This window comes from Neisseria sp. HMSC70E02 (assembly GCF_001838645.1).
GTDB lineage: Bacteria > Pseudomonadota > Gammaproteobacteria > Burkholderiales > Neisseriaceae > Neisseria > Neisseria macacae.
Genome location: NZ_KV838082.1, coordinates 160,860 through 202,835 on the forward strand (window position 1 = coordinate 160,860; position 41,976 = coordinate 202,835).

Below are 41,976 nucleotides of genomic sequence, written 5' to 3' on the forward strand. Positions count from 1 at the left end.
GCCGTACTGGTTTAAAGTTAATCCACTATAAACAAATTGCCACACCCCAAGCCTACAAAAGGTCGTCTGAAAAGAACAAACCCTTACGTTCCCGCCTTTCAGACGACCTTTTATGCCATTTGTCATATATAATTCATATAAATAATTAAATCATTTATAGTTTGCATGTTCGCCATACCAAGCAACAAACAAACTTTTCATTTACAACAAAAACAAATAATAAACACCGAATCCGGTTCATTTACACACGGCAACCCTTCCAACCCAAACCGCCCGAAAGGTCGTCTGAAACGCACCGTCCACACACCGAAAAGGAGGCACCATGTCCGCCCAATCCATGTCCGGCTACTTCTTCATGCCCAACCACATCATCCTCGTGGGCGCGAGCGAACGCCCATACAGCTTGGGCGAACGCATCCTAAGCAATCTCCTGAGCGCACCGTTTCAAGGCAAAATTACGCCCGTCAACCTCCGCCACCGCACAGTTGCCGGACTCACCTCCTACACCAATCTCAACAAAATCCCCGGCAGCGCCGACCTCGTCATCGCCGTAACGTCGCCTGACAGCTACGACGCCCTGTTCAAGTCCTGCCGCAAAAAACAGTTCGGCCATATCATCCTCATCCAAGACTGGGAAAGCCTGTCCGACGACGAATGGCACACCGCCGAAGCCGCCATCAAAAAACACCACGGCAACGAACTCAACATCAGCGTGTGCAGCCCCGCGGGCGTGCAGCTTCCATCGCAAAGCCTCAACATCAGTTCCCAACCCGACCATCCGGCAGGCTACACCGCCCTTTTGACCGGACACGCCTCCGTCAGCAGCGAAATCAACCTCATGCTGCAAAAAATGGGACAGGGCATTTCACGCCACATCAGCCTCAACTATCCGCTCAGCCCCACCACTTCTGCCGACTGGCTCAACCGTTTCGGTCACAACCGCCACACCAAAGTTGCCGTTATCGAACACAACCCGGCCGAAAACCAGCGCAACCTGTTCAGCGCCATCCGCCATTTCACCCGCCACACCCCGCTCATCCTCCACGTTACCCACCGTTCGGACGACACCGAAAAAGCCGTGTTGCGCTGCCTTGCACGTCATTGCAACTTCCTCGCCACATTCAGCAGCAGCGAACTCGAAGCCGCCCTGCACGTACGTTTATCCGACCTCCCCCCTCTAAACAGCATCAACATCCTGTCCAACACTCCTGCCGAGTGGCTGGAAACCTGCGCGCCTCAAAACCTAAAACTCCAATTCCCCACCGAGCAGCCAAACATCCGCCAAGGTTACATCGGCAGCACACCCACGCCAGCCCATTACCACAGCATCGCCAGCCAACAACTTCAAAATACCCATACCGAAGCCCTGCTCGCCATCGTTGCCCCAACCGACAGTCCTGACGAAAAAAATCTGACCCGCACCCTGAGCATGCTGGCGAAACACACCGCCAAACCCCTGCTTGTCAGCAGCCGCTTTTCAGACGACCTCCTGCATTTCGACCGTCCCGAACAAGCCCTGCAAGCCGTATCGTTCCGCAACATTGCCGACCAACTGCAAAAAGAGCAGTTACGCATCGCCACGCCTAAAAAAGGTCGTCTGAAAACCCCACAAGCAAGAAACATCACCAAAGCCTTCGCTTCAAAAGACCTGCCCCTGCTTGCCGAAGCCCTGTGCCTGCCTGCCTATCAGCACACCGTGCATAACGCCGTGCAATTCCGTTTTCAACGCCATACCGTCTATGGCGACATCCTGACCGTATGCCATCAAGGCAGAACCACCGCCGCGCTCCCGCCGTTCTCTACGCTGGACAGCGAACACATCGCCCGTTTCGCCCAACTCGACAATACACACACCCTAAACCAGCTCCTGCACACCCTAAACACACTCAGCCAACGGCAACAATACATTGGCGAAATCCTGCTCAACCTCAACGGCGACCAATACAGCAGCGACTTTGTCTTGCAGGCTGACGAACGTCCTTCCCCCAAAAATAAACCAACCAATATAGCCACCCTCAAGCTCGAGCAGGCCGCCGCCAAAGTACAGACCGCAGCGGAATACCTGCGCAGCAAAAATCCGACTGCCGCCGAGTTCCTCCGCAACACCGGCGAAGCCGCCGCCGAACTTTTGGGCGCAAAAACCGAAAGCGAAGCCCTCATCCAAAACGTGCTCGCCCCCTACCCGACCGTGCATCCTGCCACGTTTACCCTCAAAAACGGCGAAACCGTAACCATCCGACCCTTCACTCCCGAAGACGCGGAAGCCAAACAGCAATTCGTCCGCAGCCTCTCTCCGCAAGCGCGCTACACCCGTTTTATGACCCATACCAACGAATTGCCCATCCCCACCCTCGCGCGCTTCAGCAAACTCGACTATCATAGCGAAGCCGCATGGACGGCTCGCAATTCAGACGACCTCATCGTCGCCGTCAGCCGCTTCAGCCGTATCAACCGCAACGAATGCGAATTCGGCATCACACTTGCCGAAAACGTGCGCGGCAAAGGGTTGGCAGCGGAAATGATGAAGCTGATTATCCAATCGGCAACACAACAAGGCTACCGCGTCATGAGTGCCCAAATACTCAAATCCAACACCCCTATGCTTAAACTTGCTGAAAAATCAGGCTTTACCATCACCCCTTCAGAAGAAGACAACACTTTATGCCAAGCACGCCTCAGCCTGACCACTCCGCAAAACAGCAACAAAAACAAATAAAAACTTGCATGAACAACGCAAAATATCCTAAAATTAGCGGTTTCTTATCTATCCGATTTTCTCAAAAGGACTCAAAATGGTAGTTATCCGTTTGGCTCGCGGTGGTTCTAAACACCGTCCCTTCTTCCACGTAGTCGTTGCCGACTCCCACAACCGCCGCGACGGCCGCTTCATTGAGCGCGTTGGCTTCTACAACCCTGTTGCCAATGAAAAACAAGAGCGCGTACGCCTCCAAGCCGACCGCCTGAACCACTGGATCGCCCAAGGCGCACAAGTCAGCGACGCAGTTGCAAAACTGATCAAAGAACAAAAAGCTGCTGCTTAATCACCGGCTAATCTTGCTATGACCGACACTCGACAACGGGTAGCCATGGGCTACATCAAAGGTGTATTCGGCATCAAAGGCTGGCTTAAAATAGCCGCCAATACAGAATACGCCGACAGCCTCCTGGACTACCCTGAGTGGCAGTTAAGCAAAGACGGTAAAACCCTGAACGTGACACTCGAAGCCGGCAAAATCGTCAGCGGAGAGCTTCAGGTCAAATTCGAAGGCATAGACGATCGCGATCAAGCTTTTGCCCTGCGCGGCTATACCATCGAAATCCCCCGAGAAGAATTCGCCCCCACCGAGGAAGACGAATATTATTGGGCAGATTTAGTCGGCATGACCGTTGTCAACAAAGACAATATCGTGCTTGGCAAAGTCACAAACCTGATGGAAACCGGCGCCAACGATGTTTTGATGATTAATGGCGAACATGGTCAAATTCTGATCCCGTTCGTATCCAACTACATCGAAACCGTCGATACCGAAGGCAAAACCATTACCGCCGACTGGGGCTTAGACTACTGATGTTGATACAAGCCATCACCATCTTCCCCGAAATGTTCGACAGCATTACCGAATACGGCGTAACCGGTCGCGCAAAAAAACAAAACCTTTGGCAATTCCAAGCCATCAATCCCCGCAAATTCGCCGACAACAAACTCGGCTATATTGACGACCGCCCCTTTGGTGGAGGTCCGGGAATGATTATGATGGCGCCGCCGCTGCAAGCAGCGATAGAAGAAGCCAAACAAACATCTTCAGCGCCTGCAAAAGTCATCTACCTTAGTCCACAAGGTCAACCGCTGACCCACAAAAAAGCCGTAGAGCTTGCAAAATCCCCACATCTCATACTGCTTTGCGGACGATACGAAGGAATTGACGAACGCCTGCTGCAAAGCAGCGTAGATGAAGAAATCAGCATAGGCGACTTTGTCGTTTCCGGCGGAGAGCTACCCGCCATGATGCTGATGGATGCCGTACTCAGACTGATACCCGGCGTATTGGGCGACATACAGTCAGCCGAACAGGATTCGTTTTCAGACGACCTATTAGACTGCCCCCATTACACCAAACCTTTAGAATTCCAAGGCATGACCGTCCCTGACGTATTACGTTCGGGCAATCATGGCTTGATAGCCGAATGGCGGTTGAAACAATCGCTGCGGCGCACCCTGGAGCGCAGACCAGACCTGCTGGAAAAGCGCAGTTTAATCCCAAAGGAATCCCGCCTCTTAAAAGAAATCTTGCAAGAGCAACAGGAAATCCAATCATAATTTAGGAAAAACAATGAACCTGATTCAACAATTAGAGCAAGAAGAAATTGCTCGTCTGAACAAAGACATCCCCGAATTCGCACCGGGCGACACCGTAGTCGTTTCCGTACGCGTAGTAGAGGGTTCACGCAGCCGTCTGCAAGCTTACGAAGGCGTTGTTATCGCCCGTCGTAACCGCGGCTTGAACAGCAACTTCATCGTCCGCAAAATTTCCAGCGGCGAAGGCGTTGAGCGTACTTTCCAACTCTACTCTCCTACCGTAGAAAAAATCGAAGTAAAACGCCGCGGTGACGTCCGTCGCGCCAAACTGTACTACCTGCGCGGCCTGACCGGTAAAGCGGCCCGCATTAAAGAAAAATTGCCTGCCCGTAAAGGTTAAGCAAAAGAATTGCAAAGCAAAATCCCCACTTTTCAGTGGGGATTTTTTACATCATCTTTCTATCATTAGGCAGTAAATTCAATTACAGATAAGATTTCGGTTACCGGCCTACAACAAAAACCTTGATACAACTTCTATAGTGGATTAACTTTAAACCAGTACGGCGTTACCTCTCCTTAGCTCAAAGAGAACGATTCTCTAAGGTGCTGAAGCACCAAGTGAATCGGTTCCGTACTATCTGTACTGTCTACGGCTTCGTCGCCTTGTTCTGATTTAAATTTAATCCACTATACAAACCGTCAGCCTCTTAAAGTACATAAAAATAGATGCAGACAAATTGAGCCAAGCTTCCACCAAGAACAAACAAATGCCAAATACCATGACCATGTTTAATCTTTTTATCATTCACAAACCAATAGATACCGACGCTATACAATATACCGCCCAACGCAAGCCAAAACAGCCCGACAGATGAAAGCGATTGAACCAATGGAAATAAAGCAACCAAAATCAACCATCCCATCACCACATAAATAATCATGGACAACAGCCGTTTTTCACTCTTTCTCCCTATCGTAAGCTCTTGAATAATCCCTAAAAATGCTAAGCCCCACGACACACCGAAAAGCGACCAACCCCATTCTCCCTTAAGAGGAATCAAGGTAAACGGGGTATAGCTGCCTGCAATCAACAGATAAATCATGCAATGATCCACTTTTTGCAAGACAGCCTTAATTTTAGGTTGAGGAATACTGTGGTACAACGTTGAGCCCAGATACAGCAAAGACAGGCAAACACCATAAGTAATCGCACTGGCAAGCCGATATGAATCATCCGCCTTAATAATCATCAGCACCAATGCCGCAACAGCCAGCATGGCGCCGATCAAATGAGTATACGCATTAAAGCGTTCACCGTGATACATAAGAATCGTTCTTAGTTTGAAGAGACCGGCAAAGTGTACGCCAAACACAATACCGTAAGCGCAAGAAAATGATAAAGATAAGTTAAAACCAACATCGTTATCATTCCAAGACGCCTAATCCAGGCCTTACCTTACATTCAACATCATCCCTCTTTTCGCAGACGTTCCAAATGTTCGCGTACTTCCTGTACCTTTTCTTCGGTAAACAAATTCTCAATATTTTTCCAGATACTATGATAACCATAAGGACCATGTTGCATTTCCAACCTGGCCTCTTCCACCGACCAACCCTGATAAATAATACGGTACATTCCGGAAATCAAACCTGTACGGTCAGCCCCATGATAGCAATGAACCAATACAGGACCGTATTTCTGCTGCTTTTCAATTAAGAAAAGAGTTTGCGCGACATCTTTAGGCTTAATTTTCCACGTCAACAAAGGACGGTTCAGCAGCATCAAATTGCGGCCTTTTAAATGTGTTTCGTTGTCGTTCCGATCAAAAAATCGCAAATTAATCACGCTACGGATACCGAGTTGCTCAATCAGTTCCCCATCTTCCGCAACCGGCTGCTCACTGCGGTAAAGCTTATCGTCAATACGGTACAAATTAGCATCTTGCTTTACCAAAGTCGCCCAACGGGCGGAAGCAGTAGAAATATCTTGAGGAGCCATAGGAGTGGAGCACGCAGCGAGGAAACATGAACACAAAATTACAGACACAAAATGACGCATAAATTCTTCCCTAAAATAAAACGTGATTGTAATGGTAGGTCGTCTGAAAACGAAGCCCGATTAAAGCAGACAACCGCAACCAGCAGCTGCAAGCATTTTCAGACGACCTTTATGTCGTACAAATCAAACACAAACCACATATCGATGGACAATTATCCCAACAAATGTAAAAAACAGTTTATTTTTGTCATAATTATATCTATGATAATACTTTATGCCATTTGATAAAAAAGCACCATTCCAATCAACAAAAAAGGGGACAATATGTCTGCAATCAACACTAAAATCAAAACCATCATTTTAACCGCTATCAGCGCTGCAATCCTGTCTGCCTGTGGAGGCGGCGGTGGCAGCGGTGGCGCATCCACTCTTTCCACCGGATCAACCAGCACAAGTGGCAACGGCAGCCCTGCTAAAAACAGCAGCCCAAGCAATGCCGCCCCCAGCGCTACCAACAACAATAATGGCAATACCGTAGCAGCAGCTACCCCTAGTCATAACCGCGCTGACAATCTCGCGGACTTGATTGATGAAGCACCGCTTGAAGCAGTAAATGGCGCTACACCACTGCACACCAGCTTTATTTCCTCTGCCACTGCACAACAAGGCAATCCAAATGCCCAGTTACGTCTTACCAGAACAGCAGACGGAAAAGAATATACAGGTGATTTCTACCTTACTGACAGCAAAGAAAACAATCAAAACGGTTTAATTAGTTCATTGGATTTCAAAAACAATGACGAAGTAAAATTGGACGGCGTAGTAATTGCCAACCAAAATGCCGCTCAAGTCAATTGGACCACACCATATTCTCTGATTATGAAAGTATTTTCAGGCGGTAATACAAAAAGTGATGGGGGCCCACAAAACGGCAAGATAAGTGGCGACAGTAAAAACTTTATTAATGGTCGTGCCTCAATCGATGAGAAGATTACCGAACTGTACACTCAAATCGAAACAGCCAAAGAGACTTTAAAACAAGCTAAAGAGAAAGGCGATGCTGATGCTATCGCAAAAGCTCAGGCAAAACTTGACGAATTGAACGATTTATATGGTCGTCTTCGTGATGCGCGTCCTGCTATAGCTGCCGAAGCCAAAAGCTTGGCAGACAAATTGGCATACTTTAGAAAAGGTAACTTGGTTGCCGGTGATGGTAAACATCTCGTTTTTGACAAACGTTTCGACGGTGTATACATCATCCAATTTACTGATGGCACACAAATCGTCATGCACGACCCCGCTGCAGCCGGTTGGGCTTATCAAACCTTTGCATACTATTTTGATCCCAAAAACGATGTCGCATTCGGCTATCAAAGCTTAGGCGATGAAACCAAGTTCACCGACCTGCCTGAAAAAGGTACGGCAACTTACAACGGCTTGACTACTGCCTATGTTGTGAAAGGTGACCAAAGCCGTCAGCTGACGGCGGATGTTAAAGCCATCGTCGATTTTGGTTTAAAAGGCGTACGCTTTGAAACTGCCAATTCCCAATTCCACTCCCTCGACGCCAACGGCCGCCGCGTAAGCGAAGCCGATGCGAAGTACGACATGAAAGGTACGGCGAAATGGGAAAACGGCAACCTCTTCCTGGGTTCAGTTGAAGCAGCCGCAGCAGGTCTGAAAGGTAATTTGAGCGGTAAATTCTACGGTACAAAGGCTGCTGAAATCGGCGGTACTTACGGTCTGAAAAACCAAGACGGCAGCGAACACCTCATCGGCGGTTACGGCGCGAAACGTCAATAATCCTAATGACCGTCTCCTTTAAAAAGGTCGTCTGAAAGACTGTTTGCAGTTTCAGACGACCTTTTTCTTTTAACCTGCCAAACACACACCCGCACCAATATGAAAGCGCATAACATGATCACCTAATGCAGCGACAGATTGATTTGAAATCAGGGCAAAACAAGGAAATTATCCTTATCCGGCAGCTTTATCCCCTATCTTCATCACCCTCTACCCGCTTCTATTACCAACTTCTCTAATAATCACGCCGCAGAAAAGGCGCAATTGTGGCATAATCTGCACCAAATCAAACAGACATCGGCAATGCACACCATACCGGCGCGTGAATCCGATGGCTTTATCACCAAACTTTCAGACAAATCCAACCAAGACAGGGTTTCCAGCCAGAGGTCGTCTGAAAGTATCCGCTTCAACGAAATTAAAACCGACAAATGTAAAGAGCAGAAAGTCTCACATGACAACCCAAACCCTTTTAATCGAACTCCTTACCGAAGAACTTCCCCCCAAAGCCCTGAATAATTTAGGCAACCACTTCGCCGCTTTTGTTGCCGAAGGCTTGGAAAAAGCGCAACTGATTGACGGCGCAGCCGAATATACCGCCTACGCCTCGCCGCGCCGTTTGGCCGTTCAAGTTAAAAACGTGAAAGCCGTTCAAGCCGATCAGAAAATCGTGAAAAAAGGCCCTGCCGTGGCGAATGCCATGAAAGACGGTGCGCCGACCAAGGCTTTGGAAGGTTTCGCACGCGGCGCAGGCGCGAAAATCGAAGACTTGACCATCATTAACGATGGCAAGCAAGACGTGTACGCCTACGAATACGTCCAAACCGGCAAACCTCTGGGCGAACTTTTGGAAGACATTATCAATCAAGCCGTTAAGAAACTGCCGATTCCGAAAGTGATGCGTTGGGGCAGCAGTACGTTTACCTTCGTGCGTCCCGTCCACGGGCTGATTGTGCTGCACGGCAGCGACATCGTAAACGTCAGCGTTTTGGGTCTGCAAAGCGGCAATCAAACCTTGGGACACCGCTTCCTTTCCAGCGGCGAAATTACCATTGAAAACGCCGACAGCTACGCCGTACAAATGCGCGAGCAAGGCAAAGTCGTTGCTTCGTTTGCCGAGCGCAAAGCCGCGATTCAGACGGCATTGAACGAGCAGGCAGGTCGTCTGAAAGCGACCGTTGCCGCCGATGAAGCCCTGCTGGACGAAGTCACCGCGCTGGTTGAATGGCCTGTGGTATTGGAAGCCGGTTTTGAAGAACATTTCCTCGCCGTGCCGCAGGAATGCCTGATTCTGACCATGCAGCAAAACCAAAAATACTTCCCGCTGCTCGACCAAAACGGCAAGCTGATGAACCGCTTCCTGCTGGTCTCCAACCTGCAAACCGAAGACCCGTCGCACATCATCCAAGGCAACGAACGCGTTTTGCGCGCGCGCCTGTCTGATGCCGAATTCTTCTACAAGCAAGACCAGAAAGCGACTTTGGAAAGCCGCCTGCCCAAGCTGGCAAACGTGGTGTACCACAACAAAATCGGCTCGCAAGCCGAACGCATCGAACGCCTGCAAAGCATCGCCGCCCACATCGCCAAAGCTTTGGGCGCAGATGCCGCCGCAGCCGAACGCGCCGCGCGTTTGGCGAAAGCCGACTTGGTGACCGAAATGGTCGGTGAGTTCCCCGAACTGCAAGGCACGATGGGCAAATACTACGCCCGCTTAGACGGCGAAACCGAAGAAATCGCCGAAGCCGTCGAGCAGCACTATCAGCCGCGTTTTGCCGGCGACAACCTGCCGAACGGCAAAGTCGCCACCGCCGTGGCGCTGGCCGACAAGCTGGAAACCTTGGTCGGCATTTGGGGCATCGGCCTGATTCCTACCGGCGACAAAGACCCCTACGCCCTGCGCCGCGCCGCCTTGGGTATTTTGCGGATGCTGATGCAGTATGGTTTGGACGTAAACGAGCTGATTCAGACGACCTTCGACAGCTTCCCCAAAGGTTTGCTCAACGAGAAAACGCCGTCTGAAACCGCCGACTTCATGCAGGCGCGCCTTGCCGTGTTGCTGCAAAACGACTATCCGCAAGACATTGTTGCCGCCGTACTTGCCAAACAGCCGCGCCGTTTGGACGATTTGACCGCCAAACTGCAAGCCGTCACTGCGTTCAAACAACTGCCCGAAGCCGCCGCGCTCGCCGCTGCCAACAAACGCGTGCAAAACCTGCTGAAAAAAGCCGATGCCGAATTGGGCGAAGTCAATGAAAGCCTGCTGCAACAAGACGAAGAAAAAGCCCTGTACGCCGCCGCACAAGGCTTGCAGCCAAAAATCGCCGCCGCCGTTGCCGAAGGCAATTTCCAGACCGCCTTGTCCGAACTGGCTTCCGTCAAACCGCAAGTCGATGCCTTCTTTGACGGCGTGATGGTGATGGCGGAAGACTCCGCCGTAAAACAAAACCGTCTGAACCTGCTGAACCGCTTGGCAGAGCAGATGAACGCGGTAGCGGATATTGCGCTCTTGAGCGAATAATATATAGCCGTAAACAAAGGTCGTCTGAAAACGGACAAGCAGCTTTGCCCAACGTTTTCAGACGACCTTTTTGATTCAATGAAGGCAAACCATCTGCTCGCCCGCAAAGCCAATTCCCGCTCACATCCTTGTCTTAGCCCCATCCCATTCCGTGTGGGCACAGCCTATTTACTATATAATTTCGACTTTCAGCATTTTCCGCGCTTAATCATGAAACGGCTCAAACGCATCAAAACCATCCTCCGCACGCTTTACCTCTACCGCCTCGCCGAGCTGTTTGCCGCGCTTGTCCGTCCGGGCTGGGCGCGGACGATGTTGAAAATGCTGCCGCAGTCGTCTGAATTGGAAAACGAACCGCCGGCCGTCCGCCTGCGCCTTGCACTAGAAAGCCTGGGGCCGATTTTCATCAAGTTCGGACAGGTTCTCTCTACGCGCCCCGATTTGATTCCACATGATTACGCGGTCGAACTGGCAAAGCTGCAAGACAAAGTCCCACCGTTTGATGCGCAGCTTTCACGCTCGCAAATCGAAAAATCGCTGGGGCAATCCATCGAAACGCTGTATGCGGAATTTGAAACCGAACCCGTCGCCAGCGCGTCCATCGCCCAAGTACACAAAGCCCGCCTGCATTCGGGCGAACAGGTGGCGGTCAAAGTCTTGCGCCCCAACCTTTTGCCCGTGATCGAACAGGATTTGTCGCTGATGCGTTTTGGCGCGGCTTGGGTTGAGCGTCTGTTTGCCGACGGCAAGCGTTTGAAACCGCGCGAAGTGGTGGCGGAATTCGACAAATATCTGCATGACGAGTTGGACTTGATGCGCGAAGCCGCCAATGCCAGCCAGCTCGGCCGCAATTTTCAAAACAGTGATATGTTGATTGTACCCAAGGTGTTTTACGACTACTGCACCAGCGACGTACTGACCATCGAATGGATGGACGGCACGCCGGTATCGGAAATCGCCAAACTCAAAGCCGACGGCATCGATTTGCACAAACTTGCCGATTACGGCGTGGAAATCTTCTTCACACAAGTCTTCCGCGACGGCTTTTTCCATGCCGATATGCACCCCGGCAACATTTTGGTCGCCGCCGACAACCGCTACATTGCCCTCGATTTCGGCATCGTCGGCACGCTGACCGACTACGACAAACGCTATCTCGCCATCAACTTCCTCGCCTTTTTCAACCGCGATTACCACCGCGTCGCCACCGCCCACATCGAATCGGGCTGGGTGCCCGCCGACACGCGCGCGGAAGAATTGGAAGCCGCCGTCCGCGCCGTGTGCGAACCGGTGTTCAACAAACCGATTTCGCAAATCTCGTTCGGCCTCGTATTGATGCGCCTGTTTGAAGTCAGCCGCCGCTTCAATGTCGAAATCCAGCCGCAGCTTGTGTTGCTGCAAAAAACGTTGCTCAACATCGAAGGCTTGGGACGACAGCTTGATCCCGATTTGGACTTGTGGAAAACCGCCAAACCGTTTTTGGTGAAATGGATGAACGAACAAGTCGGCCCCAAAGCCTTTTTGCGCAACCTCAAAAACGAAGCCCCCGACTGGGCGCAAATCATCCCTTCCCTACCGCGCAAAATCAATGCGCTGGTTGACGAAAACCGCCAGCAGGAAATGCGCGATGCCTATATCCATTTGGTCAAAGTACAGCAGCGGCAAAGCATGTGGCTGGGCGTGATTGCGATTGTGTTGCTGCTGATTTTGCTGTTTGATTAAAAATCCATATACACAAAAGGTCGTCTGAAAACGAAATAGTGGTTTTAGAAAAACTCGCTATCCGCATTTTCAGACGACCTTTTATTATGAATTTGAATAAAACGCACACCTCAATCGTAGCATGGGCTCCGCCCACGAAAATTGGATATTTTGCCCCTCATCCCAAACAAAATTGACCAACATATAGTGGATTAAATTTAAATCAGGACAAGGCGCCGAAGCCGCAGACAGTACAGATAGTACGGCAAGGCGAGGTAACGCCGCCCTGGTTTAAAGTTAATCCACTATAATTTCTCGCGGGCAAAGCCCACGCTACTTTTCTACTCATTACCAAGGTCGTCTGAAAACACGGATTGCAGCCAGGCAAACCTGATATGACCGTTTTCAGACGACCTTCTATTGCGAGTTTGAATAAAATACCCGCCACTACCGTAGCGTGGGCTTTGCCCACGAAAATCAAGATATTTTGCCCCTCATCCCAAACAAAATTGACCAACATAATTTCTCGCGGGCAAAGCCCACGCTACTTTTCTACTCGTTACCAAGGTCGTCTGAAAACACGGATTGCGGCTAAGCAAACCCGTTATGACCGTTTTCAGACGACCTTCTATTGCGAGTTTGAATAAAACACCCGCCGCAACCGTAGCGTGGGCTTTGCCCACGAAAATCAGGATATTTTGCCCATCGCCCAAAAACAGAATAGACCGATAAATTTCTCGCGGGCAAAGCCCACGCTACTTTTCTACTCATTACCAAGGTCGTCTGAAAACGCAAAACCGTTCTCACCGTATAAAACCACGCTTTTCAGACGACCTTTACAGTTTTTGAGTCATTCCCCGATATGCTATAATCCGCCGTTAAACTTTTATCTTTTCAGGAAAAACCATGAGCTTGAAATGCGGCATCGTCGGCCTGCCCAACGTCGGCAAATCCACCCTCTTTAACGCGCTGACCCAATCGGGCATCGAAGCGGCGAACTATCCCTTCTGCACCATCGAACCCAACGTCGGCATCGTCGAAGTGCCCGACCCGCGCATGGCGGAGCTGGCGAAAATCGTCAATCCGCAAAAAATGCAGCCCGCCATCGTCGAGTTCGTCGATATTGCCGGTTTGGTTGCAGGCGCGAGCAAAGGCGAAGGCTTGGGCAACCAGTTCCTCGCCAACATCCGCGAAACCGACGCCATCGTCAACGTCGTGCGCTGCTTTGACGACGACAACATCGTCCACGTTTCCGGCAAAGTCGATCCGATTGCCGACATCGAAACCATCGGCACCGAACTAGCCCTTGCCGACCTCGCCAGCGTCGAAAAAGCCATCGTCCGCGAAGAAAAACGCGCCCGCTCAGGCGACAAAGACGCGCAAAAACTGGTCGAACTGTGCAAAAAACTGCTGCCGCATCTGGACGAAGGCAAACCTGTCCGCTCTTTCGGCTTAGACGCGGAAGAACTCGCCATGCTCAAACCGCTGTTCCTGCTCACCGCCAAACCTGCCATGTATGTCGGCAACGTTGCCGAAGACGGTTTTGAAAACAATCCGCACCTCGACCGCCTGAAAGAATTGGCTGAAAAAGAAAACGCCCCTGTTGTCGCCGTTTGCGCCGCGATGGAAAGTGAAATCGCCGAATTGGAAGACGACGAAAAAGCCGAATTCCTCGCCGAAATGGGCTTGGAAGAACCCGGTCTGAACCGCCTGATCCGCGCGGGCTACGACCTCTTGGGCCTGCAAACCTACTTCACCGCCGGCGTCAAAGAAGTCCGCGCCTGGACCATCCACAAAGGCGACACTGCCCCACAAGCTGCCGGCGTCATCCACACCGACTTCGAACGCGGCTTCATCCGCGCCCAAGTCATTTCCTACGACGACTTTGTCTCGCTCGGTGGTGAAGCCAAAGCCAAAGAAGCCGGCAAAATGCGCGTAGAAGGCAAGGAATATGTCGTGCAGGACGGGGATGTGATGCATTTCTTGTTTAACGTATAAACCAAATGCAATAAGTTTTCAGACGACCTTCCTAACCGAGGTCGTCTGAAAACCATCATTCTGTTGTTTCGGACTTAGGAAGTTATCCATGAAAAAATCTATTCTCTATATGGCATTATTTTTCGCTGCCTCAACTGCCCAAGCACAAACACCGCAACAAATCGTACAGAAGTTTTATCCGAAATATTCGCAAAAATACCAATGTTACCAAGTCAATGTGAAAGACAATGGTCAATACTGTGTACGTCAAACCAAAAGCGAAACGCGCCAAACTGCTCAAGGCAAACTGATGTACCTGCTGTTTACAGGCAACGCATTTAATTTTGAAAAAGGCGTAGCAGACGGTGCGCACGTTCAATCCGGTCTGGCGGGCGTATTTGTTTTGAAACAGACTGGCAACGACTGGAAACTTCTCGCTGCGCAACCACATGGCTGGGCGGGCTCATTCGGTAATGCGCCTGAAGCAAAGTCTTGGTCGTTCCACGAATTCGGCAAAGACAAATGGGGATTTCTGACCCTTCATGGCGATGTTCATAATGGTTATGCGGGTTCTGCCTATCAATTGTTTGTTCATGACGGCGCGAAAAAAATCACAAAAAGCAGTATCACGGCAGAAGCAGAAAATACGGGGGCATTAGGCGACTGCTCGGAAAATTTTTATAAAGGTCGTAAAAACACCGCTGCCGAACGACGTAAATGCTTGAGCGAACTGTACAACCTTTCTTCTAAAATCAAAATACTAAAAGACGGTAAAACAAGTGCCGGTTTCTACCCGCTTCAATTGACGGTATCTGGTTTTGACGGCTCGAAAAAATACACCAATAAAGTCTTTATTGCCACCTATAACTCTGCCAAAGAATATTACAGCACCCCAAAAGACTATCCACTGGCAGATAAAGATTTTTAATTTTTCAGACGACCTCCGATATTTTAAGGTATAGAAAAGGTCGTCTGAAACACCGACTATATAAAAGGAATTTCAGTGAAATCAGTTATCCAAGACCTACAATCGCGCGGCTTAATCGCGCAAACTACCGACATCGAAGCCTTAGACGCTTTGTTAAACGAACAAAAAATCGCCCTCTACTGCGGTTTCGACCCGACCGCCGACAGCCTGCATATCGGTCACTTGCTGCCCGTGTTGGCATTACGCCGTTTCCAACAAGCCGGCCATACGCCGATTGCTTTGGTGGGCGGCGCGACCGGTATGATTGGCGATCCCAGCTTCAAAGCGGTGGAGCGCAGCTTGAATTCCGCCGAAACCGTTGCCGGCTGGGTGGAAAGCATCCGCAACCAACTGAAACCGTTTTTGAGCTTTGAAGGCGAAAACGCCGCTATTATGGCGAACAACGCCGACTGGTTCGGCAGCATGAACTGCCTCGACTTCCTGCGCGACATCGGCAAGCATTTCTCCGTCAACGCCATGCTGAACAAGGAATCCGTCAAACAGCGTATCGAGCGCGACGATGTGGGCATTTCCTTCACCGAGTTCGCCTACTCCCTGCTGCAAGGCTACGACTTCGCCGAATTGAACAAACGTCACGGTGCGGTTTTGGAAATCGGCGGCTCCGACCAATGGGGCAACATCACCGCCGGTATCGACCTGACACGTCGTCTGAACCAAAAACAAGTATTCGGCCTGACCCTGCCTTTGGTTACCAAATCCGACGGCACCAAATTCGGCAAAACCGAAGGCGGCGCGGTATGGCTGAACGCGAAGAAAACCTCGCCGTATCAGTTCTACCAGTTCTGGCTGAAAGTTGCCGATGCCGATGTGTATAAATTCCTGAAATACTTCACCTTCCTGTCTATCGAAGAAATCGACGCCATCGAAGCGAAAGACAAAGCCAGCGGCACCAAACCCGAAGCGCAACGCATCCTTGCCGAAGAAATGACCCGCCTGATTCACGGCGAAGCCGCCCTGCAAGCTGCACAGCGCATTTCCGAAAGCCTGTTTACCGAAGACCAAAGCAGCCTGACGGAAAGCGACTTCGAACAGCTCGCCCTCGACGGCCTGCCCGCATTTGAAGTTTCAGACGACCTCAACGTCGTCGAAGCCTTGGTCAAAACCGGCTTAGCCTCGTCCAACAAAGAAGCGCGCGGTTTTGTGAACAGCAAAGCGGTATTGCTCAACGGCCAAGCCGCCGAATCGAACAACCCGAACCACGCCGCCGAACGCCCTGACGATGCCTATCTGCTGACCGACGCGCACAAACGCTTCGGCAAATACACCATCGTACGGCGCGGCAAACGCAACCACGCGCTCTTGGTTTGGAAATAAGCCTTAAATGACAAAGGTCGTCTGAAAACTTTTTTCAGACGACCTTTTTTCTACCGTCAACAGTATGATAGCAAATATATTCCCATCTATAGTGGATTAACTACAGATCGGCACGATATTTCCCATTCATACCGTCTGAGGCTTCGTCTTGCCCTGATTTACAATCAATCTGCCACACCTGCGCTCATCATAAATCTTAAATCCGGTAACGCCCTATCCGTTTGAATTTAATGAACAATAAGAAAGAAACACCATGACTTCCCCCTACACTCTTGCCAACCTGAAGACCGCCTACCAGCGCAAAGAAAAACTGAAATATCTATACTTCTGGGGACACACGCCAAAACATATAGTGGATTAAATTTAAATCAGGGACAAGGCGCCGAAGCCGCAGACAGATACAGATAGTACGGCAAGGCGAGGTAACGCTGTACTGGTTTAAAGTTAATCCACTATAAAAATGAGATAGATAAAGCCGTCTTCAGCCAATGGTATCCTGCGCCCTTTGAAATCGACGGCATCCGCTATGCGACTGCCGAACACTATATGATGGCAGAAAAGGCGAGGCTGTTCGGCGCAGACGATATCCGCCGCCAAATCATCGCTTCTGCCCACCCCAAACAGGCTAAGGATTTGGGAAGACAAGTCATCGGTTTTAAAAACGATATTTGGAATGCCCGCCGCTTCGATATCGTTTGCGAAGGCAACCGTGCCAAATTCATCCAACACCCCGATTTGAAACGCTTTTTGCTTGGCACCGGCAGCCGTATCTTAATAGAAGCCAGCCCGGTTGACGCAATCTGGGGAATCGGACTTGCCCAAGATGATCCACGCGCCCAAAATCCATTGCAATGGCGGGGTTTGAACCTACTTGGTTTCGCGCTAATGAAAGTACGGGATGAACTTCAGGTCGTCTGAAAGCAACTTCAGACGACCCCATAAAAAAACGCACCTTATGAAAAGGTGCGTTTTAATTTCTACGATTTAGAATTTAGCGCCGGATTGGTTGGCCATATAGTCAACCGCTGCTTTGACTTCGTCATCACTCAGGCTTGTGTTACCGCCTTTGGCAGGCATGGAGTTAAAGCCTTCGAGCGCGTGTTTGTGCAGGGTATCTTTACCTTGCTTGATGCGCGGGGCCCACTCGTCTTTCTTACCTATGCCTGGAGCACCGGGGATGGTACCACCGTGACACATTTTACAGTTGGCTTCAAAAACGGCTTTACCATCCACTTTGGCAGAAGAAGCATCTGCTTTTTCTACCGGCTTGGCTTCGGCAGGAGCGGCCGCTTTTGCATCAGCTGCTGAAGCTGCTTTTTCAGCTTGTGCAGGTGCGGACGCAGATGAAGCGTCAGCGGATGATGCGGCAGCAGAAGCAGGTGCCGGAGCAGGTTCGGCTTTTTTCACGGGTGCTTTGCCGTCTTTATTGGACAGACCCCATACATACGCAGTCATGATGTGGAGTTTGTCTTTATCCAAGAAACGACCCCAAGCCGGCATTTGACTGTGTCGGCCGTTGGTGATGGTTTCGATAATCGATTTTTGAGTACCGCCCCACAACCATACGTTGTCGGTCAGGTTCGGACCCAATCCTTGGATACCTTGACCTTTGTCGCCGTGACAGGTAAAGCAGTTTGCCGGTGGACCGCTGAATAATACTTTACCGCGTGCGGCACGTTCTTCATCGTATTGGTCTTTGGATTTGGATAAGGACATGACATAGTTTGCCACATCTTTTACCCGCTCTTCACCCAATGCAGGACCCCATGCCGCCATCGTCGCCGTACGGCCTTTTTCAATGGTCTCGTGGATTTTCTCAGGTTCGCCGCCCCACAACCAATCGTTGTCGGTCAAATTCGGGAAGCCTTTGGAACCTTTGGCATCAGAACCGTGACATTGGATACAGTAGGTATTGAAGAGGTTTTGACCGATGGCGCGTGCTTCAGGATTTTTTGCCACTTGCTCAATCGGCATATTGGCAAACTTGGCATAAACTTTGCCGTACTTCTGATCTGCTTTAGCCATTTCCTGATCATATTGTCCGTGGCTGCTCCATTTCCACTGGCCTTCATAATCGCCCAAACCCGGGTACATGACCAGATAACCGATACCGAACAGCCAGACAAAGACATACAGCCAAAACCACCAGCGTGGCAACGGGTTGTTATATTCTTCGATACCGTCCCATTGATGACCTGTCGTTTTGACTTCTTCGCCCTTTTTAGGACGCTTCACAACGTTTTGGGAAAGCAGCAGCCATGCCAAGCCGATAAAGCTGAGCACGACGATGACTGCAATGTATATATTCCAGAAATTACTGGTAAATTGGGGTGATGTGTTCATTATTTTGCTCCGTGATCACGGACTAAACTGTTATCGCCCGTCTTTTTCAGACGACTCTTTATCCTCATCATTTTCGAAAATACTGTTGGCGGCATCATCGTAGTTCTTTTTATTGCGTCGGTTGAAAACGATATAAAGCACTAAGATAAAGCTGATAAAAACCCAAACAGTAAAGAGCGAGCGGGCCCAGTTTACGTCCATGATGTTACCTTACGTTTTTCAATGCCAAGCCTAAGCCTTGCAGGTATGCAATCACCGCATCCAGCTCCGATTTGTTTTCCAAAGCTTCAGGCGCTTTGGCAATCTCTTCGTCGCTGTAAGGCGTACCGACTTTACGCAGGGCTTTCATATGCGCCACGGTTGCTTCGGCATCGACTTTGTTGCGGGCAAGCCATGGGAAAGCGGGCATATTGGACTCCGGCACAACGTCGCGCGGATTCAGCAGGTGGATGCGGTGCCATTCGTCGGAATAGCGGCCGCCGACACGTGCCAAGTCCGGACCGGTACGTTTGGAACCCCATTGGAACGGATGGTCATAAACAGACTCGCCGGCAACGGAGTAGTGGCCGTAACGTTCGGTTTCCGCACGGAACGGACGGATCATTTGAGAGTGACAGTTGTAACAACCCTCACGGATATAGATGTCGCGACCAGCCACTTGCAAAGCATTATAAGGTTTCACACCTTCTATAGGCTTAGTGACAGCTTTAGTAAAGAACAGCGGCACGGCTTCAATCAACAGGCCTACGCTGACTACAAGCAGGGTAAATACAATCAGGACGCCGACTTTTTCTTCAGCTAATTGTTGTAATTTCATTTTGGTAGCCTTTTCTTATGTTTTTAGTGGTGCTGGGTTTGAGACACCGCGGGAATCTCGGCATCAACCGCTTTGCCACTGATGGCCGTACGGTAAACGTTGTATGCCATGATACACATACCGCTCAGGTACAGCAGGCCGCCGGTGAAACGAATCATGTAGAAAGGCATGGTGCGTTTAACTGACTCTACAAACGAGTAGGTCAAAGTACCGTCCGCATTCAGAGAACCCCACATCATACCTTGCAATACCCCTGCAATCCACATGGAGGCGATATACAGAACCACGCCGATGGTCGCAATCCAGAAATGCGCTTCCACCAATTTGGTGCTGTACATTTCATTTTTACCGAACAGGCGGGGAATCATGTAGTACACGGAACCAATGGTCACGAAGCCCACCCAGCCCAATGCGCCGGCATGAACGTGTGCAACGGTCCAGTCAGTGTAGTGGCTCAAAGCGTTGACGGATTTGATGGACATCATCGGACCTTCGAAGGTGGACATACCGTAGAAGGACAGAGAAACGATCAAGAATTTCAAGATAGGGTCGGTACGCAGTTTGTCCCATGCGCCGGACAAGGTCATGATACCGTTAATCATACCGCCCCAAGAAGGTGCGAACAGAATCAGGGACAACACCATACCCAAGGACTGAGTCCAGTCAGGCAGCGCGGTATAGTGCAAGTGGTGGGAACCTGCCCACATGTAGGTGAAAATCAAAGCCCAGAAGTGGACGACGGACAGGCGGTAAGAGTAAACAGGACGACCTGCCTGTTTCGGCACGAAGTAGTACATCATGCCCAAGAAGCCTGCGGTCAGGAAGAAACCTACGGCATTATGACCATACCACCATTGAACCATAGCATCGATTGCACCCGCATAAACCGGATAGGATTTCATGAAGCCCGCAGGAATGCTCAGGTTATTGACGATGTGCAACAGGGCGACGGCCAAAATGAAACCGCCGTAGAACCAGTTGGCAACGTAGATGTGTTTGATTTTACGTTTGGCAATCGTACCGAAGAATACGATGGCGTAAGCAATCCAAACCAAAGCGATCAGGATGTCGATAGGCCATTCCAATTCGGCATACTCTTTAGCTTGGGTATAACCCAAAGGCAGGCTGACGATTGCCGCAACGATAACTGCCTGCCAACCCCAGAAGGTAAATGCCGGCAGCCAACCGCCGAACAGGCGTGCATTACAGGTACGTTGAACAACGTAGTATGATGTACCCATCAGACCGCAACCGCCGAATGCAAAAATCACCGCATTGGTGTGCAACGGACGCAGGCGGCCGAAGTGGAACCAAGGGCCGACATCTGATAAATCAAGGGACGGGGCAAACAATTGGGCGGCAACGATGACACCGACCAACATGCCCACAATACCCCAAACTACGGTCATGATGGCGAACTGGCGCACCACTTTGTAGTTATAAGTTTGTGTGTCCATGAGAGTCTCCATGAATTATGGGAATAAAAATTTTTTATCTCACTTTGCCGTATGCGTTTTGAACAAACGCAATAAGGGCTAGGTTTAAATTTTTCTAAATTTAACATATAAGACAAGCCTAGCCAAGCGGAATTACATTTCACTCCATCTGGCGGCTTTATCGATTTTTTATATTTTTTACTTTATAATCATATTATTATTTAACAACCTCCCCTACAGCTCCACTTTATTTTTTCAAGCCTCCCTTTTGAAAGGGACTTTATCGATATAAATCAAGCTGCATAATTCGACCTTTTTATTCATAAAATTTAACAAATACATTAATAGTCATGATTAATTACAAAATCACCCCCAACCCGCTCGCCCACGAGTGGCACATCCGCCTAACCTTCCGACAAGAACATGATTTGGAAACAGAAATCAGCCTGCCGAACTGGGTTCCCGGCAGCTATCTGATACGCGATTTTTCCCGCCACATCACCACCATCCGCGCTTTTTGCAACGGAGAATATGCCCATCTGACCCAAGTCAAAAAAAACCAGTGGCGCACTGCCCCGCAGTCCGGCGAGTGGGAAATTTACTACACCGTTTACGCCTACGACCTGTCCGTCCGCGGCTCGTTTCTGACTGCCGAACGCGGGTTCTTTGACGGCGCGTGCCTGTTTTTACAGGTAAACGGACAAGAAAACAGCGCGCACCAAATCGAATTCCCCATCCTGCCGAAAACATGGCGGATTGCCACCACCCTGCCCCAAACCGACGTCCACAGCTTTCAGACGACCTCCTACCACGACTTAATCGACCACCCTGTCGAACTGGGCAACATCGAATTTCTCGATTTTGAAGCCGGCGGCATCCCGCACCGCATCGCCTTGAGCGGCCACTACCCCGATTTCGACCGCGACCGCCTCGTGTCAGACATCCGCACAATCTGCGAAACCGAACTGGCCATGTTCCCCTCCCCTGCCCCGTTCACCCATTACCTCTTCCTGCTCCACGTCGGCGACAACATCTACGGCGGACTGGAACACATCAGCAGCACCGCCCTGCTCGCCGACCGCCACAGCCTGCCGCCGCACGGCATGACCGACGCCAACGACGCCTACACCCAACTGCTCGGACTGTTCTCACACGAATACTTCCACGCCTGGAACGTCAAATCCATCAAACCCGCCGCCTTTGCCCCCTACGACCTAGACCGCGAAAACTACACCGAGCAGCTTTGGGCATTTGAAGGCATCACCTCATACTACGACGACCTCTTCCTCGCCCGAAGCCGCACCATCGCCCCCGAAGCCTACCTGCGCCTGCTCGCCCAAAGCATCACCCGCGTGCAGCAAACCAAAGGTCGTCTGAAACAAAGCCTTGCCGAATCCAGCTTCACCGCTTGGAACAAATTCTACAAACAAGACGAAAACAGCCCCAACGCCATCGTCAGCTACTACCAAAAAGGCGCACTCGCCGCCCTCTGCCTCGACCTCGCCATCAGCAGCAAAAGCAGTGGGCGACACACCCTCGACAGCGTCATGCAGAAACACTACCGCGATTGGCTGGACACCCGGCAAGGCATCCCCGAAAAACAATGGCAAGCCCGTTGCCAAGCGTTTATCGGCCTAGATCTCGAAGACTTTTTTCAGACGACCCTCTACACCACCGTCGACCTGCCCCTTGCCGAACTCCTCGCCACCATAGGCATCGGACTGCAATGGCAGGCACAGCCGCGCAGCCACGGCGGCGCATTCCTGCCCGAACCGCCAACCGAAACGCCCGCCCCTGCATCCGACTTCGGCGCAAGGTTCAAACAAAACAGCGACCACGCCACCCTGACTCACGTCTTCAACGGCGGCAGCGCAGAAAACGCCGCCCTCTGCCCGCAGGACAAAATCATCGCCATCGACGGCTACGCCTGTACCGACCTTGCCGCACAGTGGGCGCAACTCCCCATCGGCGCCACCGCCCGCCTCCACTACTTCCGCACCGGCATCCTGTACGTCGCCGACATCACCGTCCAAGCCGCCGAAGCCGACACCGCCGTCCTCTACATTACCGACCGCGAATTATTTGAAAGCTGGCTTTATAATGACCGAGCCTGATTTTCAGACGGCCTCAAGTGCCAGATTGAGGCCGTCTGAAACATTAACACTGAAAGAAACAACCATGAAAAAAATCCTTGTCAGCATCACCGTCCTGTTACTCAGTTTGCACGCCACAGCCGCCCCCCAATCAGATTCGGCATATAAAGTAGGAAAGGATATCGCCGTCTTCTACAAAAATCCCTCTGCCGAACGTGCTGCTTCTCTAATGGACCAGATTGTCAAAGCCAATCTCATGCGCAATACCACCCTTGTATGGGGCACGCAAGCTCTGCAAAAATACCCCCAAGGCAGCACTATTTGGTGTGACAATATCCGAACTTACCAAGGCGACGCCTTAACCTTTTCCGCCTACACCCTCGCCCTGACAGGCACGTCTCAAGCCCAAACCTGTCTCGACAGCCTGACATTAAATACCGAGCTTAAAAACAATCTCAAGGAAAACAAAAGCTTCCATCCGCTTCAAGAACCCATCATCTCCCCTGCATCACTGGATTTTCATTGGGTAACTTATTTTGCCACCGGCAATCCGAAAGCGGTCGAACGTATCGTTGACTACATCATCAAAGCCCAAACGGCTGCCGCCCAACGCCCTAACCATGTAGACCTCACACTTTCCGCTGCCATTTGGTCAACCCGATCCAATATGCAACAAGATACAGCGATTGACGAGATTGTCCGCAAATACATACAAAAACAATCCGAAGCCAATAAAAAACGATTGGAAAAAGCCCTGTTGGCCCCTCAAGGCAACTAAAATCCATCATCAAACCTAGAAAAGGAAAACCCATGTCTATCCAAAAACTTGCCGACAACCTCTATATCGCCCCGCAACTGACCGAAGCAGACGTACAAGAAGCCGCCAAACTCGGCATCCAAACCGTCATCTGCAACCGTCCCGACGGCGAAGAAGAAAACCAAGTTACGTTCAAACAAGTCGAAAGCTGGCTTGAAGCTGCAGGCATCCGCGAACACCATCATCAGCCCGTCGTCGCACCCGCCATCAACGCCGCTGATGTCGCTGCCTTCCAAAACCTGCTCAAAAGCGTTTCCCAACCCGTTCTCACCTACTGCCGCACCGGCACCCGCTGCTCCCTGCTCTGGGGCTATCATCAGGTGCAACACGGTGCAAGCGTCGCCGAAGTCGTCGCTGCGGCACAACAAGCAGGCGTCAATCTGAGCAACTTCGAAGCCCGCCTGCAAGACGCGCAACAAAACGGGCTGGCGTAACACGCTATCCGTTTAGCCAAACGCAAAGGTCGTCTGAAAATACCGTTTCAAAAAATGGAAACCGTTTTCAGACGACCTTTTTACGTTATGCCGTTTGGCGAACCGAATGAACGCATCCGATATTTTAAACATTGCGGCAATCCGTTACATCCAGATGAAACTCAATATCCAGACCTGCCGTTTTCATTTACAATCCCCCCGTTCCATCTCATCAATCTATTATGCAAATCCTGCTCACTTTTTTGTTTAAATGCTTTGCGGCGCTGCCTTTGCCGCTTCTACACGCGCTGGGGAATGCGGCGGGCGGCTTGGGCTATTATCTGCTCAAAAGCGACCGGCAGCGTGTGTTCGACAATATGCGGCTTGCCGGATTGAATCCCGAGCCTTCGTCGGTCAAAGCCGTTTTCCGTGAAACGGCGAAAGGCGGGCTGGAATTGCCCGTAGCCTTTTTCAGACGACCTGAAAGCATTGAAACGCTGTTTAAAGAAGTGCATGGTTGGGAACATGTCCAATCGGCTTTGGACGCCGGAGAAGGACTGTTGTTTATTACCCCGCACATCGGCAGCTACGACCTCGCCGGACGCTATATCAGCCAACAGCTTCCGTTCCCGCTGACTGCCATGTACAAACCACCCAAAATCAAAGCCTTGGATTCTGTTATGCAGGCGGGGCGCGTTCGCGGCAAAGGAAAAACCGCCCCCACCAATATTCAAGGGGTCAAACAAGTCATTAAGGCTTTGCGTTCCGGCGAAGCCACGATTGTCTTGCCCGACCATGCCCCCTCCCCCGAAGAAGGCGGCGACGGCGTCTGGGTGCCGTTTTTCGGGAAATACGCCTACACCATGACGCTGGTGGGCAAACTGGCGCAAGTCAAGGGCGTGAAGGCGCTGTTTTTCTGCGGCGAGCGTTTACCGAACGGCAAAGGATTTGTGCTGCACATCGAGCCTATGCGCGGCGAACTGAACGGCGACAAACAGCACGACGCGCAGATTATCAATGAAAACACCGAATACTGGATACGCCGCTTCCCGACCCAGTATCTGTTTATGTACAACCGCTACAAACAGCCCGCAGGCGCACCGCTCTCGCCCGACTGGAAACCGGAACCCGGCTGGAAACCTGAAGACGTACAGGATTGAACATTCCTTGCGGGTCGTCTGAAAAGGCGGCTGATGCCCGGTTTCTCAAAACATCGCCATACCAACACAAAAAAGCACCCCAATCGAGGTGCTTTTTCTCTTTTCAGACGACCTTTTGCCGGGCATCAGCCTTTTTTATTGTTCAACGCGGCTTTGACAAACGCGGAGAACAAAGGATGGCCTCTGCGCGGGTTGGACGTGAACTCAGGGTGGAACTGGCAGGCGAAGAACCAAGGATGGTTCGGCAGTTCGATGGTTTCGACCAAGCGTTCACGTCCTGCGGATACGCCGCCGATGACCAAGCCTGCCTGTTCCAGCGTAGGAACGTAGTTGTTGTTGACTTCGTAGCGGTGGCGGTGGCGCTCGCGGATGTGTTCGCTGCCGTAGATTTTGGCGGCGAGGCTGCCTGCTTTCAATTCAACCTCTTGCGCACCCAAACGCATGGTGCCGCCCAAATCGGCGGATTCGTCGCGGGTTTCGACGCTGCCGTCGGCGGTTTGCCATTCGTCAATCAGGGCGACGACGGGGGCGGCGCATTTGAGGTCGAACTCGGTGGAATTCGCGCCTTTCAAGCCTGCGACGTCGCGGGCGTATTCGATCAGCGCAATCTGCATACCGAGGCAGATGCCCAAGTATGGCACGTTGTTTTCGCGGGCATAACGCACGGCGGCAATTTTGCCTTCCACGCCGCGCGAACCGAAACCGCCGGGAACAAGGATGGCGTCCATATCTTTGAGCATGGAAACGTCGCCGTTGTTTTTCTCGATGTTTTCGCTGTCAACGAAGGTGATTTGCACGTCGGTTTCGGTGTGGATGCCCGCATGTTTCAAGGCTTCGATCAGCGATTTGTAGGATTCGGTCAAATCGACGTATTTGCCGACCATGGCGATTTTGACGGTGTGTTTCGGATTTTTGATGGCATGGACGATTTTTTTCCACGCGGTCAAATCCGCCTGTTGTACGTTCAGCTGCAACTGCTCGGTAATGATGTTGTCGATGCCTTGGTCGTGCAGCATTTCGGGGCACTCGTAGATGCTGTCCACGTCGTAGCTGCCTACAATCGCGCGCTCTTCCACGTTGCAGAACAGGGCGATTTTGCGGCGTTCGTCCGCCGGCATTTTCCTGTCCATGCGGCAAATCAGGATGTCGGGTTGCAAACCGATGCTCAACATTTCTTTAACGGTGTGCTGGGTCGGCTTGGTTTTGATTTCGCCGGCGGCGGCGATGTAGGGGACGTAGCTCAAGTGGGCGAACAAGGTGTTGTTGCGTCCCAACTGGCTGCGCATCTGACGGATGGCTTCCAAAAACGGCAGCGACTCGATGTCGCCGACCGTACCGCCGATTTCGACGATGGCGACATCGTAGCCCGCCGCGCCTTCGTGGATGCGGCGTTTGATTTCGTCGGTAATGTGCGGGATGACTTGAACCGTACCGCCGAGGTAGTCGCCGCGGCGTTCTTTGGCGATGACGTTTTCGTACACCTGCCCCGTGCTGAAGCTGTTGCGGCGGGTCATGGTGGCGTTGATGAAACGTTCGTAGTGTCCCAAGTCGAGGTCGGTTTCCGCGCCGTCGTCGGTGACGAACACTTCGCCGTGCTGGAACGGGCTCATCGTGCCGGGATCGACGTTGATATAAGGGTCGAGCTTGAGCATGGTCACGTTCAGACCGCGCGATTCGAGGATGGTGGCAATAGAAGCGGCGGCGATACCTTTTCCGAGTGAAGATACGACGCCGCCGGTTACGAAAATAAATTTAGTCATGATGCAGTACCCATGTTGGAATACGGGATTTTACCTTTAAGCGGGTTTTCTGGCAAACGCGGGAAGCCGACGCCGTCCGAAAGAAACTGCCCGAATATAACGAAATCATCTTTTTTTAAAACCAAGCATTCTTTCCCATTTTCAGACGACCTCATTAAAGTAACGAGCAATCCGAGAATTAAGGAAAGAACCATGACCGCAACCACCGCCCCGCTTTTGCGCTTCATCACCGCCGGCAGCGTCGACGACGGCAAATCCACCCTCATCGGCCGCCTGCTCTACGACAGCAAAACCCTGCTGACCGACCAGCTCGACAAACTCAACCGCGCCGCCGAAAACGGCGAAACGCCCGACTTCGCCAGCCTCACCGACGGCCTTGCCGCCGAGCGCGAACAAGGCATCACCATCGATGTCGCCTACCGCTATTTCGCCACGCCCAAGCGCAAATTCATCATCGCCGACACGCCCGGACACGAACAATACACCCGCAACATGGTAACGGGTGCATCGACCGCCGACGCCGCCATCGTCCTGATAGACGCGACGCGCGTCGATTTTTCCGGCAGAGAACCCGTCCTCCTGCCGCAGACCAAACGCCACAGCGCGATTCTGAAACTCTTGGGCTGCCCCAACATCATCGTCGCCGTCAACAAACTCGACCTGCTCGACTTCGACGAAACCAAATATCAGGCCATCACTGACGCCTACCGCAAGCTGGTGGAACAAATCGGCCTCCAAGCCCAAATCCACTTCCTGCCCATCAGCGCGTTAAAAGGCGACAACATCGTTAACGCCAGCAGCCAAACCCCGTGGTATCAAGGTTTACCGCTGTTACCCCTGCTCGAAAGCCTGCCTGTCAACCGTCAAAACGCCGCCGACCAAGCCGCCCATTTCCCCGTGCAGCGCGTCGCACGGCAAGACGGCAGCAGCAGCGACGACTTCCGCGGCTATCAAGGCAGGCTGGAAGCAGGCCGTCTGAAAACCGGCGACGAAGTCAAAATCCTGCCTGGCGGACATACCGCCAAAATCGCCGAAATCTACAATCCAAACGGCAAAACCGAATCCGCCGAAGCGGGCGAAGTACTGACCGTCACGCTTGATACCGACCTCGACATCTCGCGCGGCAACAGCATCGCCGCCGCCGACAGCCCCGTCGCGCCCGAACAGCAGTTCCAAGCCGCGCTGTGCTGGTTCGACGACATCCCGCTCAACCTGCGCCGCAAATACCTGCTGAAACACACCACCCAAACCACGCCCGTCAAAATCAGCGCGATATCCTACGTTTGGGACGTGAACACCCTCAGCCGCGTCGAATCCGCCGACACGCTCAAACTCAACGACATCGGCAGCATCAGCCTCAAAACCCAGCAGCCGATCGCTGCCGCGCCCTACGAAGAAAACCACGCCCTCGGCGCGTTCATCCTGATAGACGAAGCCACCAACCACACCGTCGCCGCAGGCATGATACGCAAGGCTGACCAAGCGGACAGTTTTGAAATTTGAAACAAAGGCATATTGAATTGAAGAGGTCGTCTGAAAAACCGAAACAAGGGTTTTCAGACGACCTCTTCAGTATGGCAGATTAAAGCAGGGAATGTGGCAGGTCGGTTTTAAGCCATACGGCGTTGCCTTGTCCTTATCCAACGCGGTGGGAAATCACAGTGAATTAAAATAACGAAATCGCGGCATGGCATTTTTCATTTGGATACATGACAAAAGGTCGTCTGAAAATCCAAAATCGGATTTTCAGACGACCTTTGCCTTACTTGAACCACCTTAGTAGGCGGACATCATGACCGCTAAGGTATGGCTTACCTTTTAGAAAATCAGGCTTTAGGTTTCAACTCCGCCGCTTCTTTGGCGAGGCGGGTGATGGTGTCCCAGTCTTTGTTTTTAACGGCTTCTTTCGGTGTCAGCCATGAGCCGCCGACGCATAAGACGTTGGGCAGTGCCAAGTAATCGGGCGCGGTGGCGAGGCTGATGCCGCCGGTCGGGCAGAAACGCACGTCGGCATAAGGACCGTAGAGGGCTTTGAGCATGGCTTTGCCGCCGACGACTTCGGCGGGGAAGAGTTTGAGGGTATCGATACCGTGTTCCAAAGCTAGTTGGACTTCGCCCGGGGTGGCTACGCCGGGGATCAGGGGGATGCCGCTGTTGTGGCTGGCTTTGGCGAGGGATTCGTGCAGGCCCGGGCTGATGGCGAAAACCGCGCCTGCGTCTTCGACGGCTTTGAGCTGTTCAGGGTTGGTAACCGTACCCGCGCCGACGATGGCGTTGGGCACTTCTTTGGCAATCAGGCGGATGGCGTCGAGGCCGACGGGAGTGCGCAGGGTGATTTCGAGGGTGGGGATACCGCCTTCAACAAGGGCGTGGGACAAATCGACGGCGGTGCTTAAGTCGTCAATCGCCATGACGGGCACGACTGCGCCGGCAGTCAGGATTTCGCGTGGGGTCAGTTTGGACATTTCGATTCTCCAGGTGGGATGGGGTTGTCGTTTTTGTTGAGGTCAAACGGGACGGGGTTTAAGTTTTCAGACGACCTTTAGGGGCTGTATTCGGATACCCGTATCCGACAAATACCCTGATAACGTCGGATTCGAGAATCCGACCTACGTCTTTGGTTTTGTTCGTGGGCAAAGCCCACGCTACATCTGCTGCGTTAAAACGGGACGGGATTATAAATTTCAGACGACCTTTGGGCTGTAGGTCGGATTCTTGAATCCGACATCTTGGACGGCTGTGTCGGATTCGAGAATCCGATCTACGTCTGTTTTAAACGGCTTCAATAATTTTTCAGACGACCTTCCGTTTGAAAAGGTCGTCTGAAACGTACATCAGGCAAATTCGCCGCCGAAACTCATGGCGCCGGTTTCTGCGCTGCTGGTCATGCTGCGGAAGTTGGCGAAGAGTTCGCGGCCGCAGCCTTGTTGGTTCGCGCTCAAGTCGATGTGTTCGACTTCGCGGGCGTTCCATTCGGATTCGTTAATCAGGACGTTGAGTTCGCCGGTAACGGAGTCGAAGCGGATCAGGTCGCCGGTACGGATTTTGGCGATGTTGCCGCCCATCAGGGCTTCGGGCGTCATGTGGATGGAGGCCGGAACTTTACCGGATGCGCCGGACATACGGCCGTCGGTCAGCAGCGCCACTTTGAAGCCGCGGTCTTGCAGGATGCCCAAAGGCGGGGTCAGTTTGTGCAACTCGGGCATACCGTTGGCGCGCGGGCCTTGGTAGCGGACGACGCAGACGAAATCGCGTTCCAACTCACCGCGCTCAAATGCCGCCAACACTTCGCGTTGGTCGTTGAACACGATGGCGGGCGCTTCGATGATGCGGCAGCCTTCGCGCACGGCGGACACTTTAATCACGCCGCGTCCGATATTGCCTTTCATCAGGCGCAAACCGCCGTCCGGGGAGAACGGGTTGTCGGCTTTGCGCAGGATGTCGTCGTTGCCGCTGGTTTCAGGGGCTTCGTGCCATTCGAGTTTGCCGTCGATGAGGAAAGGCTCTTTGGTGTAGTGGCGCATGCCGTGTCCGACGACGGTATCGACATCGTCGTGCAACAGACCTGCGTCCAGCAATTCGCGGATGACGAAAGGCAGGCCGCCTGCTGCGGTAAAGTGGTTCACGTCGGCTTTGCCGTTGGGGTACACGCGGATGAGCAGCGGGATGATGGAGGAAATTTCGTCAAAGTCGTCCCAGTTCAAAATCACGCCGGCGGCACGTGCCATGGCAACGAGGTGCATGGTGTGGTTGGTCGAGCCACCGGTCGCCATCAAACCGATCAGGGCGTTGATGAAGGATTTTTCGGTCAACATTTCGCCCAAGGGTTTGATGGTGCCGTTTTTGATGCCGCGTGCGAGGTGTCCGGCGGCGTAGCGGGTCAGGGCTTCGCGCAAATCGGTATAGGGATGAACGAAAGCGGCGGCGGGCAGGTGTACGCCCATCATTTCCATCATCATTTGGTTGGAGTTTGCCGTGCCGTAGAAAGTGCAGGTGCCGGGGCTGTGGTAAGAACCCATTTCGCTTTCGAGTAAGGCATCGCGGCCGACTTTGCCTTCGGCGAAAAGCTGGCGGGTGCGGGCTTTTTCTTTATTGCCGATACCGCTGGACATCGGGCCTGCGGGGACGAAGATGCCGGGAATATGACCGAACGAAAGCGCGCCAATCATCAAACCCGGTACGATTTTGTCGCACACGCCCATAAACAGGCTGCCGTCGAACATTTGGTGCGACAGGCCGATGGCGGTACTCATGGCGATGACGTCGCGGGAGAACAGCGACAATTCCATACCGGCGTAGCCTTGCGTGATGCCGTCGCACATGGCGGGCGTACCGCCGGCAACTTGCGCGGTCGCGCCGTTTTTCTGCGCTTCGTCTTTAATTTGGTCGGGAAAGTCTTTAAACGGCTGGTGTGCGGAAACCATGTCGTTGTAGGCGGTGATGATGCCTAAGTTGGGAACGGTGTCCTGAAGCATTTCGATTTTGATGCTTTTGGGCATGGCGGCGTAGCCGTGCGCCAAGTTGCTGCAACCGAGCTGGTTGCGCTCCAGCCGTCCCATTTGTTTGGCGCTGCGGATTTTCGCCAGATATTTTTCGCGGGTCGGACGGCTGCGTTCGATGATGCGCTCGGTGATTTCGGCGAGCTTGGGGTGGATAGGAGTGGGATTCATGTTCGGTCTCCTGTCGGAAGGGGTGGTATGGGATTTTTGTTTGCGCGTTTCTGATTTTTTGTATTGGGTGTGGGGCGTTCAGCGTTTCAGACGACCTTTCAAACCATGCAAGGGGTCGTCTGAAAGCCTCACTCTATCTATGCAGGCTATTATAATACAAAACCTGTAATTTAGTTACAAAATAATCTGCTAAATGTAAGAAATTTGATTTAAATCGTGATATGCGTCATTTGTGAAAATCTACCAGACCAAACTCATCAAACTTTTAAACTAAGTCAAATAATTTGTAAAAATGAGAATAGACAAAATGTGTAGCCATGTGTAGTATTACTACTCATTAGCCCGCCTGTTTTGAAATTTTGATGCAGGCGATTGGTTTCCATTGCTTTTCTGCCGAAACCGCCCGTCTTTCACGGCATCCGGCGGCGCCGGCACAAGGCCTTCCTCAACGAGAGATAAAACGATGAGTACACAAACAAATTTTGATTTGGTGTTGTTCGGCGCGACCGGCGATTTGGCAATGCGTAAGCTGCTGCCTTGTCTGTATCAGGCGCACGTTGCAGGGTTGCTCAATCCTCAGGGTCGTATTTTAGGTGTCAGCCGCAGCGATTTGGATACGGCGGGCTTTTTGGCAAAAGTGGAAACCAACTCCAAAATCCATGTCAAACAAAACTTTTCAGACGACGCCTGGGCATCGTTCGTCAAACGCATCGAATATTTGAAAGTCGACGTTACCCAAGAAGCCGATTTTGCCGCTTTGGGCGAAAAAGTCAAAGCCCGCAAAGAGACCGACAACGTCATCATCTATCTTTCCACCGCGCCGAAATTCTTCGCGCAAGCCTGCGAAAACCTTGCCAAAGTCGGACTGAACGCCGACAACGCGCGCGTCGTTTTGGAAAAACCGCTGGGTACCGACCTCGCCTCTTCCCAACAAATCAATACCGATGTCGCCCGCTACTTCAAAGAAAGCCAAATCTACCGCATCGACCACTACTTAGGCAAAGAAAGCCTGCAAAACCTGCTGGCGCTGCGTTTTGCCAACGTGATGTTCGAGCCGTTGTGGAACAACAAATACATCGAAAGCGTACAACTGACCATCGCCGAACAGCTCGGCGTGGAAGAGCGCGGCGAGTTCTACGACATTACCGGCGCGCTGCGCGACATGGTGCAAAACCACCTGATGCAAATGCTGTGCATGACTGCGATGGAAGCCCCCGCCAGCTTGGATGCCGACGCGGTACGCGATGAAAAAGTCAAAGTCATCAAATCATTGAAACCGCTGACCATCGAATCCGTCAACGAAAACGTCGTGCGCGGACAATACACCGCCGCCAAAGGCATGAACGGCTATCTGCAAGAAATCAACGTTCCGCAAGACAGCTTCACCGAAACCTACGTCGCCATCAAAGCCGAAATCGAAAACGACCGTTGGAAAGGCGTTCCTTTCTACCTGCGCACCGGCAAACGCATGGCGGGCAAAGTGGCGGAAATCGTATTGAACTTCCGTCCGCTGCAAAACCATATTTTTGAAAACAGCCAAGCTGCGCCAAACCGTTTGGTTATCGAATTGCAGCCGACCGAATCCGTACGCCTCTATACGCAGATGAAAGCGCCGGGCGCAGGCAACAAAGTCGAAATCGTGCCGCTGGCAGCCGACTTGGAAAAAGTCCTCGAAGGCCGCCGCGCCGAAGCTTACGAACGCCTACTGCTGGACGTCATCAACGGCAAGCTCGCCCTCTTCAACCGCCGCGACGAACTCGAAGCCGCTTGGGAATATGTGATGCCGATTTTGGAAAACTGGGCAAGCAACACCACCCCGCCGCACGGCTACGACGCGCATTCATGGGGTCCGGAGGCCGCCCGCGAACTGTTGGCGCGCGACGGACACGAGTGGCACGAAGACCAGTAAAGCCTTTTCAGACGACCTTTGTTTGAAGCGTTCACGGTTCAAAAAGGTCGTCTGAAAACCATAAGGCGGCGGATTAGGCGTTTCCGCCGACATTCGCGCCGCCATCAACAACACAGGCTCTCACTTACTTTCCCGCTCACAAACACTGCCTTTCAGACGACCTCCTGCCCCCTTCTTAACAAAAGGTCGTCTGAAAACAGAGAAAGGACACTTTTATGTTCGTTTGGCATGAATACGAAAACGCAGCAGCCGCTTCACAGGCTTTGGCAGACGCAGTCGCCGCCGCGCTGCAAAACGCGCTGGATAACAAAGGCAGCGCAGTGTTGGCGGTTTCCGGCGGCCGCTCGCCGATTCCCTTCTTCCAAGCCTTGTCGCAAAAAGATTTGGACTGGCAAAAAGTCGGCATCACTTTGGTTGACGAGCGCATCGTGCCGACGACCCACGCCGACAGCAATACCGCCCTGGCACACGAATACCTGCTGCAAAATAAAGCCGCCGCAGCAACCTGGATTCCCGTTGTCGAAGCGGGCAAAACTGAAACTGAATTACAACCCGACAGCGTCGTTGCCTACGCGCTGAAACATTACAAACAACCTGACGTACTGATTTTGGGCATGGGCGGCGACGGACATACCGCCTCCCTCTTCCCGCAAGCGCCGCAACTGAAGGCAGCCATCAACGAATCAGACGACCCGACCCTTATCCACACCACACCCGTTACCGCGCCGCACGAGCGCGTCAGCATGACCTTGGGTGCTATCGCCAAAACGGAAAACGTCTTTTTGGCGATTCAGGGTGCGGAGAAAAAAGCCGTGTTCGACAAAGCCGCCGCGCGCGCCGATTTGGAATATCCGACCAGCCTGGTATTGAACCATCAAGGAGTAAACTGCCATGTCTTCTACTCAAACTGATATTCAACAACCCGTCGGCAAAAACTATCCGCGCCTGGTCGCCGACATCGGCGGCACCAACGCCCGCTTCGCGCTCGAAACCGCCCCACATCAGATTGAAAAAGCCCAAGTCTTGCCGTGCAAAGACTACGACACCATCGTCGATGCCGCCAAAGCCTATTTGGAACAGGCAGGCGGAGCCGAAGTCCGACATGCCGCCTTCGCCATCGCCAACCCGATTTTGGGCGACTGGGTGCAAATGACCAACCACCATTGGGCGTTTTCCATCGAAACCACCCGTCAGGCATTGGAGCTGGACACCCTCATCCTCTTGAACGACTTTACTGCGCAGGCATTGGCGGTAACGCAGACTTCAAGCAAAGACCTGATGCAGGTAGGCGGGCATAAACCCATCGAATTTGCCCCCAAAGCCGTCATCGGGCCAGGAACCGGTTTGGGCGTGAGCGGACTGGTGCACAGCCCCGCAGGCTGGGTCGCGCTTGCCGGCGAAGGCGGCCATTCCAGCTTTCCGCCGTTTGACGACATGGAAGTTTTGATTTGGCAGTATGCGAAAAACAAATACGGCCATGTTTCCGCCGAACGCTTCCTCAGCGGCGCAGGTTTGAGCCTGATTTACGAAGCACTCGCCAAACGCGACAAACTGAAAAACTACCGCCTCAAACCGTCCGAAATCACCGAAAAAGCCTTAAGCGGCACGTCCCCGCTCTGCCGTCAGACTTTGGACATCTTCTGCGCCATGCTCGGCACGGTCGCCTCCAACCTCGCCCTGACGCTAGGCGCGCGCGGCGGCGTATATTTGTGCGGCGGCATCATCCCCCGCGTTTTGGAATATTTTAAAACCTCACCTTTCCGCAGCCGCTTTGAAAACAAAGGCCGTTTCGAAGCCTATCTCGCCGCGATTCCCGTCTATGTCGTCTTAAGCGAATTTCCGGGCATCACCGGCGCAGCGGCGGCACTCGACAACCACTTGAAAAACGTTTAATCACACAAGCCGCCCCGCCGCGGGGCGGCACACACCGAAGGGCATATTTATGTTAAGCAAAATCAGCGAATCACTGTCAAACCTGTCGGGCGCAGAACGCAAAGTCGCCGAATGCGCCTTGGCGGAACCCAAATGGTTTGTCCATGCCGCCGTCGCCGAAATCGCCGAGCGCGCATCCGTCAGCCAGCCGACCGTCATCCGTTTTTGCCGCAGCCTGGGCTACAAAGGACTGCCCGAGTTCAAACTCGCCCTGTCCGCCAGCATAGGCCACGAAGGTATGCCCTACGTCCATGAAGAGCTCAACGCCGACGACGACATGAGCATCGTTGTCGAAAAAGTATTGGGCAACGCCGCCGCCTCCATTTTGGGCGAACGCCGCTTCCTGAAAGAATCCGAGCTGGAAAACGCCATCGCCACCCTGATGCACGCGCGCCGTGTCGAATTCTACGGCGTCGGCAACTCCGGCATCGTCGCCCAAGACGCGCAACACAAATTCTTCCGCTTCGGCATTTCCACCGTCGCCTACGTCGATACCCACACCCAACTGATGGCAGCCTCCGTCCTGTCCGACCAAGACGTCGTCGTCGCCATTTCCAACACCGGCTCGTCCATCGAGCTTTTAGACGCCGTCAGCATCGCCAAAGAAAACGGCGCGTCCGTCATTGCCCTGACCCGCAACGACTCCCCGCTGGCACAGCTTGCCGACTGCGTATTGAGCATCGCCACGCAGGAAAACGCCGAACTCTACACCCCCATGGTGTCCCGCCTGCTGCAACTCGCCGTCATCGACATCCTCGCCATCGGACTCGCCCTGCGCTTGGGCGATGCCGCCAGCCTGCAACTGCAAAAAAGCAAAAAAAGCATACACAACAAACACATCGATTACGACAAAGACTAAACAATATAGTGGATTAAATTTAAATCAGGACAAGGCGCCGAAGCCGCAGACAGATACAGATAGTACGGCAAGGCGAGGTAACGCCGTACTGGTTTAAAGTTAAGCCACTATACATTTTCAGACGATCCGACATATCCCAAGGTCGTCTGAAAATACCGACCAAAAAATCAGTGCCGCCGTTTTTCTTCAATATTGACACCCAACCCAAATAACGGCAGACCCCGCATTCACACCCAACCCTAAAAACGGAAACCCACCCGTTCCCGTTTCAGACGACCTCGCGGCCGTTTTCCCACAAAACCGTCCAACCTCAGGAGCATCCGATGAAACACCTTCACGACTTACCGGCTTGGTCAAAATTATGGATACATTTTGACGAAACCAAAGAACAACACATGCGCGAAATGTTCGATCAAGATCCGCAGCGTGCCGAACGCTACTGGCTGCAAGTCGGCGGACTGACGCTGGATTACTCCAAAAACCGCATCAACGACGAAACCATGGCACTGTTGTTCGAGCTTGCCCGTGAAGCCGGCGTACCCGAACGCATGCAGCAGATGTTCCGCGGCGAAAAAATCAATACCACCGAAAACCGCGCCGTCCTCCACGTCGCCCTGCGCAACCGCACCAACTCCCCCATCGTCGTTGACGGCGAAGACGTCATGCCCAAAGTCAACCACGTCCTCCAACGCATGGGCGAATTTGCACACGAAGTCCGCAGCGGCAGCTGGTTAGGCTATACCAACCAAGTCATCACCGACATCGTCAACATCGGCATCGGCGGCTCCGACCTCGGCCCGCTGATGATGTGTACCGCGCTCAAACCCTTCGGACACCCCCGCCTCAACATGCACTTCGTCTCCAACGTGGACGGCTCCCAACTGCGTGACGTATTGTCCAAAGTCCACCCCGAGACCACCCTCTTCATCATCGCCTCCAAAACCTTCACCACCCAAGAAACCCTCACCAACGCCCTGACCGCGCGCAAATGGTTCCTTGACCACGCCGGCGACGAAGCCGCCGTCGCCAAACACTTCGTCGCCGTCTCCACCAACCAAAAAGCCGTTGCCGAGTTCGGCATCGACACCGCCAACATGTTCGAATTTTGGGACTGGGTCGGCGGACGATACAGCCTATGGTCAGCCATCGGCCTGCCCATCATGCTCTATTTGGGCGAAGAAAACTTCATCGAAATGCTCAACGGCGCGCACCTGATGGACCAACACTTCATCAACACCCCGCTTGAGCGCAACATGCCCGTCATCCTTGCCCTCATCGGCATCTGGTACATCAACTACTACGGCGGCGGCAGCCACGTCATCGCCCCCTACGACCAACACCTCCACCGCCTGCCCAAATTCATCCAGCAGCTCGACATGGAGAGCAACGGCAAACAAGTTACCCTCGACGGCAAAGCAGTCGGCTACGAAACCTCCCCGATTATTTGGGGCGAAACCGGCATCAACGGTCAGCACGCCTTCTTCCAACTGCTGCACCAAGGCACCCACATTACCCCGATCGACCTCATCGCCTCGCTTGAAAAACGCAGCAACCTGCGCGGCCACCACGAAATCCTGCTCGCCAACGTCTTCGCCCAAGCCGAAGCCTTCATGCGCGGCAAAACCCCCGACGAAGTCCGCGCCGAACTCAAAGCCCAAGGCATGGAAGCAGAGCGCATCGAAGAGCTGGTTCCGCACAAAACCTTCTCAGGCAACCGCCCGACCAACCTCATCCTCATGGACAAAATCAACCCCCGCAACATGGGCAGCCTGATCGCCATGTACGAACACAAAACCTTCGTCCAAGGCATCATCTGGGGCATCAACAGCTTCGACCAATGGGGCGTCGAACTCGGCAAACAGCTTGCCAAGACCATCCTAGCCGAGCTAACCGGCGAAACCGGCGTACAAAAACACGACAGCTCCACCACCCGCCTGATCAACCTTTATCTGAACGCCAACAAATAAAGACAGCCCCATCAGGACAAAAGGTCGTCTGAAAACCCAGATTTAAGGTTTTCAGACGACCTTTTTCATTCCATGTATAGCGTTTATCAACCGTTAGACAGCGAAACAACAAACAAAATAACCTGCACCAAAGGCAGAGCGGCTGCAACCGTTTTGACAAACAAACGATCAGGCTTTTCCATCCTCGGAAGCTGATATTGTTTCAGCCACCACAACCCCACCAGATAAGTAGAAACTGGTACGGACGCATAACCCGTCAAAAGACTGATGCCAATGGTAGCCTCACTGTTCCCGAAAAAATGGCGGACAATCGGTTCGGCAATCAGAGCAACCGCCACACCCACGCACAATGCCCCGATCATTTGAACTACAAACAGGCTCATACCGGCGATAATGCTTTGTTTTGTGTTTAATCCGAATCCTCGATTGACGGCAACGATATCAACTGCACACCATAACAGACCAAATAGCGAAAACATGCCTACCTCCGATCTTTAAATCCGTTTTCAGACGACCTTTCCGCTTATCTTGCCGTTACCGCCTCAAGGCAGGGCTTTGAACGCCAACAAATAAAGACAGTTCTCAGGACAAAAGGTCGTCTGAAAGAGTTGATAAATATAGCAGGAATTCAAATAAGGAATAACGGCAGCATGGCGGTTTGCCATTGAAGCTGCCATGCATTTATGGATAGCAACATTCCTTCCGTTTTATAAATTTTCAACGGGGTGTCCATAAAAATACTTCATACCCTCTATCCAGTTTTTTTCGGCTAACCGATCGATATAGCCAATCATCAAATCAAGCTCATTTCTCGAGATGACCGCATCAGTCTCAACCGGAATTTTTTCGCCCGTAAAGATAGATAAAAGAGAAGATTGGACATAGAGATTATATTTTTCCCTCTTTTGTGCGGCAATATATAGAGCAGTCATAATTTCTTGCGTCAATAAACCGGGGAAGGCGGGAGAGGACTTATAGTAATAACAATCTGAATCTATGGTTTTTATCTTATCCAGATATAAATTTCCTACATCATCCAAGGTTGCGTTTTCCGATAATGTTGAACGATAGTTGAGGAAAATATCCAACGCATCTTTTATCGCTATTTCTAAATTACTGTCAAAGCCATCCCATTGCCCCCACAACGCTAAAAGGTATGGAATGACTTGGTATGACATTGTTGCCGTTGCGCCGACAACGAAGGTAAAGGCACCAAATGACGATGCGGAATCCAAAAAACGCAAATTCCCAATGTTTTGCAAATCATCGTGTGTACACACCGAACAAAACAGCCTAATACACAAATTTAATACCGTTTTATCTTTTGTTTGGTTCATCAGGTCGACTAAAAGGTTTTTGACGGAAAAATCTCCTTTTTTCATGATTTCGACAATGAGCAATATGCGTTCACGTTCTTCCTGAACCGAAAGCAAGCTGCCCTTTAGTTCATCCAAACTCATCTGATTGACTTTGCCATACCAAATTCCGGGCAGTAATACTTCAATCATGTACCAAGCTCCTATCTTAAACTTTGCTGTCAAAATGCAAAGGTCGTCTGAAAAAGCCCGTATCCGGGGTTTTCAGACGACCTTTCCCTTATTATTCTTTGTTTGCCGCCTCAAGGCAGGGCGATGAATTTAATCAGCACTTCTTTGAAAATAAAGCCGAACACGCCCAAGCCCAATACCAGGAACAAAATCGCGATGCCGAATTTGCCTGCCTTGGATTCTTTGCCCAAGTTCCAGACGATAAAACCCAAGAAAATAACCAGTCCGGTCAGGCAGATTTTCATCGCCCAATCGGAAAATTCCGCTTCACTCATAATTGATTTCCTTATTTAATGTTGTGTGTATTTTAATGTTTTCAGACGACCTTTGAAACGCCAAGAGGTCGTCTGAAATGTAATGGTTCAGCAAATGCTGTCTGTCGGGCGTTTGGCTTAACGCGCCAACGCCTGTTTCAAATCGTCAATCAAATCATCGACGTATTCCAAACCGACGGACAGGCGCACCAGTCCGGGGCGGATATTGGCGGCGAGTTTTTCTTCGGGCTGCATCCTGCCGTGTGTGGTTGTCCACGGGTGGGTAATGGTCGAGCGCACATCGCCGAGGTTGGCGGTACGGGAGAAGAGTTCGACGCTGTCGACGATTTTCCACGCGGCGTCAGTGTCGGCGACTTCAAAGCCAATGACGATGCCGCCGCCGTTTTGCTGCTTGCGGATAAGCTCCGCCTGCGGATGGTCGGGCAATCCGGTGTAGTAAACGGCTTGAACCTGCGGCTGCGCTTGCAGCCATTGGGCGATTTTCAGGGCGTTGTCGAACTGTTTTTCCATACGCAGCGACAGGGTTTCCACGCCGCTCAACAACTGCCATGCGTTAAACGGCGACATTGCCAGCCCGCAAGAGTTGCAGTAAACGGCGACCTGCGTCATCAACTCTTCCGAACCCGCCAACACGCCGCCCATCACGCGCCCGTGTCCGTCGATGGCTTTGGTTGCGGAGGAAACGGAAATATCCGCGCCGTGTTTCAAAGGCTGCGAGCCGACGGGCGACAGCAGGCTGTTGTCCACCACCAAAAGCGCGCCGATGCTGTGCGCCAATTCTGCCAAGGCTTCCAAGTCGGCCACTTCGCCCAAGGGGTTGGACGGTGTTTCCAAAAACAGCAGCTTGGTGTTGGCTTTGACGGCGGCTTTCCATTCGTCCACATCGGTCGGCGACACATGGCTAACTTCGATGCCGAATTTGGTGACGATATTGTTGATAAAGCCGACAGTCGTGCCGAACAGGCTGCGGCTGGAAATCACATGGTCACCCGCCTGCAGGAAGGTGAAAAACGCTGCCTGAATCGCGGACATACCGGTCGAAGTGGCGACCGCGCGTTCCGCGCCTTCTAAGGCGGCGATGCGTTTTTCAAAGGCGGCTGTGGTCGGGTTGGCAGTACGGGTATAAGTGAACCCTTTGATTTTTTTGGAAAACAAATCGGCGGCATGTTGGGCGCTGTCCCACATGAAGCTGCTGGTGAGGAACAATGCCTGATTGTGTTCGCGGTATTCGGTTTGCTCTTTGCCGCCGCGTATGGCGAGCGTCTGCGGGTGGAGTTTTTTACTCATTTGTTTTCCAATCTTGTTCAGCAGGTTTGTTTGATGTCTTATAGTGGATTAACTTTAAATCAGGACGGCGTTACCTCGCCTTGTCCTGATTTAA

The 41,976-nt window shown here is 52.2% G+C and carries 36 protein-coding genes and 1 pseudogene; 23 read left to right on the plus strand and 14 right to left on the minus strand.

All coding sequences use genetic code 11. The features are described 5' to 3' along the window. Positions 1 to 322 precede the first annotated feature (322 nt). The 5 genes from HMPREF3277_RS05770 to rplS all read left to right on the plus strand — a co-directional run bounded on the left by HMPREF3277_RS05770 (position 323) and on the right by rplS (position 4,697). Positions 323 to 2,716 (plus strand): bifunctional acetate--CoA ligase family protein/GNAT family N-acetyltransferase, encoded by a 2,394-nt coding sequence (locus tag HMPREF3277_RS05770; RefSeq protein WP_070870319.1) that lies wholly within the window; start codon positions 323 to 325, stop codon positions 2,714 to 2,716. Positions 2,717 to 2,792: 76 nt separating this feature from the next. Next, positions 2,793 to 3,041: a 30S ribosomal protein S16 gene (gene rpsP / locus HMPREF3277_RS05775; protein ID WP_003740833.1), complete on the plus strand. Its 249-nt coding sequence runs from the start codon at positions 2,793 to 2,795 to the stop codon at positions 3,039 to 3,041. 18 nt (positions 3,042 to 3,059) lie between these two features. Continuing rightward, positions 3,060 to 3,569 (plus strand): ribosome maturation factor RimM, encoded by a 510-nt coding sequence (rimM, locus tag HMPREF3277_RS05780; protein ID WP_049222878.1) that lies wholly within the window; start codon positions 3,060 to 3,062, stop codon positions 3,567 to 3,569. After that, positions 3,569 to 4,318, plus strand: coding sequence for a tRNA (guanosine(37)-N1)-methyltransferase TrmD (gene trmD / locus HMPREF3277_RS05785; RefSeq protein WP_003740829.1), 750 nt, complete (start codon positions 3,569 to 3,571; stop codon positions 4,316 to 4,318). The genes rimM and trmD overlap by 1 nt, the downstream gene beginning before the upstream one ends. A gap of 13 nt (positions 4,319 to 4,331) precedes the next feature. After that, entirely contained in the window at positions 4,332 to 4,697 is a 366-nt protein-coding gene (gene rplS / locus HMPREF3277_RS05790; RefSeq protein ID WP_003740828.1) for a 50S ribosomal protein L19, read from the plus strand. A gap of 307 nt (positions 4,698 to 5,004) precedes the next feature. Here rplS and HMPREF3277_RS05795 read toward each other — a convergent pair whose 3' ends face one another. Both HMPREF3277_RS05795 and HMPREF3277_RS05800 read right to left on the minus strand, forming a co-directional pair. Continuing rightward, positions 5,005 to 5,622 carry a PAQR family membrane homeostasis protein TrhA gene (locus tag HMPREF3277_RS05795; RefSeq protein WP_049222877.1) on the minus strand — a complete coding sequence of 206 codons (618 nt, stop codon included), beginning with the start codon at positions 5,620 to 5,622 and terminating at the stop codon, positions 5,005 to 5,007. A 143-nt stretch (positions 5,623 to 5,765) separates the two neighbouring features. Next, on the minus strand, positions 5,766 to 6,356 hold the full coding sequence (locus HMPREF3277_RS05800; protein ID WP_009312356.1) for a tyrosine-protein phosphatase: 591 nt from the start codon (positions 6,354 to 6,356) through the stop codon (positions 5,766 to 5,768). Positions 6,357 to 6,620: 264 nt separating this feature from the next. Here HMPREF3277_RS05800 and HMPREF3277_RS05805 point away from each other — a divergent pair, with 264 nt between their 5' ends. The 3 genes from HMPREF3277_RS05805 (at position 6,621) to ubiB (ending at position 12,339) form a co-directional block, all read left to right on the plus strand. Beyond that, entirely contained in the window at positions 6,621 to 8,099 is a 1,479-nt protein-coding gene (locus tag HMPREF3277_RS05805) for a transferrin-binding protein-like solute binding protein (protein WP_070870320.1), read from the plus strand. Positions 8,100 to 8,553: 454 nt separating this feature from the next. Beyond that, entirely contained in the window at positions 8,554 to 10,617 is a 2,064-nt protein-coding gene (gene glyS, locus HMPREF3277_RS05810) for a glycine--tRNA ligase subunit beta (RefSeq protein WP_070870321.1), read from the plus strand. A gap of 210 nt (positions 10,618 to 10,827) precedes the next feature. Then, on the plus strand, positions 10,828 to 12,339 hold the full coding sequence (gene ubiB, locus HMPREF3277_RS05815) for a ubiquinone biosynthesis regulatory protein kinase UbiB (RefSeq protein WP_070870350.1): 1,512 nt from the start codon (positions 10,828 to 10,830) through the stop codon (positions 12,337 to 12,339). A gap of 202 nt (positions 12,340 to 12,541) precedes the next feature. On the opposite strand, the gene HMPREF3277_RS15770 is transcribed toward ubiB, so the two are convergent. Next, positions 12,542 to 12,838 carry a hypothetical protein gene (locus HMPREF3277_RS15770; RefSeq protein WP_168168251.1) on the minus strand — a complete coding sequence of 99 codons (297 nt, stop codon included), beginning with the start codon at positions 12,836 to 12,838 and terminating at the stop codon, positions 12,542 to 12,544. Between the two features lie 386 nt (positions 12,839 to 13,224). Between HMPREF3277_RS15770 and ychF the strand changes: the two genes are divergently transcribed. From ychF to HMPREF3277_RS05835, 4 genes are all read left to right on the plus strand, one after another. After that, positions 13,225 to 14,316: a redox-regulated ATPase YchF gene (gene ychF, locus HMPREF3277_RS05820; RefSeq protein WP_003777024.1), complete on the plus strand. Its 1,092-nt coding sequence runs from the start codon at positions 13,225 to 13,227 to the stop codon at positions 14,314 to 14,316. Between the two features lie 289 nt (positions 14,317 to 14,605). Beyond that, positions 14,606 to 15,223 carry a hypothetical protein gene (locus HMPREF3277_RS05825; protein ID WP_244946239.1) on the plus strand — a complete coding sequence of 206 codons (618 nt, stop codon included), beginning with the start codon at positions 14,606 to 14,608 and terminating at the stop codon, positions 15,221 to 15,223. A 75-nt stretch (positions 15,224 to 15,298) separates the two neighbouring features. Then, positions 15,299 to 16,597, plus strand: coding sequence for a tyrosine--tRNA ligase (gene tyrS, locus HMPREF3277_RS05830; protein WP_070870322.1), 1,299 nt, complete (start codon positions 15,299 to 15,301; stop codon positions 16,595 to 16,597). 510 nt (positions 16,598 to 17,107) lie between these two features. Beyond that, positions 17,108 to 17,515 (plus strand): NADAR family protein, encoded by a 408-nt coding sequence (locus tag HMPREF3277_RS05835; RefSeq protein ID WP_246830770.1) that lies wholly within the window; start codon positions 17,108 to 17,110, stop codon positions 17,513 to 17,515. Between the two features lie 66 nt (positions 17,516 to 17,581). Here the strand turns inward: HMPREF3277_RS05835 and ccoP are convergent, their stop codons facing one another. From ccoP to ccoN, 4 genes are read right to left on the minus strand one after another with little or no spacing between them, the layout of a single operon-like run. Next, positions 17,582 to 18,940, minus strand: coding sequence for a cytochrome-c oxidase, cbb3-type subunit III (gene ccoP / locus HMPREF3277_RS05840; protein ID WP_094113484.1), 1,359 nt, complete (start codon positions 18,938 to 18,940; stop codon positions 17,582 to 17,584). Between the two features lie 30 nt (positions 18,941 to 18,970). Continuing rightward, entirely contained in the window at positions 18,971 to 19,141 is a 171-nt protein-coding gene (locus tag HMPREF3277_RS05845) for a cbb3-type cytochrome oxidase subunit 3 (RefSeq protein ID WP_003757997.1), read from the minus strand. A 4-nt stretch (positions 19,142 to 19,145) separates the two neighbouring features. Next, on the minus strand, positions 19,146 to 19,757 hold the full coding sequence (ccoO, locus tag HMPREF3277_RS05850) for a cytochrome-c oxidase, cbb3-type subunit II (RefSeq protein ID WP_003757996.1): 612 nt from the start codon (positions 19,755 to 19,757) through the stop codon (positions 19,146 to 19,148). A 23-nt stretch (positions 19,758 to 19,780) separates the two neighbouring features. After that, positions 19,781 to 21,214 carry a cytochrome-c oxidase, cbb3-type subunit I gene (ccoN, locus tag HMPREF3277_RS05855; RefSeq protein WP_174263541.1) on the minus strand — a complete coding sequence of 478 codons (1,434 nt, stop codon included), beginning with the start codon at positions 21,212 to 21,214 and terminating at the stop codon, positions 19,781 to 19,783. A gap of 329 nt (positions 21,215 to 21,543) precedes the next feature. Between ccoN and HMPREF3277_RS05860 the strand changes: the two genes are divergently transcribed. The 4 genes from HMPREF3277_RS05860 to HMPREF3277_RS05875 all read left to right on the plus strand — a co-directional run bounded on the left by HMPREF3277_RS05860 (position 21,544) and on the right by HMPREF3277_RS05875 (position 25,676). Beyond that, positions 21,544 to 23,307, plus strand: a complete 1,764-nt coding sequence (locus HMPREF3277_RS05860; RefSeq protein WP_070870324.1) for a M61 family metallopeptidase — start codon at positions 21,544 to 21,546, stop codon at positions 23,305 to 23,307. Between the two features lie 64 nt (positions 23,308 to 23,371). Then, the gene (locus HMPREF3277_RS05865; protein WP_070870325.1) at positions 23,372 to 24,064 is read left to right on the plus strand and encodes a hypothetical protein; all 693 of its coding nucleotides are present in this window, start codon (positions 23,372 to 23,374) and stop codon (positions 24,062 to 24,064) included. A 32-nt stretch (positions 24,065 to 24,096) separates the two neighbouring features. Beyond that, complete coding sequence (locus tag HMPREF3277_RS05870) at positions 24,097 to 24,537, plus strand: TIGR01244 family sulfur transferase (RefSeq protein ID WP_070870326.1); 441 nt, start codon at positions 24,097 to 24,099, stop codon at positions 24,535 to 24,537. A gap of 221 nt (positions 24,538 to 24,758) precedes the next feature. Then, complete coding sequence (locus HMPREF3277_RS05875; protein ID WP_070870327.1) at positions 24,759 to 25,676, plus strand: lysophospholipid acyltransferase family protein; 918 nt, start codon at positions 24,759 to 24,761, stop codon at positions 25,674 to 25,676. Positions 25,677 to 25,801: 125 nt separating this feature from the next. On the opposite strand, the gene HMPREF3277_RS05880 is transcribed toward HMPREF3277_RS05875, so the two are convergent. Continuing rightward, on the minus strand, positions 25,802 to 27,436 hold the full coding sequence (locus HMPREF3277_RS05880; RefSeq protein ID WP_070870328.1) for a CTP synthase: 1,635 nt from the start codon (positions 27,434 to 27,436) through the stop codon (positions 25,802 to 25,804). Positions 27,437 to 27,628: 192 nt separating this feature from the next. Between HMPREF3277_RS05880 and HMPREF3277_RS05890 the strand changes: the two genes are divergently transcribed. Next, a complete protein-coding gene (locus HMPREF3277_RS05890) occupies positions 27,629 to 28,939 on the plus strand; it encodes a sulfate adenylyltransferase subunit 1 (RefSeq protein WP_070870330.1) in 1,311 nt (436 codons plus the stop codon). Positions 28,940 to 29,262: 323 nt separating this feature from the next. Here the strand turns inward: HMPREF3277_RS05890 and HMPREF3277_RS05895 are convergent, their stop codons facing one another. After that, positions 29,263 to 29,901: a bifunctional 4-hydroxy-2-oxoglutarate aldolase/2-dehydro-3-deoxy-phosphogluconate aldolase gene (locus tag HMPREF3277_RS05895; RefSeq protein WP_070870331.1), complete on the minus strand. Its 639-nt coding sequence runs from the start codon at positions 29,899 to 29,901 to the stop codon at positions 29,263 to 29,265. Between the two features lie 369 nt (positions 29,902 to 30,270). Beyond that, entirely contained in the window at positions 30,271 to 32,106 is a 1,836-nt protein-coding gene (gene edd, locus HMPREF3277_RS05900; protein ID WP_070870332.1) for a phosphogluconate dehydratase, read from the minus strand. A gap of 463 nt (positions 32,107 to 32,569) precedes the next feature. Here edd and zwf point away from each other — a divergent pair, with 463 nt between their 5' ends. The 6 genes and pseudogenes from zwf (at position 32,570) to pgi (ending at position 38,773) form a co-directional block, all read left to right on the plus strand. Further along, positions 32,570 to 34,015 (plus strand): glucose-6-phosphate dehydrogenase, encoded by a 1,446-nt coding sequence (gene zwf / locus HMPREF3277_RS05905; RefSeq protein ID WP_070870333.1) that lies wholly within the window; start codon positions 32,570 to 32,572, stop codon positions 34,013 to 34,015. Between the two features lie 215 nt (positions 34,016 to 34,230). Beyond that, a complete protein-coding gene (pgl, locus tag HMPREF3277_RS05910; RefSeq protein ID WP_070870334.1) occupies positions 34,231 to 34,926 on the plus strand; it encodes a 6-phosphogluconolactonase in 696 nt (231 codons plus the stop codon). Then, positions 34,907 to 35,908: a glucokinase gene (locus tag HMPREF3277_RS05915; protein WP_039406463.1), complete on the plus strand. Its 1,002-nt coding sequence runs from the start codon at positions 34,907 to 34,909 to the stop codon at positions 35,906 to 35,908. Before pgl ends, HMPREF3277_RS05915 begins: the two co-directional genes overlap by 20 nt. A 49-nt stretch (positions 35,909 to 35,957) precedes the next feature. After that, entirely contained in the window at positions 35,958 to 36,806 is an 849-nt protein-coding gene (gene hexR / locus HMPREF3277_RS05920) for a DNA-binding transcriptional regulator HexR (RefSeq protein ID WP_003776986.1), read from the plus strand. After that, positions 36,796 to 36,922, plus strand: a pseudogene (locus tag HMPREF3277_RS15255) (IS5/IS1182 family transposase); the annotation flags it as partial. The gene hexR and the pseudogene HMPREF3277_RS15255, both read left to right, overlap by 11 nt. A 207-nt stretch (positions 36,923 to 37,129) precedes the next feature. Then, positions 37,130 to 38,773, plus strand: coding sequence for a glucose-6-phosphate isomerase (pgi, locus tag HMPREF3277_RS05925; protein WP_003768546.1), 1,644 nt, complete (start codon positions 37,130 to 37,132; stop codon positions 38,771 to 38,773). Positions 38,774 to 38,859: 86 nt separating this feature from the next. Here the strand turns inward: pgi and HMPREF3277_RS05930 are convergent, their stop codons facing one another. The 4 genes from HMPREF3277_RS05930 to metZ all read right to left on the minus strand — a co-directional run bounded on the left by HMPREF3277_RS05930 (position 38,860) and on the right by metZ (position 41,882). Continuing rightward, positions 38,860 to 39,252 (minus strand): hypothetical protein, encoded by a 393-nt coding sequence (locus tag HMPREF3277_RS05930; protein WP_070870335.1) that lies wholly within the window; start codon positions 39,250 to 39,252, stop codon positions 38,860 to 38,862. Positions 39,253 to 39,480: 228 nt separating this feature from the next. After that, positions 39,481 to 40,281 carry an Imm47 family immunity protein gene (gene imm47 / locus HMPREF3277_RS05935; protein WP_070870336.1) on the minus strand — a complete coding sequence of 267 codons (801 nt, stop codon included), beginning with the start codon at positions 40,279 to 40,281 and terminating at the stop codon, positions 39,481 to 39,483. Positions 40,282 to 40,391: 110 nt separating this feature from the next. Then, entirely contained in the window at positions 40,392 to 40,595 is a 204-nt protein-coding gene (locus HMPREF3277_RS05940) for a DUF2788 domain-containing protein (RefSeq protein WP_003768561.1), read from the minus strand. A 117-nt stretch (positions 40,596 to 40,712) separates the two neighbouring features. Beyond that, entirely contained in the window at positions 40,713 to 41,882 is a 1,170-nt protein-coding gene (gene metZ / locus HMPREF3277_RS05945; RefSeq protein ID WP_070870337.1) for an O-succinylhomoserine sulfhydrylase, read from the minus strand. Positions 41,883 to 41,976 lie beyond the last annotated feature (94 nt).

What these genes read in the sequence shown, in the direction of transcription:
- HMPREF3277_RS05770 (WP_070870319.1), top strand. Translation starts at nt 323, where the DNA reads ATGTCCGCCCAATCCATGTCCGGCTACTTCTTCATGCCCAACCACATC.
- rpsP (WP_003740833.1), top strand. Translation starts at nt 2,793, where the DNA reads ATGGTAGTTATCCGTTTGGCTCGCGGTGGTTCTAAACACCGTCCCTTC.
- rimM (WP_049222878.1), top strand. Translation starts at nt 3,060, where the DNA reads ATGACCGACACTCGACAACGGGTAGCCATGGGCTACATCAAAGGTGTA.
- trmD (WP_003740829.1), top strand. Translation starts at nt 3,569, where the DNA reads ATGTTGATACAAGCCATCACCATCTTCCCCGAAATGTTCGACAGCATT.
- rplS (WP_003740828.1), top strand. Translation starts at nt 4,332, where the DNA reads ATGAACCTGATTCAACAATTAGAGCAAGAAGAAATTGCTCGTCTGAAC.
- HMPREF3277_RS05795 (WP_049222877.1), bottom strand. Translation starts at nt 5,622, where the DNA reads ATGTATCACGGTGAACGCTTTAATGCGTATACTCATTTGATCGGCGCC.
- HMPREF3277_RS05800 (WP_009312356.1), bottom strand. Translation starts at nt 6,356, where the DNA reads ATGCGTCATTTTGTGTCTGTAATTTTGTGTTCATGTTTCCTCGCTGCG.
- HMPREF3277_RS05805 (WP_070870320.1), top strand. Translation starts at nt 6,621, where the DNA reads ATGTCTGCAATCAACACTAAAATCAAAACCATCATTTTAACCGCTATC.
- glyS (WP_070870321.1), top strand. Translation starts at nt 8,554, where the DNA reads ATGACAACCCAAACCCTTTTAATCGAACTCCTTACCGAAGAACTTCCC.
- ubiB (WP_070870350.1), top strand. Translation starts at nt 10,828, where the DNA reads ATGAAACGGCTCAAACGCATCAAAACCATCCTCCGCACGCTTTACCTC.
- HMPREF3277_RS15770 (WP_168168251.1), bottom strand. Translation starts at nt 12,838, where the DNA reads ATGTTGGTCAATTTTGTTTGGGATGAGGGGCAAAATATCTTGATTTTC.
- ychF (WP_003777024.1), top strand. Translation starts at nt 13,225, where the DNA reads ATGAGCTTGAAATGCGGCATCGTCGGCCTGCCCAACGTCGGCAAATCC.
- HMPREF3277_RS05825 (WP_244946239.1), top strand. Translation starts at nt 14,606, where the DNA reads ATGTACCTGCTGTTTACAGGCAACGCATTTAATTTTGAAAAAGGCGTA.
- ccoP (WP_094113484.1), bottom strand. Translation starts at nt 18,940, where the DNA reads ATGAACACATCACCCCAATTTACCAGTAATTTCTGGAATATATACATT.
- HMPREF3277_RS05845 (WP_003757997.1), bottom strand. Translation starts at nt 19,141, where the DNA reads ATGGACGTAAACTGGGCCCGCTCGCTCTTTACTGTTTGGGTTTTTATC.
- ccoO (WP_003757996.1), bottom strand. Translation starts at nt 19,757, where the DNA reads ATGAAATTACAACAATTAGCTGAAGAAAAAGTCGGCGTCCTGATTGTA.
- ccoN (WP_174263541.1), bottom strand. Translation starts at nt 21,214, where the DNA reads ATGGACACACAAACTTATAACTACAAAGTGGTGCGCCAGTTCGCCATC.
- HMPREF3277_RS05860 (WP_070870324.1), top strand. Translation starts at nt 21,544, where the DNA reads ATGATTAATTACAAAATCACCCCCAACCCGCTCGCCCACGAGTGGCAC.
- HMPREF3277_RS05865 (WP_070870325.1), top strand. Translation starts at nt 23,372, where the DNA reads ATGAAAAAAATCCTTGTCAGCATCACCGTCCTGTTACTCAGTTTGCAC.
- HMPREF3277_RS05870 (WP_070870326.1), top strand. Translation starts at nt 24,097, where the DNA reads ATGTCTATCCAAAAACTTGCCGACAACCTCTATATCGCCCCGCAACTG.
- HMPREF3277_RS05875 (WP_070870327.1), top strand. Translation starts at nt 24,759, where the DNA reads ATGCAAATCCTGCTCACTTTTTTGTTTAAATGCTTTGCGGCGCTGCCT.
- HMPREF3277_RS05880 (WP_070870328.1), bottom strand. Translation starts at nt 27,436, where the DNA reads ATGACTAAATTTATTTTCGTAACCGGCGGCGTCGTATCTTCACTCGGA.
- HMPREF3277_RS05890 (WP_070870330.1), top strand. Translation starts at nt 27,629, where the DNA reads ATGACCGCAACCACCGCCCCGCTTTTGCGCTTCATCACCGCCGGCAGC.
- HMPREF3277_RS05895 (WP_070870331.1), bottom strand. Translation starts at nt 29,901, where the DNA reads ATGTCCAAACTGACCCCACGCGAAATCCTGACTGCCGGCGCAGTCGTG.
- edd (WP_070870332.1), bottom strand. Translation starts at nt 32,106, where the DNA reads ATGAATCCCACTCCTATCCACCCCAAGCTCGCCGAAATCACCGAGCGC.
- zwf (WP_070870333.1), top strand. Translation starts at nt 32,570, where the DNA reads ATGAGTACACAAACAAATTTTGATTTGGTGTTGTTCGGCGCGACCGGC.
- pgl (WP_070870334.1), top strand. Translation starts at nt 34,231, where the DNA reads ATGTTCGTTTGGCATGAATACGAAAACGCAGCAGCCGCTTCACAGGCT.
- HMPREF3277_RS05915 (WP_039406463.1), top strand. Translation starts at nt 34,907, where the DNA reads ATGTCTTCTACTCAAACTGATATTCAACAACCCGTCGGCAAAAACTAT.
- hexR (WP_003776986.1), top strand. Translation starts at nt 35,958, where the DNA reads ATGTTAAGCAAAATCAGCGAATCACTGTCAAACCTGTCGGGCGCAGAA.
- pgi (WP_003768546.1), top strand. Translation starts at nt 37,130, where the DNA reads ATGAAACACCTTCACGACTTACCGGCTTGGTCAAAATTATGGATACAT.
- HMPREF3277_RS05930 (WP_070870335.1), bottom strand. Translation starts at nt 39,252, where the DNA reads ATGTTTTCGCTATTTGGTCTGTTATGGTGTGCAGTTGATATCGTTGCC.
- imm47 (WP_070870336.1), bottom strand. Translation starts at nt 40,281, where the DNA reads ATGATTGAAGTATTACTGCCCGGAATTTGGTATGGCAAAGTCAATCAG.
- HMPREF3277_RS05940 (WP_003768561.1), bottom strand. Translation starts at nt 40,595, where the DNA reads ATGAGTGAAGCGGAATTTTCCGATTGGGCGATGAAAATCTGCCTGACC.
- metZ (WP_070870337.1), bottom strand. Translation starts at nt 41,882, where the DNA reads ATGAGTAAAAAACTCCACCCGCAGACGCTCGCCATACGCGGCGGCAAA.